Source organism: Micromonospora sp. bgisy143, from assembly GCF_057708145.1.
Map to the genome: position 1 here is coordinate 567026 of NZ_JBYIRN010000001.1, position 46751 is coordinate 613776.

A 46751-nucleotide genomic window follows, 5' to 3' on the forward strand; every position below is an offset into this window, starting at 1 on the left:
GCCCCTCCACCTCGACCAGGCACTGCCGGCACGCGCCGGCCGGGGCCAGCAGCGGGTGGTCGCAGAACCGGGGGATCTCGGTGCCCATCTGCTCGGCGACCCGGATCAGCAGCGCCCCCTTCGGGGCGGTGACCTCGACGCCGTCGATGGTGAGGGTGACGGTCTCGGTCTGCTTGGCTACGTCGGTCATTAGTGGGCTCCCACCAGCTGCTTGTCCGACAGCTTCGGCGCGGTACGTCCCTCGATGTAGTCGAGGTAGTCCTGCTTGAAGTACTTCAGCGACGAGGTCACCGAGCTGGTCGCGCCGTCACCCAGACCGCAGAACGAGCGGCCGAGGATGTTGTCGCAGGTGTCCAGCAGGGTGTCCAGGTCCTCGTGGGTGCCCTGGCCGGAGAGGATCCGTCGGTAGACCCGGACCATCCAGTAGTTGCCCTCGCGGCACGGGGTGCACTTGCCGCACGACTCGTGGTGGTAGAACTCCAGCCACCGGTAGGTCGCGTAGACCGGGCAGTCCTGGTCGGAGAAGATCTGCGTGGCCGTGGTGCCCAGGATCGAGCCGGCCGCCGCCACCCCTTCGAAGTCCAGCGGCACGTCCAGGTGCTCGGCGGCGAGCAGCGGGGTCGACGATCCACCCGGGGTCCAGAACCGCAGGTTGTGACCGGGCTGCATGCCGCCCGCCAGTTCCAGCAGCTCGCGCAGCGTGACGCCCATCGAGCACTCGTACTGGCCGGGGTTGGCGACCCGCCCGGAGAGCGAGTAGATCATCGGCCCGGAGGACTTCTCGGTACCCATCGACTTCCACCAGTCGGCCCCACCGAGCACGATCGGCGGGACGCTGGCGATGGTGCCGACGTTGTTCACCACCGTCGGGCTCGCGTACAGGCCGTGGGTCGCCGGGAACGGCGGGCGCAGCCGGGGCTGCCCCCGGAACCCCTCCAGCGAGTCGAGCAGCGCCGTCTCCTCGCCACAGATGTACGCCCCGGCGCCGGAATGCACCACCAGCTCCAGGTCGAAGCCGCTGCGCAGGATGTTGCGGCCCAGGTAGCCCTTGTCGTACGCCTCCTGGACGGCGTTGCGCAGCCGCCGGGCGGCGTGCACAGCCTCGCCCCGGATGTAGATGTAGGCGCGGCTGGCCCGGATCGCGTACGACGCGATGATCACGCCCTCGACCAGCGCGTGCGGGTCGTGGGTCATCAGCGGCAGGTCCTTGCAGGTGCCCGGCTCGCCCTCGTCGGCGTTGACCACCAGGTAGTGCGGCTTGCCGTCGCCCTGCGGGATGAAGCCCCACTTGAGACCGGTGGGGAAGCCGGCGCCGCCACGACCGCGCAGCCCGGAATCCTTGATCAGCTGGATCAGGTCGTCCGGGTGGGCCTTGAGGGCCTTGCGCAGCGCGGCGTAGCCGTCGAGCTGCTCGTAGGTGCCGATCCGCCAGGCGTCCGGCGACAACCAGCGCTTGGTCAGCACCGGCGTCAGCTTGGCCAGCGTCTCCGGGCGGGGAGTGGTCACTTCTGGGCCCCCGTTTCGCTCGCGGCGGCGGGGTCCGTGCCATCCGCGTCCGCCGACGCTTCGGTGAGGTTGCGCTCCTGCGCGCCGGTCGAGTCACCGGCGGGCTTGCCGTCGCCGGCCGGGGCGTTGGCCGCCGCACCGGCGGCCTGGGCCGCCTGCGCGTCGCGCGGCGCCGGCGGCGAGGTCTCCGCCGGTGCCTTGGTGCCGGGCGCGTCCGGAACCGCCGTGCCGGCGTCGGGCTGCCGGGTCTCGGCGGTACGCACCTGCGGCGACTTGTCGTCCGGCGCCTTCACGTCCGGTGCCGTGCTGCCGGTGGCCGCCGCCGGCTCGACCGGCTCGGCGTTGCCGGTGGGGGTGGCCGCGCCGTCGCCGCCGGTGACTTCAGTGGCCGGAGCCGCGGTCGGGGAGGCCGCGCCGTCGCCGCCCTTGACCGGTGCCGTGGTGGCCTCGACGGGGGCAGGCTTGGCCGCCTCCGCCTTCGCCTTCGCCTCGGCGGCCGCCTTGTCGGCCTCGGCCTTGCTGCGGATCGGGGTGTTCGGGTCGAAGCCCGGCACCGAGACGCCGTGCTCCTGCGCCAACCGCAGACCCCGCAGGGTCGGCTCGCCCGGCCCGCCGTCGGCGACCGCGCCGTCGCGCTCGTCGGCGAAACCGGCGAGCTGCACCGCCATCTCCTTCAGCGTGCACAGCCGCGCGCCGCGCGTCGGCATCGGCCGGCCGCCCGCCCGCAGCTCGTCGACCACACCGACCGCCGTGGTCGGGTCCACGCCGTCGAAGAAGTCGTAGTTGACGGTCATCACCGGGCCGTAGTCACAGGCCGCCAGGCACTCGGCGTGCTCCAACGTGATGGTGCCGTCGGCGGTCGTCTCGTCGTGCCCGACACCCAGGTGCTCGGAGAGGGTGTCGTAGACCTCCTGGCCGCCCAGCACGTTGCACATCGTGTTGGTGCAGACGCTGACCAGGAAGTCGCCGGTGGGCTTGCGCTTGTACATGGTGTAGAAGGTGGCGACCGCGCCAACCTGGGCCTTGTTCAGCCCGAGTACCTCGGCGCAGAACGTCACGCCGGCCGGAGAGACGTACCCCTCCTCGGCCTGGACCAGGTGCAGCAGCGGCAGCAGCGCCGAGCGGGACCGGTCCGCCGGGTAGCGGGCGATGATCTCGCGCGCCCGCTCCCGGGTCTCTTCGGTGAAGACGGTCATCGGTCACACCCACCCATCACGGGATCCAGCGAGGCGCCGCCGGCGATCACGTCGGCGATCAGGCCGCCCTCGGCCATCGCCGGGAGGGCCTGGAGGTTGACGAAGCTCGGCTCCCGGTAGTGCACCCGGTACGGCCGGGTGCCGCCGTCGGAGACGGCGTGCACGCCCAGTTCGCCGCGCGGCGACTCGATGCCGACGTACACCTGGCCGGGCGGGACCCGGAAGCCCTCGGTGACCAGCTTGAAGTGGTGGATCAGCGACTCCATCGACTGACCCATGATCTTCGCGACGTGCTCCAGCGAGTTGCCCATGCCGTCGACGCCGATGGCGAGCTGCGCGGGCCAAGCGATCTTGCGGTCGGCGACCATCACGGGGCCCGGCCGCAGCCGGTCCAGCGCCTGCTCGACCAGCTTCATCGACTCCCGGATCTCGGCGAGCCGGACCTGGTAGCGGCCCCACACGTCACCGTCGGGGTGGGTCGGCACGTCGAACTCGTACGTCTCGTAGCCGCAGTACGGCATGGTCTTGCGCAGGTCCCAGGCGAGCCCGGCCGAACGCAGCACCGGACCGGTGACGCCGAGCGCCACGCAGCCGGTCACGTCCAGCACCGCGACGCCCTTGGTCCGCTCGGTCCAGATGGGCTGGCCGGAGAGCAGGTCCTCGTACTCCTTGAGCTTCTTCGGCATCATCTTCAGGAACTCGCGGATCTTGCGGATCGCGTCGTCCGGCACGTCCTGCGCCACACCGCCGGGCCGGACGTACGCGTGGTTCATCCGCAGGCCGGTGATGGTCTCGAAGATGTCGAGGATGTACTCCCGCTCGCGGAAGCCGTACAGCATGATCGAGATGGCGCCCAGCTCCATGCCGGTGGTGGCCAGCCAGACCAGGTGCGACGAGATCCGGTTGAGCTCCATCATCAGCACACGGATGGTGGTGGCCCGCTCGGTGACGTCGTCGGTGATGCCGAGCAGCTTCTCCACCGCGAGGGCGTACGCCGTCTCGTTGAAGATCGGGGACAGGTAGTCCATCCGCGTGACGAAGGTCGAACCCTGGACCCAGTTGCGGTACTCGAGGTTCTTCTCGATGCCGGTGTGCAGGTAGCCGACGACCGAGCGGGCCTCGCGGACCGTCTCGCCCTCCAGTTCGAGGATCAGGCGGAGCACCCCGTGGGTGGAGGGGTGCTGCGGACCCATGTTGACCACGATGCGCTCGTCGTTGATCGGGTCGGTGCCCGACACGACCGTGTCCCAGTCCCCACCCGTGACGGTGAAGACCCGGCCCTCGGTGGTCTCGCGTTCGGTCGCGTAGTTCGACGTGGTCACTGGTAGGACCTCCTACGGTCCGGCGGTGGAATTTCCGCGCCCTTGTACTCGACGGGCACGCCACCGAGCGGGTAGTCCTTGCGCTGCGGGTGGCCCTCCCAGTCGTCCGGCATGAGGATCCGGGTCAGGTTGGGGTGGCCGTCGAAGACGATGCCGAACATGTCGTACGCCTCGCGCTCCTGCCAGTCGGCCGTCGGGTACACGGCGGTGACGCTGGGCAGGTGCGGCGAGCCGGCCGGGACCGCGGCCTCCAGCCGGAGCCGGCGGCGGTAGGTCATCGAGGTGAGCTGGTAGACGACGTGCAGCCGGCGCTCGTCCGCGCCCAGGTAGTCCACCCCGGACACCGACGAGCACAGCTCGAACCGCAGCGCCATGTCGTCGCGCAGCACCTGGCAGACCTCGGCGATCCGCTCCGGGCGGACGTGCAGGGTCAGCTCGCCCCGGTCGACGACCACCTTCTCGATCGCGTCGCCGAAGGCCGGGTACGCCTCCTCCAGCGCGTCGCGGACCTCGTCGAAGTACCCGCCGTACGGCCGGGTGGCCTCCTCGATCGGCTGGCGCGGGCGGACCAGGCCGCCGTAGCCGGACACGTCACCCGTGCCCTGGTTGCCGAACATCCCGCGACCGGCCGGGCTGGCCGGCGGGTACTCGGCCGGGGCGGTCGCGCTGGCGCCGGGCGGCGTCACCGGTACCGGCACCCCGCCGTCGTTGGTCTTGTCCGTGGGAGACGTCATTTCGGGCCTGCCTGCGGGTGGAGATGGTTCTGGGCGTTCATCCAGTTCTCAATCCGCAACTGCTCCTCGCGCCCCTCGCGGACCGCCTGGGTCCACTCGGCACGCCGGGCCTTGTCGTTGCGGTAGGAGGACGGCATCGAGCCGTAAGGCACGACCGGGACGTCGCCGCGCTCCTGGCGGGCCGCCAGCATCTTGCGACCGTTCGGACCCAGCGGCTCGTACATGATCTTCTCGCGGAGCTTGAGGATCGCGTCGATGAGCATCTCCGGCCGGGGCGGGCAGCCGGGGAGGTACATGTCGACGGGTACGACGTGGTCGACGCCCTGCACGATGGCGTAGTTGTTGAACATGCCGCCGCTGCTGGCGCAGACGCCCATCGAGAGCACCCAGCGGGGCTCGGCCATCTGGTCGTAGATCTGGCGCAGCACCGGTGCCATCTTCTGGCTGACCCGGCCGGCCACGATCATGAGGTCGGCCTGCCGGGGCGAGGCCCGGAAGACCTCCATGCCCCAGCGGCCCATGTCGTAGTGCGGACCACCGGCGGCCATCATCTCGATGGCGCAGCAGGCCAGGCCGAAGGTGGCGCCCCACACGGACGACTTCCGGGACCAGTTGACCAGCTTCTCCACCGAGGTGAGCAGGACGCCGGCGGGGAGCTTCTCCTCGATGCCCATCTGACGTTCCTTCCTCAGTCCCAGTCCAGGCCGCCGCGCCGCCACACGTAGGCGTACGCGACGAAGACCGCGACGATGAACAGGACCATCTCCACGAAGCCGAAGATCGGCAGAGCGTCGAACGAGACCGCCCAGGGGTAGAGGAAGATGATCTCGATGTCGAAGACGATGAAGAGCATCGCCGTCAGGTAGAACTTGATCGGGAACCGCCCACCGCCGACCGGCTGCGGGCTGGGCTCGATGCCGCACTCGTACGCCTCGAGTTTGGCCTTGTTGTAACGACGGGGACCGGCGAAGCGGGCGGCGCCGACGGAGAACAGCGAGAACGCCGCGGCGAGGGCGAACAGCCCGATGATCGGTGCGTAAGGCGAGAGCGACATCGTTTTCTCCTGCTCGTCCTTCCCTGCCGTCAGTGCTTGACGAAAATCACACTATTCACGTCCCTCGCGGTGGTTGCCGGCGGGGGTCGATCTTTGTCGGCGTCGGGGCTGTGACCAGCACCGATGCCGTCCTGTCTAGACCGCGGGCGCGGCCTTCGTCAGTGCATTGATGACCCGGTCCATCGCATCCCCGCCGCGCGGGTCGGTCAGGTTGGCCAACAACTTGAGGACGAATCGCATCAGCGTGGGGTGGGGCATGCCGTGCTTGGTGGCGATCCGCATGATCTCCGGACGGCCGATCAGTTTCACGAAGATGCCGCCGAGCCGGTAGTAGCCACCGAGGCGGGCCTTCAGCTCGTTGGGGTACGCCAACAGCGCCCGCTCCCGCTCCGGCCCGGCCGGACGCGCGAGCGCCTGCACCGCCACCTCCGCGGCCAGTTCGCCGGACTCCATGGCGTACGCGATGCCCTCGCCGTTGAACGGGTTGACCATGCCGCCGGAGTCGCCGACCAGCAGCACGCCGCGGGTGTAGTGCGGCACCCGGTTGAAGCCCATCGGCAGGGCGGCGCCGAGGATCGGCCCGTCCGCGTTGGCCTCGTCGGTCATCCCCCACTCGGCCGGGGTGTTGGCCAGCCAGTCGGTGAGCAGCCGGCGGTAGTTGGTCTTGCCGAACGCGGACGACGAGTTGAGCACGCCGAGGCCGACGTTGACCCGCCCGTCGCCGAGCCCGAAGATCCAGCCGTACCCGGGCAGCAGGTTGTCGCCGCTGTCCTTGCTGCGCAGCTCCAGCCACGACTCCAGGTAGTCGTCGTCGTGCTTGGCCGGGGAGTGGTAGTAGCGGCGGACGGCCACACCGATCGGCCGGTCCTCCCGCTTGGCCAGCCCGAGCGCGAGCGGGAACCGGCCGGAGACGCCGTCGGCGGCCACGACCAGCGGGGCGTGGAAGGTGGCGGGCTCCTTGCCGGCACCCACCTCCGCCTGCACGCCGATCACCCGGCCGTCGTCGTCGAGCACCGGGCCCAGCACGTTGACCTGGGTCCGCAGCTTCGCGCCGGCCGCCACCGCCCGCTGGGCGAGCAGGTCGTCGAAGTCCAGCCGGGTGCGGACCAGCCCGTAGTTCGGGAAGCTGGCCAGCTCGGGCCAGTCCAGTTCCAGGCGTACGCCGCCGCCGATCACCCGCAGACCCTTGTTGTGCAGCCAGCCGGCCTCGGGCGAGGTGTCCACGCCCATCCGGATGAGCTGGCGCACCGCACGCGGGGTCAGTCCGTCACCGCAGACCTTCTCCCGGGGGAACTCGGTCTTCTCCAACACCAGGACCCGTACGCCGTGCCGGGCCAGGTGGTACGCAGTTGCCGATCCACCGGGACCGGCGCCAACGACGATGACGTCGGCGTCGTGTTCCACCGCGGTCATTCGCGCCTCCTCCCGCACGCTCGTGAAATGCTTCACAAGCCAGACGGGACGAGTGTATGACCGGCGTCATACCTGCGCAGGATCAGGGGTACCTAACTCGCCGATGTGACAGTCCTCGACCGTCCACAGCAGGCGACTGTCAGGCCGGGCTGGGCGCGTCCAGGCCGGCGTCGACCCGGATCGCCTCCGGTAGATGCTCCCGCAGCGCGCCCCCCGCGGCCCGGTCCAGCGCGGCCAACACCTCGGCGACCACCTGCCGGACGTCCGCCGGGTCCGCGCCGGCCAACGCGCGCAACTGCGCGATGAGTTCAGCCGCGTCGTCGTCGGTGGCGGCCACCGGGGTCGCCGGGTTTGCTCCGGTCATACCGACGAGCCTACGGCGCAAAGTGGACTAAAGTCGGATATTCCTGAAACGCGCGGCCTTCTCGCGTACCGTGCCCGGACCTCCGCGTACTACTGGCGGACGGCCCGGTGCAGCGCGACCACGCCGCCGGTCAGGTTGCGCCACGCCACCCGACCCCAACCCGCCGCGGCCACCCGCCCGGCCAGCGCCGCCTGGTCCGGCCAGGCCCGCACCGACTCGGCCAGATAGACGTACGCGTCGGGGTTGCTCGACACCGCGCGGGCCACCACCGGCAAGGACCGCATCAGGTACGACAGGTAGACCGTCCGGAAGACCGGATTGACCGGGGTGCTGAACTCGCACACCACCAGCCGGCCGCCCGGCCGGGTGACCCGGGCCAGCTCACGCAGCGCGGCGTCGGTGTCGTTGACGTTCCGCAGGGCGAAGGAGATGGTCACCGCGTCGAAGCTCGCGTCGGCGAACGGCAGCCGCAGCGCGTCGCCGGCCAACAGCGGCACCTCGGGACGCACCCGCTTGCCGACCTGGAGCATGCCCAGCGACAGGTCCGCCCCCACCGCGTACGCCCCGGACTGGGCCAGCTCGCGGGTCGACACACCGGTGCCCGCTCCCACGTCCAGCACCCGCTCACCCGGCCGCAGCCCGAGGGCCGCGCGGGTGGCCCGTCGCCAGGAACGGTCCTGCCCGAAGGCGAGCACGGTGTTGGTCAGGTCGTAACGCTCGGCCACGCCGTCGAACATCGCGGCGACCTCGTGCGGTTGCTTGTCGAGACTGGCGCGCTGGCCCTGCGGGGAACGGCTCACCCGGTCCACTCTGCCAGCCCGACGCGAGCCGTCGACCGCTGGGTCCGCGTACCCCGGGTGCCCGGCGTCCTTCGACAAGCGAAAGGGCGGGGTGGTCGCCCACCCCGCCCTTCACGTCGTACCCGGGTCAGTCGGTCGACGTCTCGTCGCCGGGGGCGACCATGACCACCTTGCGGCGACGGGAGAGCACCAGCAGCGCCCCACCGGCGAGCAGGATCAGCGCACCGATGCCGCCGATCAGACCGGCCTGCACACCGGTCACCGGCAGCCCACCGCCGCCGGAGCCACCGCCACCAGCGGTCGGCGACGTGGTCGTGCCCGGCGTCGTCGTACCGCCCGGCGTCGGAGTCGCGGTCGGCGTCGGCGTCGGCGTGACGGTCGGCGTCGGGGTCGGCTGCGCGCTGAGGTCGACGAACACGTCGAACTGCGCCGTGTTGTCCACCTCGTCGGTCTCGGTGAACGCCCGACGCTGCGCGCCGGAAGCATCCCGCGGCGCCTCCTCGGGGCTGCCCTGGGCGGCCTCGAGACCGGCGGCCCAGACGAATCCGGGCCGGAGCACCGACTCGGTCACGTCCTCGCCGACCTTCACCCGGACGTCCGCCGTGTAGAACTGCCCGGGCTTGAGCACGACGCCGCTGTCCTCGCAGTAGGCGTTGGCAAACCCGCCCAACGGCTGCTCGACGCAGCCCTCCGGCAGCTTGGCGAAGGTGACGCCGGCCGGCAGCGTGATCCCGTACGCCACGCCGGTCGCCTTCTTGCTGCCGTCGTTGTAGACCGCCCAGTCCAGCGGCGCGGTGTCGCCCCGCTTGACCGGCTTGAGGCCGGACTCGCCCGCCTCGTCGCCGTCCACCGTCACGTCGGCGTAGACGTCCTGCACCCAGGTGGTCAGGTCGTAACCCGGCTTGGCGACGGTGATGTCGTGCCGCACCGTGTTGTCCTGCGGGTTGGGGTCGGCGGTGGCCGAGCTGATGCTGACCACCAGGGTGCCGGCGTCGCCGCGACCGCCGGTCGAGAAGATCGGAATACCGAAGTCCTCCGTGGTGCCGGCGGCCAGATCGCCGAGCAGGCAGGTGAAGGTCGTGCCCTTGAGGCCGCAGCCGTCCGGCGCGATGACGCCGACCTTGCGGTTCTTCAGGCCCTTCGTCTCCACGGTGACCCGGACGTCCTTGGCGTCGACCGTGCTCCGGGTGTTGTCGACCTGAAACTTGAACGGCTTCGCCTTGGCCGCCTTGACGCCCTGGGCCAGCTCGTAGCTGAGCGGCACCAGGGCCAGGTCGGCCTGGTCGGCGGCCTGGGCCGGGGCGGCGACGGTGGCCACGCCACCGGCCGCGAGCAGGGCCACGACGCCGGCACGAACCAGCGCCGAGCGGTGGAACGCTGTCATCAGTCCCCCGGGGGTAGGGAAGAAAGAAATGGTTGCGGAACGAGCGGACGTTATCCGAGGTCGATCTCCCACGCCAGCGTGGCGGTCGGTTTTCAACCGTCCGGACTGGACCCGGCACACGGATCGGGCGGGATGGTCACCCATCCCGCCCGATCCGCCGTGCGTTATGTGAACGACCCTCATGGGCCGATGGAGGACGTGCCTCGACGGACGGCCGCACGCTATCCGTCGGCGATCATCTCCACCAGCCCCCGCAGCGGCCTATGCGCCACCGAGCCCACCGGGAGGACCCGTACCGCCGGGCGGCGCAAGCGGAAGCAGGATGCCCGCTCAGCCGAACGGCCGGACCGGGACGGCCCTCAGTTGACCTCCACCAGCGGCAGCGACCGGCCCGCGCCCCCGCCGGGCAGCGCGATCGAGGAGAAGTGCGAGACCACCCGCTCGTCGGTCGGGTCGTCGGCCGGCGTGTGGTGCACCGCCAGCCGGTTGTAGAGGGTGTCGCGCTGCGCCGGGATCCGGTCGGCGGAGCGGATCATGCCGATCAGCTCGTGCAGGTTGGAGCGGTGCCGGGCGCCGGCGGAGGAGATCACGTTCTCCTCCAGCATGATCGAGCCGAGGTCGTCCACGCCCATGTGCAGGGCGAGCTGCCCGACGTCCTTGCCGGTGGTCAGCCAGGACGCCTGCAGGTGCGGCACGGTCTCGAAGAAGAGCCGGGCCACCGCGACCAGCCGCAGGTATTCCAAGGTGGTCGCCTGCGTACGGCCCTTGAGGTGGTTGTTCTCCGGCTGGTACGTCCACGGGATGAACGACCGGAACCCGCCCGTACGGTCCTGCACGTCGCGGATCATCCGCAGGTGCTCGATCCGCTCGGCGTGCGTCTCGCCGGTGCCCATCATCATGGTCGCGGTCGACTCGACACCCTGCCGGTGGGCCAGCTCCATGACCTCCAGCCACCGTTCACCCGACTCCTTGAGCGGGGCGATGGCCTTGCGCGGGCGCTCGGGCAGCATCTCCGCGCCGGCACCGGCGATCGAGTCCAGGCCGGCGGCCTTGATCCGGGCAATGGCCTCGTCCAGGCTGACGCCGGAGACCTTGGCCATGTGCAGGATCTCGCTCGGCCCGATCGAGTGGATCGCGAGCTGCGGGTACGCCTGCTTGACCGAGGAGAACAGCTCCTCGTAGTACTCGACGCCGTAGTCCGGGTGGTGCCCGCCCTGGAGCATCACCTGGGTCGCGCCCAGCTCGACCGCCTCGCCGCAGCGACGCAGGATCTCCTCCGTCGGATGCGTCCACCCCTCGGCGTGCTTCGGCGCCCGGTAGAACGCGCAGAACTTGCACGCCGTCACACAGACGTTCGTGTAGTTGATGTTGCGATCGATCAGGTAGGTGACGACGTTGTCCGGATAGCGCCGCCGGCGCACCGCGTCCGCCGCCTCGCCCAACGCGTGGAAGGGCGCCTCGGTGTAGAGCAGCAGGGCCTCCTCGGGCGTGACCCGCCCGCCGTCCGCGCCACGCTGCAGGATGTCGTCGATCTCCCGGCTCACCGTCACAACCCCGAGCCTACGCCCGCCCCTCGCCCTTTCCCGGACAGGTACTGACGGCTGTGATGCGCTGCGCACACCGCGCGGCCGGGCTCGCGCCGGACCTGGCTGACCTGTCGACACGGTGTCGGCGCCTCGACGTCGGCCCGGACCACACCCCCCTCGGAGCCTGTCGAGCTGCCCCAATTGTGGGGCGCGGCGCCCGATGGGCATCGGCGCTAGCACGGCCCGAGTCCCGACACCGACACCGCCACCGGGCCTCAACACCGGCACCGGCCCGAGCATCAGAACCGGCCCCGGCATCAGAACCGGCCCCGGCATCAGAACCGGCCCGGGCATTGGCACGCCGGCATCGACCCAGCCCTGCGGCAATGCTGACTGCCCCGTCTATGGGGCAGCTCGACAGGCTCTGCACCCACCGTGGACCCTCCGGCCCGCCACCCGGCCCGCGAGGCGGCCGTCAGGCGTCGTAGTCGACCGTGAGCTTGTCGGTGGTCGGGCTGGACTGGCAGGTCAGCACGTAGCCGGCGGCCACCTCGTCCGGCTCCAGGGCGTAGTTGCGGGCCATCGTGACCGCGCCGTCGACGACCTTCGCCTTGCAGGTCGAGCAGACCCCGCCCTTACAGGCGTACGGCAACTCGCCGCGCACCTTCAGCGCGGCGTCCAGCACCCGCTCCTCGCGCCCCATGGTGAAGCTGGACGAGCGGCCGTCCAGCACGATGGTGACGTCCGTTCCGACGCCCGGCTGCTCGGTGGGACGCGCCACCGGCTCCGGCGGCGCGTCGACGTGGAACAGCTCGGTGTGCACCGCCGACTCCGGCAGACCGCGCGCGGTCAGCACCTCCCGGGCGTCGACGACCATGCCGTACGGGCCGCAGAGGAACCATTCCTCGATCAGCTCGCCCGGGACGATGGTGCCCAGCAGGCGGGCCAGCCGGTCGGCGTCGATCCGTCCGGAGAGCAGCGGCGACTCGCCCTGTTCCCGGGACAGCACGTGCACCAGGTGCAGCCGGGACGGGTACCGGTCCTTCAGGTCGGCCAACTCCTCGGCGAACATCACGGTGTTCGCCGTGCGGTTGCCGTACACCAGGGTGAAGGTGCTGGCCGGCTCGACGGCCAGGGCCGTCGCGACCAGCCCGAGCACCGGGGTGATGCCGGAGCCGGCGACGACCGCGCCGTAGTGGCGGACCCGGTCCGGCGCGAACGCCGTGGTGAAGGTGCCCAACGGGGGCAGCACCTCGACCGTGTCGCCGCCGCGCAGCGCGCCGCAGGCGAAGGCCGAGAAGGCGCCGCCGGGGACTTCCCGCACCCCGATCCGCAGCCGGCCGCGCCGGGCCAGGTCGTCCGGGGTGGAGCAGATGGAGTACGACCGGCGTACGTCCTCGCCGTCGTCGGTCACCCGCCGCACGGTGAGGTGCTGGCCCGCGCGGAACGCGAAGGTCTCCCGCAGCTCCTCGGGTACGGCGAAGGTGACCGCCACGGAGTCGTCGGTGAGCCGGTCGACGGCCGCGACCGACAGCGGGTGGAAGGCCGGCCGGCGACGGACCGGCCGGGTGATGGTGACTGTCACAGCGCCTTCAGGTGGTCGAAGGGTTCGGAGCAGGAGCGGCAGCGCCACAACGCCTTGCACGCGGTCGAGCCGAACCGGCTCACCTGTTCGGTCTCCGGCGAGCCGCAGCGCGGGCAGCGGACCGCCAGGGTCAGCGCCACCACGCCCGGCGCGGACGCCGGGGCGGGCGGGGCGATCCCGGCGGCGGCCAGCTTCGCCCGCCCGGCGTCGGAGATCCAGTCGGTGCTCCACGGTGGGCTGTAGACCGTCCGCACCTCGACGTCCGGATATCCGGCCGCCGCCAGGGCGCGTCGCACGTCGGACCGGATCACGTCCATCGCCGGGCAGCCGGTGTATGTCGGGGTGATGGTGACGACGACCCGACCGGTGACCGGGTCGTCCTCGACCGCGCGCAGGATCCCCAGCTCGTCGATCGTGATCACCCGGATCTCCGGGTCCACCACGTTCGCCGCCGCCGTCCGCGCGTCGGTCCCGGTCCGCTGTGCGGTGGTTCCCGCGGTCACCACTGCGCGCCCGGGTGTGCGCGGTGCAGCACCTGCATCTCGGCCAGCAGGTAGGACAGGTGCTCGGTGTGCACGCCGGCCCGTCCGCCGGTCGGCGCCCAGCCGCGCTCGGGCCGGGTGAGCGTCGCCTCGGCCAGCACCGGACCGACGACCTCGTCGAACGCCGGCCGCAGGCCCGCCGGGTCGACCGGCGCCGCCGGGTCCGCCCCGAACAGCTCATGGGTGTACGGCCAGACGTGGTCCACGGCATCCTGCATCCGACGGTGCGACTCCTCGGTGCCGTCACCGAGCCGCTTCACCCACAACGCGCCGTGGTCCAGGTGGTACGCGCACTCCTTGCGGGCCTTCGCGCCGATCGCGGCCAGCCGCTCGTCCGCGCAGCCGGCGAGGGCGGTGTAGAGCGGCACCTGGTACGCCGCCAGGAAGAACAGCTTCGCCATGGTCACCGCGAAGTCGCCGTTGGGCAGCTCGACCAGGAGCACGTTGCGGAACTCGCGGTCGTCGCGCAGGTACGCGAGCGCGTCCTCGTCCCGGCCCGCCGATTCCAGCTCACCCGCGTACGACAGCAGCAGGCGGGCCGCGCCGAGCTGGTCGAGGGCGATGTTGGCGAGGGCGATGTCCTCTTCCATCTCGGGCGCGCGGGTGGTCCACTCGGCCAGCCGCTGCGCGGCGACCAGCGCGTCGTCACCCAGGCCGAGAGTGAAGGCGAAGGGCCCGCTCACAGGTGTGCCACCCCGTCCGGCACCTCGTAGAAGGTGGGGTGGCGGTAGACCTTGTCGGCGGCCGGGTCGAAGAAGGCGTCCTTCTCGTCCGGGCTGGACGCGGTGATCGCGCCCGCCGGCACCACCCAGATCGACACGCCCTCCTGGCGGCGGGTGTACAGATCGCGGGCGTTGCGCAGGGCCAGCTCGGCGTCCGGGGCGTGCAGGCTGCCGACGTGGGTGTGCGACAGGCCCCGTCGGGCCCGGACGAAGACCTCCCACAACGGCGAGTGCTCGTTGCTCACGCGGCCACCTTCTCCCTGGTCTCGGCCTGCTCGGCGGCGCGCTTGGCGGCGTACGCCGCGGCGGCCTCGCGTACCCATGCGCCGTCGGCGTGGGCGGCCCGGCGGTGCGCCATCCGCTCCCGGTTGCACGGCCCGTTGCCCTTGATGACCTGCATCAGCTCGTCGTAGTCCGGCTGGCTGTAGTCGTACGCCTGCCGTTCCTCGTTCCAGCGCAGGTCGTCGTCGGGAATCCGGAGCCCGAGGACCTCGGCCTGCCCGACGCACATGTCGACGAAGCGCTGCCGCAGGTCATCGTTCGAGAAGCGCTTGATCTTCCAGGCCATCGACTGCGCGGAGTGGGTGGAGTCGCCGTCCGGCGGGCCGAACATGGCCAGCGAGGGATGCCACCAGCGGTCCACGGCGTCCTGGGCCATGGCCTTCTGCGCCGGGGTGCCGTGCGCGAGGGTGTGCAGGATCTCGTACCCCTGGCGCTGGTGGAACGACTCCTCCTTGCAGACCCGGATCATCGCCCGGGCGTACGGCCCGTAGGAGCACCGGCACAGCGGCACCTGGTTGACGATCGCCGCGCCGTCCACCAGCCAGCCGATCGCGCCGACGTCGGCCCAGCTCAGGGTGGGGTAGTTGAAGATCGAGCTGTACTTCTGCCGGCCGTCGAGCAGCAACTGGACCAGTTCGTCGCGGCTGATGCCGAGGGTCTCGGCGGCGGCGTAGAGGTAGAGGCCGTGGCCCGCCTCGTCCTGCACCTTGGCCAACAGGATCGCCTTGCGCTTGAGCGAGGGCGCCCGACTGATCCAGTTGCCCTCGGGCTGCATGCCGATGATCTCGGAGTGGGCGTGCTGGGCGATCTGCCGGATCAGCGTCCGGCGGTACGCCTCGGGCATCCAGTCGCGCGGCTCGATCTTCTGCTCCGCGTCGACCACCTCGGCGAAGTAGGCCGCCATGTCCTCGTCCGGCACCGGTCCGCCGCGCCGTTCCCGAGCGGCGGCGGCGCGAAGCTCGGCCTCGGCCGCCTCGACCTCGCCGAGCAGACCCGCGCCGGGCGCGTCGTCCGGTGCGTCGCCGGGTGCGGAGAAGTCGTTGCCATACATGAGGACAAGTGTTACAGCTTGCGCCCGAATGCACTAGGGGGTGTAACAGGAAACCCGAGCGACGTTCCGTCACCGATGGGTGGGTCGCCGCGACCCACCGTGACATCGGCGGTTATGACGTGGCTCACGGGAAAGAGGGTAAAACCCCCATAAGACGCATAACGCTGCGATTTTCTCCCGATTTCGCACGTTGCCTGGTGTCGACCTCTGGCGATCGGGCCGTCCGGACGTAGACTTCTGCCGGTCACACGATCGGCTGCCCCCACGCCGGCTCCATTCAGGCCACCTCCCCCGGCCACGGCGAACGCACCGGTCGCCCCGGACAACGAAGCCGGTCCCCCCGGCCCTGACATCTGGAGCTCACCCAACTCATGCGATCTCGCGTGACCATGGTGCTCGCCGTCGTGGCGGTGATTCTCGGTGGCGTCCTACTGGTGCCCACCGCGTACGCCCGACTGTCCAGCGACGCCGGCGAAGGTGGTGGCGGTGAAGGCGGCGGCACCACAAGCGTCGCCGCGCCCGCGCCGGCCCCGCCGCCACCGCCCACGCTGGCCGCCGGCCGGGTGTCGGTGGCCTTCAAGGGCGAATACTTCTCGTGGGCGCTGCTCGACCGGAAGACCGGCAAGGTCTCCGGATCGTCGAACATGAGCGCGACCAGTTCCACCGAGTCGATGATCAAGGCGTGGATCGTCTCCGACTACCTGCGCCAACTCGGGGACAAGGAACCGACCACCGCGCTGAAGCAGATGGCCAGCCTCGCCATCATCGACAGCAACGACAACGCGGCCAACAAGGTCTACGCCGCCGCGGGCGGGTCGTACAAGCCGTCGAAGAGCAGCACCCCGGACCCGGTGATCCAGCGGGCGATCAGGATCTGCGGCCTGACCGACACCAAGCGCGGCAACACCGAGCCCTACACCGGCTACTGGAGCTTCACCCGGATGTCCCCGCGCGACGCCGTCCGGCTCGGCGACTGCATCGCCGACGGTAAGGCCGCCGGCCCGAAGTGGACAAAGTGGGTGCTGGACCAGATGGCCAAGGTCCGGGGTACCACCGCGAAGAAGGACCAGCGGGCCAGCTCCGGCGGTGGCCGTTGGGGGATCATCGACGGCCTGCCCAAATCGATCACCGCGCAGGGGCCGGTCAGCATGAAGAACGGTTGGACGCCGATCGCCTCCGACGGAAACTGGCACGTCAACTGCCTCGCGGTCAACGGAAAGTGGAGTCTCGCGGTGATGCTGCGTTACCCGATCAGGCAAGGGCTGGACTACGGCGCGCAGGTCTGCGCCAGCGTCGCCACCCAACTGGTCACCCCGCAGCCCGGCGCCGCGCTGAAGGTGCCGCAGCAGCCGGTCGGGAAGCTCTGATGGCCGGCAACCGACGGGCCGACCGGCGCGGCGGAGGCGAGACCTCGCCGCTGCGTCTGATCGCCGTCGCGGTCATCCTGATCGGGCTGGTGCTGGTGTCGCTGCGCCTGCTGCCCGGGTCGCCGTTCGAGTCGACCGCCGCCGCCAAGTGGGGTGACTCCGACGCGACGACCAGCGGCCGGTCCACCGACGCGGCCACCGACCGCAGCGCCCGGCAGCCGGCCCCGCCGAGCCCCAGCCCTTCGCTGAAGCCGCTGCCGTTCCAGGCCAAGAACCTCGACCTCGACATCGAGGGCTGGTACTCCTGGAGCGTCCTCGACCGCCGTACCGGGCAGATCATCGGTTCGAAGAACATGGACGAGACCAGCACCACCGCCTCGCTGATCAAGTCCTGGATCGTCGCCGACTACCTGCGCCGCGCCGCCGAGGCCGGTCAGACACCGAGCGACGCGAAGCTCGCCGACGCCACCCGCATCATCCGGGACAGCGACAACACGAGGGCCGAGCAGTTCTACAACTCGGTCGGCCGGGACGCCTCGATCCGGCGGCTGCTCTCCATGTGCAAGCTGACCGACAGCAGCGTCGCCCCGGACAAGGGTTGGTCCCGTACCGCCCTCTCCCCCCGCGACACCGCGCGGCTGGGCAACTGCATCGCCACCGGCACCGCCGCTGGACCCAAGTGGACCAAGTGGCTGCTCAACGAGATGAAGCTGGTCCGGGGCGCTGGCGACTTCGGCATCCGCAAGGCGTTCCCGCCCGCACAGCAGAAGCAGATCGCCATCAAGAACGGGTGGATCGACCGGACCGCCGAGCAGGAGATGCACATCAACTGCCTGGCCATCGGCGACACCTGGACGATGGGCGTGATGGTCCGCTACCCGATCGGCATGGGCTACGAGTACGGCATGAAGAACTGCCAGAAGATCACCGAGGCGCTGCTGCGCCCCGGCACCTGATCCGCTTCTCTTTCGACGTCCGAGCGCCGCTCTGCCCAGCAGAGCGGCGCTCTTTCGCTTCACGGCGCGCGGCGCGGAGTCCTGCGCGGTGCAGCGGCGTCCTCTCGGGCGCGCCGGGTGTCAGCCGGCGAAGAACTCCGGGCCGCCGTCCGGCAGCGGCGGGACCTCGCCGAGCGCGGCGACCCGCCGGGCGAACTCCCGCAGCCCGGCGACCTGCCGCTCGCCCAGCGAGAAGTCCAGGGCCCGGAAGTACGTGGCCAGCGTCGCGGCGTCGAACGCCTCCCAGCGCGCCGCCGCCTCGGCGACCTGGTCCAGCTCGGAGAGGCAGAGGTCCCGCGAGCGCAGGAACGCCTCGTGCACCTCCTTGGCCATGCCCGGGTGCGCGGCTGCGAAGTCGCGGCGGACCGCCCAGACCGCGAAAACCATCGGCAGCCCGCTCCAGTCCCGCCATGCCTGCCCGAGGTCGGTCACGGTGAGACCCCGCAACGGTGCCTCGTAGTATGCCCGCAGCGCCACGTCCCCGATCAGGACCCCGGCGTCGGCCTCCAGCAGCATCTGGGTCAGGTCCGGAGGGCAGCGGAAGTACTCGGGCCGTACGCCGTACCGCTCGGTGAGAAGCAACTGTGCCAGCATCACCCCGGTCCGCGAGGTCGACCCGAGCGCCACCCGGGCGCCGTCCAGCTCGGCGAGAGGCCGGGTGGAGACCATGTTGACCGAGAGCACCGGACCGTCGCTGCCGACCGCCAGGTCCGACAGGAGGAGCAGCTCGTCGGTGTGCTTCAGGTACTCCATCAGGGTGATCGGACCGATGTCGAGGTCGCCGGCGACCAGCGCCGCGCTCAGCCGATCCGGCGAGTCCTTGTGCAGGTCGACGTCGAGCAGGCTGCCCGAGCGCATCAGGCCCCAGTAGATCGGCAGGCAGTTCAGGAACTGGATGTGCCCGACCCGCGGGCGTGCGACGCGCTCAGCCATGACCCGACCGTATCCCCGGCCTCGGGATCCAGCCCGGCGGGCCGGCCCGGAGTGGCCAACCCCGCACCCGACCCACCCGGCTGTGCGCGCGTCGTCACTTATCGCCGAGCCACGGTCCCGAAGCGGTGTCGCTGAGCGGGTCCATCGCGCCGGAAATTGTCGTACACCTGTTCTAACATTGACCCATGTTGGGGGCGTTGGCGCAGGCGGGTGGCGGCGTGGACGACTGCGCCGACGCCGCGCTGTGGGCCCTCTCCGACGACGAACTGCTCGCGTCGCTGGACGCGTCGCACGTCCTGGCGCAACGCCTGGCAACCGTCCAGCTCGCTCTCGTGCGCGAGCTGGACGGCCGTGGTCTCGCGGTAGCCCGGGGCGCATCGTCGACCGCCGTCTGGCTGCGGGAGCGGCTGCGGCTGTCCGGGCGGTCGGCCCGCCAGTTGGTCCAGCTCGCCACCACCATCGACGCGGCACCGCCAACGGTCCGTGCCGCTTTGCTCGACGGCAGCCTCACCGTCGAGCAGGGCCGGGTGGTGGCGGAGACGATCGCCGCCCTGCCCGCCGAAGCCGGTCCAGAGGTGGCGGAGAAGGCCATCGAACTGCTTGTCACCTGGGCCGACCGGTTCGATCCGACCATCCTCCGTTGCCTCGGCGAACGCGTCCTCGCACACGTCGCGCCCGACCTGGCCGACCAGGCCGAGCTGGCGGCCCTCGACCGGGCCGCCGAGCGGGCCGAGGCTCGCCGGCACGTCACGCTCTCCGAGCCGAAGGACGGGCAGGTACGCCTCACCGGCAACCTCGACACCGAGACCGCGAGCCTGCTCCGCGAGGCCATCGACCCGCTCTGCTCTCCGGCCGGCGAGCACGACGATCGCAGTCCCGGCCAGCGCAGAGCCGACGCACTGGGTGAGATCTGCCGGCTGGCACTGCGCACCGGCCACCTGCCCGACAACGGTGGAGACCGCCCGCAACTGGTCGTCACGATGTCGCTCGACGCGCTGGTCAACGGTGTGGGAGCCGGCACCCTGGAGACCGGCGCACCTCTCACACCGGGCGGGGTCCGCCGCCTGGCCTGCGACGCCGCCGTGCTGCCGGCGGTCCTGAACGGCAACAGCCAGATCCTGGACGTCGGGCGTCAACGCCGACTCTTCACCGGGCCACTGCGGCGCGCGTTGGTGCTCCGCGACGGCGGCTGCGCCTTCCCCGGCTGCGACCGGCCACCCCGTTGGTGCGACGGCCACCATGTGCGCCACTGGGCGGACGGTGGCACGACGGCGCTGGGCAACGCGGTCCTGCTCTGCGGGCATCATCACCGAGTCCTGCACCAGGGCGACTGGGTCGTCCGCATCGCGCCGGACGGCCAGCCGGAATTCCTCCCGCCCGCCTGGCTGGACCCAGCGCGCACCCCACGGCGCAACCTCTATCACCGGCGCTGCTGAGCACAAGCGGTTCACCCCGCCACACCTCACGCCAAAGCGACGCAACCCTGCGCCGCCGGGCCGCTCAGCAGCCATAGCAGCCACAGCGCTCATGATCGCTGCTCCGCCCAACACGCTCTGCCGACGACGCGCCGACTCGTCCGGGTGGTGGGTTCGGTAATTCGGTGGAAGGGGCGGGCGGGATGGCGTAGGGTTGCAGCCCGCTTGACGGCCGAGGTGAGCTGCACCGGAACGGACGTCGTCGCGCCGGGAGGTCGGCCATCCGCCCCCGGAAACGCGAGCGAGCAGCAGATGTGAACGATGGGACGTCAGCATGCCCGCACCTGACCTCGACACAGCTCTCGACGCGGATCTCGCCGCCGAACGAGCCCACCTGGCCACCTCGCGCGCGGCCCTGGGCCGGATGCGGGAACGGGCCGAAGCCCTCTTCTCCACCGGTGACCAGGTCGCCGGCGACTCCTACGCGGCAGAGACGCTCGGCCGTACGCTCGCCCGCCGGGTCGCCGAGTTGGCCGACGACCCCACCACGCCACTGTTCTTCGGCCGCCTCGAATTCGGCGAAGGCCCACACGACGGGGAACCAGACAGCGCGGACACGGTCGACGCCAGCGGCGGCGAGCATGCTGGTCGGCGGTACCACGTGGGACGGCGGCATGTCACCGACGAGCGTGGTGAGCCGCTGGTGCTGGACTGGCGGGCACCCGTGTCCCGCTCGTTCTACCGGGCCAGCGCTCGTGACCCGCAGGGGGTCGCGGTGCGGCGGCGGTTCGGGTTCAGCAACGGGGTGTTGACCAGCTTCGAGGACGAGCGGCTGGACCGGGGCGAGGAGCTGGGTACGGCCAGCCGGATCCTCACGGCCGAGATCGAGCGGCCGCGCGTGGGGCCGATGCGGGACATCGTCGCCACCATCCAGCCGGAGCAGGACGAGCTTGTCCGGGCCGACCTGGCCGACTCGATCTGTGTGCAGGGTGCGCCGGGCACGGGCAAGACGGCCGTCGGCCTGCACCGGGCGGCGTACCTGCTCTACCTGCACCGGGAGCGGCTGCGGCGGGCGGGTGTGCTGATCGTCGGGCCGAACCGGGCGTTCCTGTCATACATCGCGGCGGTGCTGCCGGCCCTCGGCGAGGTCGAGGTCGAGCAGGCCACCGTAGAGGAGTTGATCTCGCGTGTCCCGGTGCGGGCCGTGGAGACGCCGGATATCGCCGCGCTGAAGCACGACGCACGGATGGCGACCGTGCTGCGCCGGGCGGTGGAGTCCCACATCGGTACGCCGACCGACTCGATCACCGTCTCCGACGGCTCGTTCCGGTGGCGGATCGGGCTGGAGCCGCTGCACCGGATCGTCGAGGAGACCCGACGGGAGGGGTTGCCGTACGGCACCGGCCGGGAGCGGGTCCGAGCGCGGGTGGTCAGTCTGCTGCAACGGCAGGCCGAGGCGCGGCGGGCCGAGTCGCCGAGCGACGCGTGGCTGCGCCGGATGGGTCGGTGCCGGCCGGTGGTCGATTTCCTGGACGCGGTCTGGCCGGCGCTCACCCCGGAAGGGCTGGTGCACGGCCTGTTCGCCGACCCGGCCCGGCTCGCCACCGCCGCGGAGGGGCTGCTCAGCGATGTCGAGCAGGAGTTGCTGGTCTGGGCGAAGCCGGCGCGTACCCCGAAGGCCACCCGCTGGACCGCCGCGGACGCCGTGCTGGTCGACGAGGCGGCCGGACTGTTGGAGCGGCCCTCCGGGTTCGGGCACGTGGTGGTGGACGAGGCGCAGGACCTGTCGCCGATGCAGTGTCGGGCCATCGCCCGGCGCAGTGAGCACGGTTCGGTCACGCTGCTCGGTGACCTCGCGCAGGGCACCGCGCCGTGGGCGGCCACCGACTGGCGGGAATCCCTGCGGCACCTGGGCAAGCCGGACGCCGCGGTCGTCCCGTTGACGGTCGGCTTCCGGGTACCCGCCGCGGTGGTCGCCTTCGCGAACCTGCTGTTGCCGGCGCTTGCGGTGGACGTACCTGCGGCGGAGTCGCTGCGGCACGACGGCGGCCTGGAGGTGCGTACCGTGGCCGACCTGACCGCTGCGACGGTGGCCGAGGTGCGCGCGGCGCTCGCGCACGACGGTTCGGTCGGTGTGATCGCCGCGGACGACGCGGTCGACGGGCTGCGCGCGGCGCTGGCCGCCGCCGGCGTGGCCAGCGCGACCGCCGACGACGTCACGGCCGCCCAGCGGGTCACCGTGGTGCCCGCGACGCTGGTCAAGGGCCTGGAGTACGACCATGTGGTCGTGGTCGAGCCGGCCGCGATCGTCGCGGCCGAGCCGCGCGGGCTGCACCGGCTGTACGTGGTGCTCACCCGCGCGGTGTCCCGGTTGTCGGTGCTGCACACCGAACCGCTGCCCGCGCCGCTGCTGCCGGAGCCGCAGGCCACACCGCGGGCGCCGATGCCGCGGTAGGTCGCCTCTCGGCAGACGCCCCGACGTCGAACGCGTCCTGGGAACAGTCGACGCCACTCGCAGATGCCCCGCGTCGGACGCCTCCTGGGGCACGGTCGACGCCTGTCGCAGATGCCGGGCGTCGAACAGGTCCCGGGGACGGTAGGCCAGCGCGCGGCGTCTCTGTCGGCAACCGGGCAGTTCGCGGGGCACACCGACTCGACTTTGCGCCGTAAAGTAGTTTGCATGGCCCCTGAAGACGACCTGCCGCCCTCCGACGCCGCCACCGCACTCCGGCTGATCGACGACCAGCGCGCGGACACCGTACGCCGGCTGCAACCCGACGCGCGGCTGCTCTACTGGCCGTGGGGCGTGGCCTGGCTGGTCGGCTTCGGGCTGTTCTTCCTGCGCTTCTCGCCGAACGGTCGGGTGCTTGTCGCGCTGCCCGACTGGCTGCCCCTGACCGTGCTCTTCGCCCTGCTCATCGCCGCCGGCGCGATCCAGGCGGTGGCGATGAGCAGGGCGTACGGACAGGTGACCGGCGACTCGGCGGTACGCGGCCGCTGGTACGGGTGCGCCTGGGCGCTCGGCTCGGTGAGTGTGTACGCGGCGGTCGGCCGGGTGTCCGAACACCTGCCGCACGACCTGGCGGGTCTGCTCTGGTCGGCCGCGGCGGTCGGGCTGACCGGCGCGCTGCACATGGCCGGCGGCGCGGTCTGGCTGGACCGGGACCTGTTCCGGCTGGGGGTCTGGATCAGCGTCATCAACGTGGTCGGTGCGATCGCCGGCCCGGGTTGGCACGCGCTGGTCATCTCGGTGGCCGGTGGTGTCGGGATCCTGGTCGCCGGGGCGGTCGCCCGACTGCGCCAGCGAGGACGTTCATGACCGACCTCGATCCGGTCATCCACGCCCAGGCACGGCTGCGGGTGGTCGCCGCGCTCTCCGCGCTCAACGACGGCGACCGGATCACCTTTCCCCGGCTTCAGGACCTGCTCGCGATGACCGCCGGCAACCTCTCCGTCCACCTTCGCAAGCTGGAGGACGCCGGGTACGTCGAGATCAGCAAGACCCACCGTGGACGGACGCCGGCCACCCTGATCCGGCTCAGCCGGCGCGGTCGGCTGGCGTTCGAGGAGTACACCGAAGCCATCCGCACCCTGCTCGACCCCACCCCACTCGGCTCCACCCCGTCGAAGGAGCAGCCATGACCCTCGCCCGCGCCGACCAGGTCAGCCGCCGGTACGGCGACGTCCTCGCCCTCGACCGCGTCGACCTGGAGGTCCGGGCCGGCGAACTCGTCGGCCTGCTCGGCCCGAACGGCGCCGGCAAGAGCACCCTGATGAACCTGCTGGTCGGGCTGCGCCGACCCAGCTCCGGCCGGGTTGAGTTGAACGGCCGCGACCCGCGCGACCCGGAGGCCCGGCGGCAGATCGGCGTCACCCCGCAGGAAACCGGCCTCCCGGGCACGCTGCGGGTCGGCGAGGTCGTCGACTTCGTCTCCGCCCACTACCCCGATCCGGTGCCCCGGGGTGAACTGCTCGACCGCTTCGGTCTGGGCGACCTCGCCCGGCGGCAGACCGGCGGGCTCTCCGGCGGCCAGCGTCGCCGGCTGGCCGTGGCGCTGGCCTTCGTCGGCCGGCCCCGCCTCGTCCTGCTCGACGAGCCGACCACCGGCCTGGACGTCACCGCCCGGCACACCCTGTGGGACGCGATCCGCGCCTTCCACGAGGACGGCGGGACGGTGTTGTTGAGCAGCCACTACCTGGAGGAGGTGGAGGCGCTCGCCCGCCGGGTGGTGGTGATCGGGCAGGGCCGGGTGCTCGCCGACGACACCGTGGACGCCGTACGCGGCATCGTCGGCGTACGCCGCGTCAGCCTGGTCACCGACGAGCTGCCCGAGCTACCCGGTGTCGTTCGCAGCGAACGGGTCGACGGACGCCTGCACCTGCTCACCACCGACGCCGACGAGCTGGTCCGCGCGCTGGTCCGCTCCGAGGCCACCTTCACCGACCTGGAGGTCCGGCCCACCTCGCTGGAGGAGGCGTTCCTCGCTCTCACCGGCGGGACGGACACGCCCGCACCGGCCTCACCCGCTGCCGCCACCAGCGGCCAACCCACCGCCGTCTGAGGAGGCGCACCGTGCAGCTCGCCCTGGTCCACGCCCGCTACCAACTCCTGGAGACCATCCGGATCCCGGTGGCCGTCTTCGGCAGCGCCTTCTTCCCCGCCGCCGCCATGATCTTCTTCGTGGTGCCGTTCACCGGCGACGATTCGGTCGGCGCCACCTTCGCCACCGCTTCGATGATCACCTTCTCGGTGATGAGCGCCAACATCTTCCAGTACGGCGTCGGCGTCGCCGAGGACCGCGACCAGCCGTGGAACCCGTACACCCGGACCCTGCCGGCCGGGCCGGCGCCCCGGTTCGCGGGCCGGGTGCTGGCCGGTCTCGCACTGACGTACCTATCGCTGATCCCGGTCGTGGTGATCGGCGCGACGCTCACCCCGGCCCGGGTCACCCTGCCGGCGTTCCTGCTGACCGCCGGCACCGTGGCCGTCATCTCGGTGCCCTTCACGCTGATGGGCCTCGCCATCGGCTACTCGCTGCCCAGCAAGGCGGCGATCGTGGTCGCGCAGGTCGTCTTCCTGCCGCTCGCGTTCGGCGGTGGGCTGCTCTCCGCACCGGGCGACGCGCCCGGTTTCATCGAGACGATCGCGCCGTTCCTGCCCACCCGGGGCGCGGCCGAACTGATGTGGTCGGCGGTCGGCGACTATCCCGTCCAGCCACTCGCGCTGATCATGCTCGCCGTCTGGATCGTGCTCCTCGCGGCGCTGGCCGGCTGGGCGTACCGGCGGGACGAGGGTCGCCGGTTCAGCTGACGATTCGTCCGTTTCCGCCCCGTGCCCCAGCGGGACGGTGCCAGGATTCCCGCAGGGGGCCCGCCCGTGGCCGCCGGCCGAGAGGGGTCTTGACGTGAGCACCGTCCCGCCGGGCACGCCGTGCTGGGCCGATCTGGCCACCCCGGACCTGACCGACGCGCGGCGCTTCTACCCCGAACTGTTCGGCTGGACCGGACGGGTGACACCGGAGCCCGAGGCGGGCGGCTACACGATCTTCCTGCTCGACGGCAGGCCGGTGGCCGGCGTCGGCCCGCCCGCCATCGAGGACCAGGTGCCGATCTGGTCGACGTACATCGCCACCGACGACGCGGCACTGGCCGCCGGGCGGGTGGAGCGGGCCGGCGGGCAGGTCGTCGTACCGCCGTTCGAGGTCTTCGACCGGGGCTGGATGGCCGTGTTCTCCGACCCGGCGGGCGCGACGTTCAGCGTCTGGCAGCCGCTGGCGATGCCGGGGGCCGAGGTGTTCAACGTGCCCGGCGCGATGAGCTGGAACGAGCTGGTCACGCCCGACCCGGAGGGCGCGAAGGTCTTCTACGAGCTGGTGTTCGGCTGGCAGCCGGACGAGCAGCCGGTGGGCGGCATGACGTACACCGGGTGGCGGCTCGGAGCACGGGTCGTCGCCGGGATGATGCCGCCGCTGGGCGACGGCTACCCGGCCGACCTGCCCGCGTACTGGACGGTGTACTTCGCGGTGGCCGACGCGGACGCCGCCGCCGCGCGCGCGGCCGAACTGGGCGGCACCATCCTGGTGCCGCCGCGCGACGTCCCGACCGGGCGGTTCGCCGCCCTGCGCGACCCGCAGGGCGCGCTCTTCTCGGTCATCGACCTGGGCGCCTGACCGCCGCCCGCAGCCCGCCACCCGCCACCCGCCACCCGCCACGATCGTGCAAGAACAAGGATGTAGTGGTGTTCCCTGCCAGGGGATGCCACTACATCAATGTTCGAGCGCGATCTTGCGCCGCCCGCCGCCCGCCGAGCCACCGACAGCGCGTACCGCGACGCGACGGCGCGGACCGCTAACCGCGAGGGCGAACCGGGACCACCAACGGGCCGTTGGTGCCGGGGACGACCCGGACGCTCGCCCGGTAGTGGGTGGCGAGAAGGTGCTCGGTCAACACCTCGTGCGGCGTCCCGGTCGCCACCACCCGCCCCTCGGCGAGCATCACCATCCGGTCGGCGTACTCGCCGGCGAGGGACAGGTCGTGCATGGTGGCGAGCACCGTCAGGCCGTGCGCCCGGCGCAACTGGTCGACCAGCTCCAGCACCTCCTGCTGGTGGCCGATGTCCAACGCGCTTGTCGGCTCGTCGAGCAGCAGCAGGGTCGCGCCCTGAGCGAGTGCCCGGGCCAGGAAGACCCGCTGCCGCTCTCCACCGGACAGGGTGGCCAGTTCGCGGCGGTGGAACCGGGTGAGGTTCAGCCGGTCCAGCACGTCGTGGGCGGCGGACACGTCGGCGGCCGACTCCCGACCGAGCGGCGGGATGTACGGGGTGCGACCGAGCAGCACGTAGTCCAGGACCGACATGCCGGGCGGCACCACCGGGGACTGCGTCACCGTCGCCACCACCCGGGCGCGTTCGCGACGGTGCAGCGCGCCGGTCGGCGTACCGAAGAGGGAGATGGCGTCCGGCGCGGGCAGCAGGCCGCCGACGGCGCGCAACAGGGTGGACTTGCCCGCGCCGTTCGGGCCGATCACGGTGACCCACTCGCCGACGGCGACGGTGAGGTCGACGCCGGTGAGGATCGGCGTGCGGTCCAGGCTGACGTGCAGCGCGCGGACCTCGACGGCCGGCGCACCCGCGCTCACGTGAGCACCCGGCGGGCGGTGCGCAGCACGAGGACGAAGAACGGGCCGCCGAGCAGGGCGGTGACCACGCCGATGGGCACCTCGGCCGGGGCGGCGGCGGTCCGGGCGACCACGTCGGTCAGGGCCAGGAACGCCGCGCCGAACAGCAGGGACAGCGGCAGGATCACCCGGTAGCTCGACCCGGCGAGCAGCCGGACGGTGTGCGGCACGATGATGCCGACGAAGCCGATGAGCCCGGTCGCCGAGACCGCCGCGGCGGTGCCCAGGGACGCGGCGGCGATCAGCAGGTAGCGGGAGCGTTGCGGGTGCAGGCCGAGGCTCGTCGCCTCGTCGTCGCCGAGCGCGAGGACGTCCAGCTCGCGGCGGTGCAGCAGCACCACGACAGTGGTCACCGCGGCGTACGGCAACACCAGCAGCACGTCGTGCCAGCCCGCCGTGGCCAGCCGGCCGAGCAGCCAGGAGTAGACCGGCTGGATGCTGTCGGCGTGCCGCTGGAGCAGGTACGTCTGCCCGGCGGAGAGGAACGCCGAGACCGCCACCCCGGCCAGGATCAGCATGGCCGGGGACCGGCTCCGCCCACCGGCCGCCCCGAGCAGGTAGGTCATCGTCACGGCGAGCAGCGAGCCGACGAACGCGGCCAGCGGAATGGTCAACGGCAGTCCGGAGATCGCGCCCTGCCGACCAACGCCGCCGAGGGCGATCACCGCGGTGACCGCGAGGCCCGCGCCGGCGGCCACCCCGAGCAGGTACGGGTCGGCCAACGGGTTGCGGAAGACGCCCTGGTAACAGCCGCCGGCGAGGGCGAGCAGACCGCCGACGAGCAGGCCCAGCACGACCCGGGGCAGCCGCAGTTCGGTGACGATGGCGATTTCCCGCTCGGTCAGTCCGCTGTCGAGGTGCACCCCGGGGATCAGGTTGAGCAGTTCGGCGGCGACGCTGCCCGGTGGCAGGCTGACCGGTCCGAGCGACACCCCGGCGACGAGCGCGACGAGCACCGCGAGGACACCGATGACCAGCCAGCGCGTCCGCAACCCGGCGGGCCGGGACGCGCGGGGCGTACCGGCCGGCCGGGTGGCGGACGTTCCAGCGGTCATCTGCGACGTTCCGGTCACGGACCGACGACCGTCACGCGGGCACCTTGGCGACCGCGTCGATGATCGTCCGGAGCAGGTCGACGATGCGCGGGCCCCAGCGGGAGGCGATGTCGTCGTCGAGGGTGACGACCTGGTTGTTCTTCACGGCGGTAAGCCCTGCCCAGCCGCTGCGGGCCTTGACCGAGTCGGCGTTCTGCTGGCAGCACTTGGAGTCGGCCAGGAAGACGAAGTCCGGGTCGGCCTTGACGATGACTTCCTGGGACAGCTGCGGGTAGCCGCCGTTCTTGCCGTCGGCGTCGGCCGGGTCGGCGATGTTGGTCAGGCCGACGAGGCTGTAGATCGAGCCGATGAAGGTCTTGCTCGTCGCGCTGTACAGCTCCGGGCCCAGCTCGTGGTAGTAGGTGAGCTTCTCGGCGCGCTGCGGCAGGTCCTTGACCAGCTTGGCGATGTCGTCCTTCATCCGCTTGGCGACGTCGGCGGCCTGGTCGGCGTGCCCGGTCAGGGTGCCCAGGTCGGTGATCTGCCGGTACGAGTCGTCGAGCGTGGTCGCCGCCGGCGTCAGGTACACCGGGATCTTGAGCTTGCCGAGCTGGTCGACGATCTTGTTGGTGTCGTTGGAGAGCACCACCAGGTCGGGGTTCTTGCCGGCGATCGCCTCGGCGTTCGGCTGGAAGCCGGACAGATCGGTCTTGGGCGCGTCGGCCGGGTAGTTGGACTGGTCGTCCACCGCGCTCACCTGCGGGCCGGCGCCGATCGCGAAGAGCATCTCGGTGGCGCTGGGCGACAGCGACACGATCTTCTCGGGCCGCTTGTCGAGGGTGAGCGAGCCGACCGTCACCGGGTAGCTGGCGGCCGCGGTGCCGGCGGCCGGCTTGTCGTCGGTCTTCTCGGCGCAGGCGCCGAGGGCCAGCGCGGCGACCGCGAGGGTCGCGGCGAAGAGCCGAGGGGTACGTCTGGACATGGGGCCTCCTGTCGGTCGAGGAGTGTGGTGCTTCGCCGACAGGACTTCGGTGCGCCCGCCCACGAGGCGCCCTTCCTCGAGAGCGCGTGTCGCGACCCCACCGCAGGCGACCTGGCTCGTCCCCGCCGTCGGGCGGGGCATCACAGTTGCGGGACAGCGCCGGTTTCACACCGGCTTCGCTGCGGAGTGGTCGCTAAGACGGTAGCGCAGGCCCGGGAGCAGGTGGTGGGGCCCCGCAGGGGCGGTACGGGGCCCCACCCGCTCAGGAGGCCGTGATGGTGATGTTGTCCACAGCCGCCTCCACCAGGCTCGCGCCGGACGCGTCCGCCGCCTCGACGAGGATGCGGACGGACTGCCCGGCGTACGGGCTCAGGTTGAGGTTCGCCACCGCCCAGCTCCCGTTACGGTTGCTGGCCGCGCCGGCCTGGGTGAGCAGCGCGGTGGTGCCGCCGTTGTGCACCACGCTGACCCGCAGGTAGTCGGCCGACGAGGCGTTCGAGCCGTGGGCCAGGTACCAGGCCAGCGAGAGCGTCAGCGTGCCGGACGAGGGCAGGGTCACCGCCGGGGACCGGGCGCTGGTCACGCCGCCGTCGACGTCGTAGTCACCGGCCGCCGACCCGGCGAGCCGGCCGGTGACCAGGTCGTTGGAACCGGCGTACGGGGTGAGCTGCTTCGCGCCGGAGGAGTTGGTCGCCTGCGCGGCGCCCACCTCGAACGCCCCGAGCGTCGCGGTGTCGGTGCCGGACGGGTTGATCGTCCAGCCGGTGGCCGTCTCGAAGGTGTCCGACCAGACCGTGGTGCCCCCACCGCCGCCGCAGTACTGCGACTGCTTGCCGATGGCCCGGTACGGGCAGTCCGCGTACTCGCTGAGCATCAGCACGGCCTCCCGGTTGCGGGTGGTCTGCGCGGGGATCACCTCGTCGGGCGGGTAGAAGCCGCCGCCGGAGGAGGAGCCCGGGTACATCTCGAAGGTGTACGCCCAGATGCCGTGGGTGGCCCACATCCAGTCGATGCTGGTGCCGTCGGCGATGTAGAGGTCGCTGGACTGCTCCGGCGTGTAGCTGTTGGTGGCCGCCATCTGCTGACCGATGGTGGCGAAGGTGTTGTACTGGTCCGCGCTCATCCCGGACGGGTTGTTCGCGGTGGTGTAGCCGAAGGGCCAGAGCACCAGTTGCGAGTACGTGTGGAAGTCGATGTTCGCCTTGATCTGCTGGACGCCACCGACGACCCGGCTGTTGACGAAGTTGCGCAGCGCCTGCGTCTCGGGGGCGGAGAACGCCGACGGCCCGCGGTAGGTCTCCGACGAGGTGGTGCCGGACGAGCCGCCGCAGCAGCCCCACTGGTAGGACCAGTTGCGGTTCAGGTCGGTGCCGACGTTCGACGAGCCGCTGTTCGGCTGACGGTTCTTGCGCCAGGAGCGGTACGACCCGGTGGCGATGTCGTACTCGCTGCCGTCCGGGTTGACCGTCGGCACGATCCAGATCTCCCGGCTGTTGACGATGTTGGTGATCCGGGAGTCGCTGCCGTAGCTGTCGGTGAAGAGGTTGAGCAGGTAGATCGCCATCTCGACGGTCAGGTGCTCGCGGGCGTGCTGCTGGGCGTTGAACAGGATCTCCGGCTCGTTCTCGTCGGTGCCGACGTTGTCGGAGATCTTCACGGCCATCAGGTCGCGGCCCTCGTACGACGTACCAATGCTGATCTTGCGGGCGATGGCCGGCTGGTCGGCGACGGCCTGGTTCACGACGGCGGTCAGCTCCGCGTAGTCGTGGTAGTTGGAGTCGGCGGGCGGGAAGGCCAGCGTGCCCACCTCGCCCGCGCCGCGCTCGGCGCTCGGTGGCGGGGCGAGGGGTTCCAGCCGGAAGCCCAGCTTGCCGATCGCGGCGGCCTCGGCGGCGGTGGCCGAGACGTGCAGGACGCCGTGCTCGGAGTAGTCGATGGCGGCTCCGGTGCGGGCCACCGCGTTGCGGTCGGCGAGGGTCCGGGGCCCGAGTACCCGGTAGCCGGCGGCGGCCGACTCTGCGGTGCGGTCCGGTGCCGGCTTCGCGGCGACCGGTCCGGCGGCGACGGTGACGATGCCCAGCCCGGTGACGACGGCGAGCACCAGGACGCGGCGGAGAGAGTGAGGTGGGCGGAGGGCCATGGACTACCTCCTCGAAGGGCGGAAGATCCCGCTCGGTGATGCACACTTCACCACCTGTTACATGGTCATATCAATATCGATCGTTGCGAAATCCATCCCAGGTTGACCATCGCTGCGGCAATGATTTTCTTCCGCTGAACATCTGGCGAAACTTCCTTCCAAGCGGAAAACTGACCAGCGACGATGCCCCCACTCGACCCCGCGGAGCACCCCATGGCCCCCTCCCGCCTGCACGCGGCCGCCCTCGCCGGCGTCAGCGCGCTCACCCTGCTCGCCACCGCGGCCCCCGCCGCGGCGGCCCGGCCGCCCGCACCCGCCCACGACGAGCAGATCACCTTCCAGGACTGGACCGGGCCCGCCGACTGGCACCGTGGCAGCCAGGCCGGGACCCGCGTCGTGCCCGGCCTGCGCGCCGGCGTCACGCTCGGCCGCCCCACCGGCACCACCGAGTACGCCGACCCGCACACCGGCACCACCCGCACCTGGGAGTACGGCACCTGGACCTCGCCCGTGACCCGGATCGGGTTCGATGCCACCGAACTGATCGCCTCCTGGAACGCGGAGACCCCCGCCGGCACCTGGATCCAGGTGGAGATGCAGGGCGGCTACACCAACGGCGAGCAGACCCCCTGGTACGTCCTGGGCCGCTGGGCCTCCGGCGACACCGACATCAAGCGGACCAGCGTCGACGGACAGGGCGACCCGTGGTCGTCGATCTGGACCGACACCTTCAGCATCGACGACGCCGACGCCGGGGTGCTACTGCGGTCGTACCAGCTGCGGCTGACCCTCTACCGGACGCCCGGGCAGGCCGCCGCTCCGGTGGTACGGATGCTCGGCGCGATGAGCTCCAGCGTGCCGGACCGGTTCACCGTCCCACCCAGCGCCGGGCACATCGCCTGGGGCGTCGAACTGCCGGTGCCGCGCTACTCGCAGAACGTCCACAAGGGGCACTACCCCGAGTACGACGGCGGTGGTGAGGCGTGGTGCTCACCCACCTCCACGGAGATGGTCGTCGAGTACTGGGGGCGCAAGCCGTCGGCGGCCGACACCTCCTGGGTGGACCCGACCTACCCCGACCCCACGGTCAACCACGCCGCCCGGATGACCTTCGACTACGCGTACGACGGCGCGGGCAACTGGCCGTTCAACACCGCGTACGCGGCCAGCTTCCCGGGTCTGGAGGGACGGGTCACCCGGCTGCACTCGCTGGACGAGCTGGAGCGTTTCATCGCCGCCGGCATCCCCGTGGTGACCAGCCAGTCCTTCCTCGCCAGTGAGCTGGACGGGGCGAACTACGGCACCTCCGGGCACCTCTTCGTGGTGGTCGGCTTCACCGCCGACGGCGACGTGATCGTCAACGACCCCGCCTCGTCCAGCAACGACGTGGTGCGCAACGTCTACAAGCGCACCCAGTTCGAGCAGATCTGGCTGCGCACCAAGCGCACCAACGCCAGCGGCGGGATCTCCGGCGGCTCCGGCGGCATCGCCTACCTGATCAAGCCGACGACGAAGCCCTGGCCCAAAATCCCCGGCTCCACCAACTGGTAACCCACCGGTCCCGCCCTGCCCCCGACCCACTCCCGGTGATCATGAAGTTATTGCCCGGCCGCTCGGCGTGTCGAGGCAATAACTTCATGATCACCGCTGCGGGTCGGTGGGGGTGGGAGGGGTGGTGGGGGGTTCGTCTTCGCCGGCCAGGGCGTCGCGGAGGCGCTTCTTCTCCGCTTTACGCCGTTCCGTGGCCTCGGCCATCTCGTGGGCCATCTCGTCCCGCCAGCCGCGCAGCAGGAAGAAGGAGAGCGCGGCGGAGAACGCCAGCGCCAGGATCAGCTTCAGGAAGACGTCCACGTCGACCAGCCACAGCGCCGCCAGTACGGCGACGAACAGCCCGATCCGGCCCAGCGTGTACTTGAGCGCCGCGCTCACCTCATGCACTCCGTTCTCCGCGCCCGGTGGGCGGGTCACTCAGCCGGTCCGGCGGGCCAGCCAACGGACGCCGGGGAACCAGATCGTCGCGTACGCCACGGTGAACGCCGCCGCCGCCAACGCGCCGGACAGCAGCGGCGGCAACCCCGCGCCCAGCCCGGCGATCAGCAGCCCCACGAACACCGCGACCGCCGCCGCGACGAGCGCCGCCACCACCCGGGCCGCTCCGAACCCCCAGGCCCGGAAATCGTCCCAGAACAGCCAGGCCGGCAGGATCACCGCCAGCCAACCGTTGGTGTGCCCGAAGTCGGCGGCACCGAACGAGGCGAACGCCCACTCGAACAGCACGAGCGCCAGCACGCCGATGACCAGGCCGGCCAGGCACACCCCGAGCAGGTCGCCCAACGTACGCACGCGTCCCTCGGCGTCCCGTCGGGGAAAGCCACCCTGCTGCTCGGCGCTGCGCTGCTCGGTCATCGACTGCGAGGGTACGTGGTGTCTCAGGCCCAGACCTGCTGCGGCTCGGCGCGGCGCTCGGCCAGCGACGGCGCCCGGTCGTACTCGCGGACCACGTTGTACCGGGTGTCCCGCTCGACCGGCTGGAAACCGGCGTCCCAGATCAGGTGCAGCAGGTCCTCGCGGTGCATGGTGTTCGGGGTGCCGTACGAGTCGGCGTCGTGAGTGATCTTGTATTCGACCACCGAGCCGTCCAGGTCGTCCACGCCGAAGTTCAGCGAGAGCTGGGCCACCGAGAGACCGTGCATCACCCAGAAGTTCTTCACGTGCGGCACGTTGTCGAAGAGCAGCCGGGACACCGCGAACGTCTTCAGCGACTCGGCCGGCGAGGCCATCGTGGTCCGCGCCTGGATCCGGTTACGGATCTTGCCGTCCGCCGAGTCGACGAAGTCGTGCTGGTAGCGCAGCGGGATGAAGACCGCGAAGCCACCGGTCTCGTCCTGCAACTCGCGCAGGCGCAGCACGTGGTCGACGCGGTGCCGGGGCTCCTCGATGTGGCCGTACAGCATGGTCGCCGGGGTCTTCATCCCCTTCGAGTGCGCCAGGGCGTGGATACGCGACCAGTCCTCCCAGTGGCACTCGTGGTCGACGATGTGCTGGCGGACCTCCCAGTCGAAGATCTCCGCGCCGCCGCCGGTCAGCGACTCCAGCCCGGCGTCCATCAGCTCGTCGAGGATCTCGTCGGCGCTCAGGCCGCTGATCTTCTCGAACCACTGCACCTCGGTCGCGGTGAAGCACTTGAGCTTGACGTTCGGCAGCGCGGCCTTCAGCTCGCGCAGCACCTTCGGGTAGTAGCGCCACGGCAGCGTCGGGTGCAGGCCGTTGACGATGTGCAGCTCGGTGAGCTGCTCACCCTCCATCTCCTTGGCCTTGCGGACCGCCTCGTCGATGCGCATCGTGTACGCGTCCTTCTCGCCCGGCTTGCGCTGGAACGAGCAGTACGCGCAGGAGGCCGAGCAGACGTTCGTCAGGTTGAGGTGCCGGTTGACGTTGAACATCACCCGCTCACCGTTCAACTCGGTACGCCGGTGGTGCGCCAGCCGCCCCAACCAGGTCAGGTCGTCGCTCTCGTAGAGGGCGATGCCGTCCTCCCGGGTCAGCCGCTCACCGGCGTACACCTTCGCTTCGAGCTCACGCTTGAGTCCGGCGTCCATGGCACGTCCCTTCCACCTGCGGTCTTTCCCGAGGGTACGTCGACCCCCGGACGGGCCCGGCGGCACGGTCGGCGACAGCGACCCACTTCACCGGACTCTCAGGCTCCCGTAACCTGCCGACGCATCGACATCCCTGGCGCTGTGCGGTAAGACAAGATGGGGCGGAACTCACACACTGGTACCGTCCCGACGGCCGCGCCCACCGAGCGCGGCGACGAGCACCGGACGGGGAGCGGAATGGTCGACAGCGGGCGCGGGCGACGGCAGCGACGACGGAGCCCGGTGATCTCGCCGGTGCTGCGGCCGAAGCTCTGGGCCGCCCTGCTCGGCGCGATCGCCGCCGCCGTGCTGGCCACCCCCGCGTACGCCGAGCCCGCCGTGCCCGCGACGGTGCCGGACACCGGCGCCCGCCCGCCGGCGATCGGCGCCCCGCAGGTGCCCGGCAGCCCGCCCGTCGCCGGCATCCCGGCCCCGCCGGTGGTCAACCCCGGCGCCGGCCCGCTGGCCGCCCAGATCGCGGCCGCCGAGAGTCAGGTCGGCCTGCTCGGTGACCAACTACTCCTGACCCGCCAGAAACGCACCGACGCGCAGGCGCAGCTCGTCGCGGCCGGGAGGGTGCTGGCGACCACGCAGGACGCCCTCCTGAAGGCCCAGCAGGCAGCCGACGCCGCCGCCTCGGACGCGGTCAAGGCGGCCGCCGCCCTGCCACCGGGTGACTTCGTCGACGACATCCAGGGGCTGAGCCGGCTCCAGCGGATCAACCGGGGCGAGAAGGTCGAGGGCGCCAGCACCGCCGTGACCGGTGAGTTGGCCCGGGCCCGCGCCAACGAACAGACCGCCTACCAGGCGCACGCCGCCGCCAAGGCCGCCGTCGACGCCGCCGAGGCGGAGTTCACCACCGGCGAGAAGGCGCTGCAAACGGCCGAGGCGAGCCTGCTCAAGCTCCGCAAGGACAACGCCGCTCAGCTGATCCTGCTCGAACGCCAGCAGGAGGCCGCCGACCAGCAGTTCGGATCGGGGTACGTCGCCGGCCAGAGCAGCAGCGGGATGTCCGCGCACCCGCGGGCACTGGCTGCGGTCCGGTACGCGCTGGCCCAGCTCGGTGACCCGTACAAGTGGTCCGAGGAGGGGCCGGACGAGTTCGACTGCTCGGGTCTGATGTGGGCCGCGTACCGCTCCCCGGGCGCCGACTACTTCGACCTGCCGCGGGTCTCCCGCGACCAGTACGCCGCCACCCGCGCCCGTACCGTACGGCCCACCGAGGCGCTCCCCGGCGACCTGCTGTTCTTCGCCTCCGGCAGCAGCTGGACCACGATCCACCACGTGGCCATGTACATCGGCAACGGCAAGATGGTGCAGGCGCCCACGACCGGCGACGTGGTCAAGATCTCGACGGTCGGCTGGAACCGCCTCTACGCCGTGACCCGGGTGATCGGGGCGGTGCCGACCCCGAACGTGCCGCCTCCGCCCGTGCAGCCGCCCACCACCACCAAGCCGACGCCGCCCGCGAAGCCGACGCCCACCCCCAAGCCGAGTCCCACCGGCAAGCCGACCACGAAGCCGACGACCCCGCCGCCCGGCACGGGTACGCCGACGCCCACCGGCACGCCGACCGGTACGCCGAAGCCGACCGGCGGCACCTCGCCGACCCCGACGGGCAGCCCGACCAACACGCCGTCGACGCTGCCGCCGCCGCCCACCACGGCCTCGGCCAGCTCGTCGGCGTCCGCCACCACCACGCCCTCCACCAGTCGGAGCGGCACGACCAGCGACAGCCCGAGCGCGGCACGCTGATCCGTCACCGGGCTCCGGCTGTCCGCCCGGGACGATCTGTGGCACGGTGACAACCAGGCACACCCGGTCCGATGTCACGGACCGGGTGCGAGCGTGGCGCGGAGGGCGGAGATGGCCGAGCAGAAAGACCCGGCGGAGGGTGTCGACGTCGACCGAGCCGACCCGGAGGGGCTGACGACCTCGGATCCGGGGACCGACGCCGACACCGGCTCGGCGGCCGGCGCTCCCAGCGCCACCCCGGCCGGCGCCGACCCGGACACCGCGCCCGCCCGGGCGGCCGCACCGGACGACTCCCCCGCCGCCCAGCACGACGACCCCACGCCGGACGACGACGCCGTACCGGTCGACGCCGTACGGGACGACGACGGCGCGCCGGTCGACGACGCCGTACGGGACGACGACGCCCCCGGTGACGGCACCGCGAGCGACCCCGTCGACGATGCCGCAGCGCACGGCCACGGGACGGACGCCGAGCCGTCGGAGGACGCCGCCGCTGCTCCGACCGCCGCCCCGGTTCGGGCGCGGGCCAGCGTGGTGACGGCCCAGGCCCGCCCCGGTGATCTTCCGGTGAGCGCTCCGGCCACTGCCACCACCTATCGGGCGACCGGCTCGGCCAGCTCGCTGCCCGCCCAGCGGGACAGCTCCACCGTCCCGGCATCCGCCGACGGCTCGAACGCCCCGGCGCGCGCCCGCGCCTCGGCGTCGGTGAACGCCAGCGCCGCCGCACCGACCAGCGCCACCGCGCAGGCCAGCACCACCGCACCGGCCAGCGCCCCAGCACCGACCAGCACCACCGCGCCGGGGTCCGGCACCATCCCGGCACTGACCAGCGCCAAGGCCTCGGTGACCGCGCCGACCACCGGGCCGACCCCGGCGCGGGCCAGCGCGACGGTTCCCGGCAGCAGTCGGGTCGCGGCCGGCGGCGAGGCGACGCCGGAGCCCCGGGCGAGCACGTCGGCCGTCTACCGGTCGGGGCCGGTGAATCCCGAATCGCCCGAGCCGGCGCAACCTCCGGAGCCGGCGCAGCCGCCCGCGCCGCCGGCCCCGGAACCCACGCCACCCGGGCCGGGCGAGCCGGAGCCCGCACCGAGCCCGGGGCCGTACCCGCCCGGTCCGGCGCCGAGGCCGGGCCCCTTCCCGACGCCGCCGCCGGACCCGGTGCCGCCGGTTCCGGGACCGCCCGTGCCACCACCCTCGCCGCTGCCGCCGGTCCCCGGGCCGCCGACGCCGCCCGTTCCCGGGCCGCCGATGCCGCCACCCGGCCCGCCGGTGCCCGCGCCACCGCCGTCGCCCGGCCCGATGCCGGCGCCACCGTTCCCGCCGCCCCCGGCGACGGCCGGCACGTCGGGCGCACAGGCCACCGCGTCGATCTCCGTGCCACCGGCCAGCTCCCCCGGATGGTCCGCGTCGCCGCCCGCCCCGGGCAGCGCCTGGGCCGGGACGCCCGGGTCCGCCCCGCCGGTGGTTCCCGCGCCCGCGCTGCCGAGCTGGCCACCGTCCACCACCGCACCCCTGACCGGCGGTACGGACCATCGGACGACCACCCCGCCCGGCGGATCCGAGCGGCGGAACACGGCGACCGGTGGTCGTACCGGGGCCCGTACCGGTGGCGCCGACCAGGGCGGCACCGTCTACGCCAGCGGCGACGGGCCGGGTTTCACCACGATCGCGCTCCCGGCCAACCCGGCGGTGGAGAATTCCGGCTCGCTGACCGGCCACATCCTCGCCCAGGGCTGGGCGGACACCCCGGCCGAACGGTCCCGCAACACCCGCGTGGTGATCGTCCTGATCGCCGCGTTGGGGCTCCTGATCGGGATCAGCGTGCTGGTCGTCCTGCTCGCCAACAACGCCCTGGACGGCCTGATCGGCGGTGCGGTCGGCGGCTGATCCGGGCCACGGATGCGAGGGTGAGTCCGCCCACTACGGTCGGTCAACCGGCTGGCGGCTGCGCCGAACCGCCGTACACTGGTCGGGATCACTGACCTGGCGCGCCCGGTGCGCGCCCATGGGCGATCTTGCGGGCGATCCGGCGGCACAGCCGCGGCAGGCCATCGCGAAGATGCGCCCCGCTCGAAAGGCATTTGTTGACCACCTCTGCTGACCTCAGCATCGTTCCGTCCGTTTCCGATTCCGTCCCGGCGGTGAGCGACGCCCCCGAGACGATCGACACCCCCGAGACGTCCGACGTCGTTCCGGCCGAGACCGCCGAGCCGATCGACTTCGCCGGTCTGGGCCTGCCCGAGCCGCTGGTTCGCGCGCTGGCCCGACAGGGCATCACCGCTCCCTTCCCCATCCAGCGGGCCACCGTTCCCGACGCCCTCGCCGGCCGGGACGTACTGGGTCGTGGGCAGACCGGGTCGGGCAAGACCCTCGCCTTCGGCCTCCCGCTGCTGGCCCGGGTCGCCGCGGGGCGTCCGGCGCGTCCCCTGCGGCCGCGCGCCCTGGTTCTGGTACCGACCCGCGAGCTGGCCATGCAGGTCAACGACGCGCTCCTGCCGCTGGGCAAGGCGCTCAACGTGTTCCTGAAGACCGCCGTCGGCGGTGTCCCGTACGACCGCCAGATCGACGCGCTCCGGCGCGGCGTGGAGATCATCGTGGCGACCCCGGGTCGGCTCGGTGACCTGATCGAGCGGGGTGTCTGCCAGCTCGACGACGTCGAGGTGACCGTGCTCGACGAGGCCGACCAGATGGCCGACATGGGCTTCCTCCCCGAGGTGACCGAGCTGCTGGCGAAGACGCCCGCCGGCGGTCAGCGCCTGCTCTTCTCCGCCACTCTGGACGGCGACGTCGACGCGCTGGTCAAGCGGTTCATGAACGACCCGGTGACCCACTCCACCGCGCCGTCCACCGCCTCGGTGTCCACCATGGACCACCACATGCTGCTGATCCCGCCGCACGACAAGTTCCCGGTGGCCGCCTCGATCGCGGCCCGGGACGGACGGACCATGGTGTTCGCCCGTACCCAGATGGGCGTCGACCGGCTGGTCGAGCAGTTGGCCGCAGTCGGCGTTCGGGCCGGCGGGCTGCACGGCGGCAAGACCCAGCGGATGCGGACCAAGACTCTCGCCGAGTTCCGCGAGGGTCGGATGAACGTCCTGGTCGCCACCGACGTGGCGGCCCGGGGCATCCACGTCGACGGGGTCACGCTGGTGCTGCACGTCGACCCGCCGAAGGACCCGAAGGACTACCTGCACCGCGCCGGTCGTACCGCCCGGGCGGGTGAGTCCGGCGCGGTCGCCACGCTGGTACTGCCCAAGCAGCGCCGTACCACCCTGGCGATGATGGAGAAGGCCGGCGTCGCGCCGGCCGAGACCCGCGTCCGGGTCGGCGACCCGGTGCTGGCCGAGCTGATCGGCGCCCGCGAGCCCAGCGGCGTTCCGGTGCGCGTCGAGGCGGAGCCGCGCGGCTTCGGTGACCGCTCCGGCGGTGGGCGACGGTTCGACGACCGCTCCGGCGGCCCGCGCCGGTTCGGCGACCGTCCGCAGGGCGAGCGCCGCTACGGCGACCGTCCCCAGGGCGAGCGTCGCTACGGCGACCGCCCGACCGGCGAGCGTCGGTACGGCGACCGGCCCACCGGCGAGCGCCGCTACTCCGACCGGCCGCAGGCCGACCGGCAGTACGGTGACCGGCAGTACGGTGACCGCCCCCAGGGTGAGCGTCGGTACGCCGACCGGGACGGCCGGGGTTACGGCGACCGTCCGCAGACCGACCGGGGTGACCGGCCGGCCGGTGAGCGGCGCTACAGCGACCGCCCGCAGGGCGACCGGCAGTACGGCGACCGTCCCCAGGGCGAGCGCCGCTACGGCGACCGGCCGACCGGTGAGCGCCGCTACTCCGACCGGCCGCAGGGCGACCGGCAGTACGGTGACCGCCCGCAGGGCGAGCGCCGCTACGGCGACCGGCAGTACACCGACCGGCCGACCGGTGAGCGTCGGTACGCCGACCGCCCCCAGGGCGACCGGCAGTACGGCGACCGGCCGCAGGCCGACCGGGGTGAGCGGCGCTTCGCGGACCGCGACAGCCGGGGCGGCTACCGGTCCGAGGGGCGGGGTCGGGACGACCGGCCGCGTGACGACCGGCGGGGCTTCGGCGGGCGGCCTCCGGCGCGTACCCACTGATCCTGCTGATCCACTGATCCACCGGGACGCCGTCGCGGAGCTTGTGCTCCGCGGCGGCGTTCGCGCATGCGCTGCCGATGGCGTCCGGTTCGCGTAACGTCCGGCTCATGGCGACCATGACCAAGTCGATCTTCTGGTCCCGGACGGACACCGCCGGCAGCGAACAGGCTCTGCTCGACGACGGCGGCGCGTTGTCGGCGCGGGGCACCATGCTCGCCGTCGATCCGATCCCGTTCACCGCCCGCTACCGGCTGACGACGGCGCCCGACGGGAGCACCGCCCGGGTCGAGGTCGAGGCGGAGGGGTCGGGTTGGCTGCGGCGCGTGACCTTGGAGCGGGCCACGTCCCGCTGGCGGGTGACCACCGCCGAGCAGGGCGACCTGGACGCCGCGCTGGTCGGGGCCGGACATCCGCGGGCCGGCCTGCCGGGCACCGACGACCCGGATCGCCTCGCCGACGCGCTCGACGTCGACCTGAGTGGCTCGCCACTGTTCAACGCCCTTCCGGTGCGCCGGCTCGGGCTGACCGGCGGACCGGCCGACATGCCGCGCCGGATCACCGTCGCGTGGGTGCTGCTGCCGGGGCTGGAGGTGGTGCCGGCCGAGCAGATCTACACCGGGCTCGGTCCGGGCCGGGTACGGTTCGCCAGCGGCACCTTCACCGCCGAGATCGACCTGGACGCCGACGGGTACGTGGTGCGCTATCCCGGCCTGGCGGAACGGATCGACCCCCGCTGACGGCGCACCAGGCCGGCGACACCGCTCAGGCGGGCCATACCCCGTCGGCGAGAAACCGTTCGACGGTCGCGGCGTGGGGCGTCAGGTCGAGGCCCTGGGCGGCGACCCAGTCGTCGGAGTAGTACGTGTCGGCGTACCGGTCGCCGGCGTCGCAGATCAGGCTGACCACCGAGCCGGTACGCCCCTGCGCCAGCATGCCGGCGATGAGACCGAACGCGCCCCACAGGTTGGTGCCGGTGGAGCCGCCCACCCGGCGGCCGAGCACCGCCGAGCCGGCGCGCATCGCGGCCAGCGAGGCAGCGTCCGGCACCTGGACCATCCGGTCCACGACCGAGGGCAGGAAGGACGCCTCGACGGTGGGACGGCCGATCCCCTCGATGCGGGACCCCTTGCCGGTGCGTACGGACCAGTCGGCGGCCTCCCAGGCGGGGTAGAAGGCGGAGTTCTCCGGGTCGACGACGCAGAGCTTGGTGGCCAGGCGGCGGTAGCGGGCGTACCGGCCGATGGTGGCGCTGGTGCCGCCGGTGCCGGCGCCGACCACGATCCAGGCCGGGATGGGGTGCCGTTCCAGTTCCAACTGGGCGTAGATCGACTCGGCGATGTTGTTGTTGCCCCGCCAGTCGGTGGCCCGCTCGGCGTACGTGAACTGGTCCATGAAGTGGCCGCCGGAGTCCTCGGCCAGCCAGCGGGCCTCGACCACGACGCCCGCCGGGTCGTCCACCAGGTGGCACCGGCCGCCCTGGAACTCGATCTGCGCGATCTTCTCGGGCGAGGTGGAGGCGGGCATCACGGCGATGAACGGCAGGCCGAGCATGCGGGCGAAGTACGCCTCGGAGACCGCCGTGGAGCCCGAGGACGCCTCGACGATCGTGGTCTGCGGCCCGATCCAACCGTTGCAGAGGCCGTAGAGGAACAGCGACCGGGCCAGCCGGTGCTTCAGCGAGCCGGTCGGGTGGGACGACTCGTCCTTGAGGTAGAGGTCGATGCCCCAGGCGCGGGGCAGCGGGAACGGCAGCAGGTGGGTGTCGGCCGAGCGGTTCGCGTCCGCCTCGACGGCGGCGATCGCCTCGGTCACCCAGCTACGGCTGGCCTCGTCGCACCGGTCGAGATGAGTCACGCCCGGAAACCTAGCAAGCAGGTCAGCGGTGCTCAGCTCGGGTCCGTGGGCCGTGACCGGCGGGACTGCCGGCGCTGACCGGCCCGGCCGACGGCCGTGAGGAACGGGATCAGTGCGGCGGTCAGCCGGGGCAGGGTGTCCAGCAGTCGGACCTGGGCGCCGCGCCAGCGGGGCAGGCTGACCACCGGGCGGGGCCTGCGGGCCAGCCGGGCGACGCGGGCGGCCACCCGTTGCGGGGTCAGCATCGACCCGGTGAACGAGGCCAGCGCGCCCGGGTCGTCCAGCCGGTCGTGCAGCATCGGGGTCCAGATGCCGTCCGGGCAGAGGCAGGAGACGTGCACCCGCCGGTAGCCGGCCATCCGCAGGTCGGACTGGGTGCCGAGGCTGAACGCGAGCAGCGCGTGCTTGCTGGCCGCGTACATCGTCTCGCCCGGCGCGGCGACGAGCCCGGCCAGCGAGACGACGTTCAGGACGTGGCCGTGGCCCTGGCGGCGCATCACCGCGAGGGCGGCGAGCGTGCCGTTGACGGCGCCGAGCGCGTTGATGTCGAACACCCGGCGGCGGGTCGCCGCGTCGTGCTCCCACGACGGACCGGTGACCAGGATGCCGGCGTTGTTCACCCACAGGCCGAGGCCGCCGCGGCTCGCCGCGACCTCGGCGACGGCGACGCAGGCGGCCTCGTCGCGGACGTCCAGCGCGGCCGACCAGCCACCGGACGGCACGGCCGCCGCGGCTGCCGCGTCCGGGTCGAGGTCCGTGAGCAGCACCGACCAGCCGTCGGCGTGCAGCGCGGCGGCGATGGCCCGGCCCAGGCCGCCGGCGGCGCCGGTCACCACGGCCGCGCCGCGTCCCGGCGAGGTCATCGGCGCACGCTACCGCCGCGCGCGGGACGACACCAGGGGTACGGCGACAGCGGTACGACGGGTCAGGTGGACTGCGGGCCGACCGGCTGGGGGCGGTTCTCCCACTTGGTGGAGAGGGCGATGGCGGTGCGGGTGGAGGCGACCCCGGGGGTCCGGTTGAGCCGCACGATGAGCTGCTCCAGCTCGGCGATCGTGCCGACCCGGGCCTTGAGCAGGAACGACTCGACGCCCGCCATGAAGTAGCAGGACTCGATCTCGGGCAGCACCCGCAGCGACTCCAGCATGTCGTCGGAGTCCGCGCCGGAGTCCTCGACGATGCCGATGAGCGCGGTGACGCCCAGCCCGATCGCCTCGGGCGCCACGTCCGCCCGGTAGCCCAGCACCACGCCGCTGCTCTCCAGCTTGCCGACGCGTTCGTGCACGGCCGGGGCGGAGAGGCCCACCTGCCGGGCCAGCTCAGCGTACGAGAGGCGGGCGTTGCCCCGTAGCAGGTCGACGAGGCTCAGGTCGATGGCGTCCACGGAGAGTGACCTTAACGCGTTGGGCGTAACGCGAGACCTTCGGCATCCGTTGGTCAGAACAGTGAGTAACTGTTCATGAACTGACGGTCTAGGTAGGGGTTGCACCAGTAGCATTTACTAACTTCCCAGTCAGTGCATTTTTCGCGTTTGGCGGACAGGCCAGTTACCTGGTGCTGTAATTGCCATACGTCCCTCATGACGGCTCTGGGCTCGCACCAGCCGGGGGCAGTGTGTTCAGCCAGGGGCTTCGTCGACGCGAGGAGGGGGCTGTGGACACTGGAGATCGCCTGCTGACACCGGGTGAGGTCGCCGCGCTGTTTCGGGTAGACCCGAAGACTGTGACGAGATGGGCGGCGGCCGGCCGGATAGGAAGCATCCGGACTCCAGGCGGGCATCGCCGGTTTCGGGAATCCGAGGTGCGAGCCCTGCTTGAGGGGGAGGGCATGCTGGACGAGGTGGACGAGGTCGGAAAGCCACGCAACGTGGGTCCGGCCGCCTCCACCGGGCCGGGTCCGGCCAACGCCGGCATGTACTGAACTGGTGCGGACAACGTCAGGCGGACCGGGCGGCAGTCCGGTCCGCGCACCACTGGAACGAATCGGCTGACCCGTTCAGCTCCGGGCCGCGCCGAGTTCGCCGGACCACCGGCGGAACAGGGTGTGTGGCACGCCGAGCGCGTCCAGCACCTTGCCGGCCACGAAGTCGACAAGTTGCTGCGCGCTGGCCGCCGCGCCCGCGCCGTAGAAGCCGGGGCTGGCCGGCAGCACCACCGCGCCGGCGTCGTGCAACGCGATCAGATGCTCCAGGTGGCTGCGGGTCACCGGGGTCTCGCGGGGCACCACCACCACCGGTCGGCGCTCCTTGAGGTTGACCTCGGCAGCGCGCTGTAGCAGGTCCTTGGAGAGCCCGATGGCGATGCCGGCGCAGGCCGCGGTGCTGGCGGGTACCACGGCCATTCCCCGCACCCGGTAGGAGCCACTGCTGGGCCCGGCGGCCAGGTCGCCGGCCGGCCAGTAACGGACGTCCGCGCCGATCAGGTCCCGGTCCAGCCAGGCCGCGAGGTCCTCGGCCCAGTGCGCGTCGCGGAACGACCGGCCGGTCTCGTCGAGCAGGGTGAGCCGTGCCGCCCGGGACACGATGAGGTCCACCGGCTCGCCCGCGTCGAGCAGCCCGCCGACGACGGCCGCCGCGTACGGCGTACCGGAGGCCCCGGAGACGCCGACCACCCATGGTTCCCGCATGCCCCCAGCCTGCCTGGTCCGCGCCGCGCGCCGCCGGGCACCCCACGATCCGCCGCGCCGCGGTCCGAGTTGTCCGGGCGGGTACGTGCTTGTCCCGCCGACCTGCGATGCTGCCGATGGCGATTCGCACCGGGAGCAGTTCGCACGGGGAGGCATCGGTGACGACCGACGAGGTCCTCTGGGCGCTGCGCGGTGAATGCCCCGTTCCGGCTCGGCTCTCACCGCACGCCGACCGGGTCCAGCAGTGGCTCGTCGACATCCTGCCCGAACTGGGTATGCCGTTGGACGACGCCGCGCTGCACCGGCTGGCCCGGGGCGGCTTCGCCCGGTACGCGGGGCGGCTCTATCCGGACGCCGGCGAAGCCGACCTGCGGGTGCTGACGGCCCTCTTCACCTGGTTCTTCCTCGTCGACGACGCCTGCGACGGCCCGCACCGACTGCACCCGGCGCAGATCCGGGCGCTGCGCGACGGGACGCTGGCACTGCTGCACGACGGTCCCCGGGTCCGGCACGGCGGGTTGACCGGGCCGCTGCGGCGGCTGCTGGTGCTGGCCTGGCGGGAGCCGCGCCGGCGGATGCCGTCCCGGTGGCGGCTGCGCTTCGCCGACGCGGTGGCCCGGCACCTCGACGGCACCTGGCGGGAGGCGGTCAACAAGGAGGCCGCGGTCCGGCCCGGGGTCGACGAGTATGTCGAGTTGCGGCGGTCCACCTCGGCGGCCGAGGTGTCGTACCCGCTGGTGGAGTTCGTCACCGGCCGGTCGCTGCCCGATCCCGTCTACCACCACCCGCTGCTACGGCAGATCGCCCGCACCGGCAACGACCTGCTGTCCTGGTACAACGACCTGGCCTCGCTGGAGAAGGACCGGTCCACCTCGGGCGGGCACAACCTGGTCCTGGCGATGCAGGCGGAGTGGGGCGTGTCGGCCGAGGAGGCGGTGCAGCGGGTGGCCGAACGCTGGTGCGAGTCGATGCGACGGTTCGTGGCGCTCCGCGCCGCCGTGCCGTCGTTCGGGCCGGCGTTGGACGAGGCGGTCACCGACCATCTCGACGGGATCGCCTACGCCGTGCGCGGCACCATCGACTGGACCTTGGAGAGCGCCCGCTACCCGACGGCTTCCAGGCCCTAGGTGTAATGCCCAGCAGCGTTGTTGACGCGGCTGACGGGTGGTTTGCCGCCGAGTGAGGTGTGGTTGCGGTGGTGGTTGTAGGTGTGCAGCCAGGTGGGTAGGGCGTCAGCA

44 protein-coding genes, 2 pseudogenes and 1 riboswitch (1 of these 47 cut by a window edge) are annotated in these 46751 nt (G+C 72.0%); of the genes and pseudogenes, 16 read left to right on the top strand and 30 right to left on the bottom strand.

Going from position 1 to position 46751, the window contains the following annotated elements:
• The 17 genes and pseudogenes from AC3EN4_RS02665 to paaA all read right to left on the bottom strand — a co-directional run.
• Window positions 1-190: the 5' end (the start) of an NADH-quinone oxidoreductase subunit G gene (locus AC3EN4_RS02665; RefSeq protein ID WP_422737849.1), read on the bottom strand. 2303 nt of this gene lie to the left of the window's left edge; the window shows 190 of its 2493 coding nt (coding positions 1-190); the start codon lies at window positions 188-190; its stop codon lies off the left edge, out of view.
• Entirely contained in the window at window positions 190-1506 is a 1317-nt protein-coding gene (gene nuoF, locus AC3EN4_RS02670; RefSeq protein ID WP_435204335.1) for an NADH-quinone oxidoreductase subunit NuoF, read from the bottom strand. The genes AC3EN4_RS02665 and nuoF overlap by 1 nt, the downstream gene beginning before the upstream one ends.
• A 170-nt stretch (window positions 1507-1676) precedes the next feature.
• Window positions 1677-2702: pseudogene (gene nuoE, locus AC3EN4_RS02675) on the bottom strand (NADH-quinone oxidoreductase subunit NuoE); the annotation flags it as partial.
• Window positions 2699-4024: an NADH-quinone oxidoreductase subunit D gene (locus tag AC3EN4_RS02680; RefSeq protein ID WP_421474112.1), complete on the bottom strand. Its 1326-nt coding sequence runs from the start codon at window positions 4022-4024 to the stop codon at window positions 2699-2701. The pseudogene nuoE and the gene AC3EN4_RS02680, both read right to left, overlap by 4 nt.
• Window positions 4021-4758, bottom strand: coding sequence for an NADH-quinone oxidoreductase subunit C (locus AC3EN4_RS02685; RefSeq protein ID WP_422737846.1), 738 nt, complete (start codon window positions 4756-4758; stop codon window positions 4021-4023). The genes AC3EN4_RS02680 and AC3EN4_RS02685 overlap by 4 nt, the downstream gene beginning before the upstream one ends.
• Entirely contained in the window at window positions 4755-5432 is a 678-nt protein-coding gene (locus AC3EN4_RS02690; protein ID WP_007454590.1) for a NuoB/complex I 20 kDa subunit family protein, read from the bottom strand. Before AC3EN4_RS02690 ends, AC3EN4_RS02685 begins: the two co-directional genes overlap by 4 nt.
• A gap of 14 nt (window positions 5433-5446) precedes the next feature.
• The gene (locus AC3EN4_RS02695; protein WP_007454588.1) at window positions 5447-5812 is read right to left on the bottom strand and encodes an NADH-quinone oxidoreductase subunit A; all 366 of its coding nucleotides are present in this window, start codon (window positions 5810-5812) and stop codon (window positions 5447-5449) included.
• A 135-nt stretch (window positions 5813-5947) separates the two neighbouring features.
• The gene (locus AC3EN4_RS02700) at window positions 5948-7225 is read right to left on the bottom strand and encodes a geranylgeranyl reductase family protein (RefSeq protein ID WP_435204337.1); all 1278 of its coding nucleotides are present in this window, start codon (window positions 7223-7225) and stop codon (window positions 5948-5950) included.
• A 139-nt stretch (window positions 7226-7364) separates the two neighbouring features.
• On the bottom strand, window positions 7365-7589 hold the full coding sequence (locus AC3EN4_RS02705; protein WP_422737844.1) for a hypothetical protein: 225 nt from the start codon (window positions 7587-7589) through the stop codon (window positions 7365-7367).
• Window positions 7590-7678: 89 nt separating this feature from the next.
• Window positions 7679-8389: a demethylmenaquinone methyltransferase gene (locus AC3EN4_RS02710; protein WP_435204338.1), complete on the bottom strand. Its 711-nt coding sequence runs from the start codon at window positions 8387-8389 to the stop codon at window positions 7679-7681.
• A gap of 127 nt (window positions 8390-8516) precedes the next feature.
• The gene (locus AC3EN4_RS02715) at window positions 8517-9773 is read right to left on the bottom strand and encodes a cell wall anchor protein (RefSeq protein WP_435204339.1); all 1257 of its coding nucleotides are present in this window, start codon (window positions 9771-9773) and stop codon (window positions 8517-8519) included.
• 359 nt (window positions 9774-10132) lie between these two features.
• Complete coding sequence (mqnC, locus tag AC3EN4_RS02720) at window positions 10133-11323, bottom strand: cyclic dehypoxanthinyl futalosine synthase (protein WP_435204340.1); 1191 nt, start codon at window positions 11321-11323, stop codon at window positions 10133-10135.
• Window positions 11324-11774: 451 nt separating this feature from the next.
• Complete coding sequence (paaE, locus tag AC3EN4_RS02725) at window positions 11775-12884, bottom strand: 1,2-phenylacetyl-CoA epoxidase subunit PaaE (protein WP_435204341.1); 1110 nt, start codon at window positions 12882-12884, stop codon at window positions 11775-11777.
• Complete coding sequence (gene paaD, locus AC3EN4_RS02730) at window positions 12881-13387, bottom strand: 1,2-phenylacetyl-CoA epoxidase subunit PaaD (protein WP_435204342.1); 507 nt, start codon at window positions 13385-13387, stop codon at window positions 12881-12883. Before paaD ends, paaE begins: the two co-directional genes overlap by 4 nt.
• Entirely contained in the window at window positions 13384-14109 is a 726-nt protein-coding gene (gene paaC / locus AC3EN4_RS02735; RefSeq protein WP_435204343.1) for a 1,2-phenylacetyl-CoA epoxidase subunit PaaC, read from the bottom strand. Before paaC ends, paaD begins: the two co-directional genes overlap by 4 nt.
• A complete protein-coding gene (gene paaB / locus AC3EN4_RS02740) occupies window positions 14106-14393 on the bottom strand; it encodes a 1,2-phenylacetyl-CoA epoxidase subunit PaaB (RefSeq protein ID WP_266248073.1) in 288 nt (95 codons plus the stop codon). The genes paaC and paaB overlap by 4 nt, the downstream gene beginning before the upstream one ends.
• Window positions 14390-15481, bottom strand: a complete 1092-nt coding sequence (gene paaA / locus AC3EN4_RS02745; protein WP_435204344.1) for a 1,2-phenylacetyl-CoA epoxidase subunit PaaA — start codon at window positions 15479-15481, stop codon at window positions 14390-14392. Before paaA ends, paaB begins: the two co-directional genes overlap by 4 nt.
• Window positions 15482-15852: 371 nt before the next feature.
• On the opposite strand from paaA, the gene AC3EN4_RS02750 reads away from it, so the two are divergent.
• Together AC3EN4_RS02750 and AC3EN4_RS02755 are read left to right on the top strand one after the other, a co-directional pair.
• Window positions 15853-16848, top strand: coding sequence for a serine hydrolase (locus AC3EN4_RS02750; protein WP_435204345.1), 996 nt, complete (start codon window positions 15853-15855; stop codon window positions 16846-16848).
• Window positions 16848-17804: a serine hydrolase gene (locus AC3EN4_RS02755; protein ID WP_435204346.1), complete on the top strand. Its 957-nt coding sequence runs from the start codon at window positions 16848-16850 to the stop codon at window positions 17802-17804. The genes AC3EN4_RS02750 and AC3EN4_RS02755 overlap by 1 nt, the downstream gene beginning before the upstream one ends.
• Before the next feature lie 120 nt (window positions 17805-17924).
• On the opposite strand, the gene AC3EN4_RS02760 is transcribed toward AC3EN4_RS02755, so the two are convergent.
• Entirely contained in the window at window positions 17925-18776 is an 852-nt protein-coding gene (locus AC3EN4_RS02760; RefSeq protein WP_435204347.1) for a menaquinone biosynthetic enzyme MqnA/MqnD family protein, read from the bottom strand.
• 185 nt (window positions 18777-18961) lie between these two features.
• Between AC3EN4_RS02760 and AC3EN4_RS02765 the strand changes: the two genes are divergently transcribed.
• The 7 genes from AC3EN4_RS02765 to AC3EN4_RS02795 all read left to right on the top strand — a co-directional run bounded on the left by AC3EN4_RS02765 (window position 18962) and on the right by AC3EN4_RS02795 (window position 26361).
• Window positions 18962-20212, top strand: coding sequence for an HNH endonuclease signature motif containing protein (locus AC3EN4_RS02765; RefSeq protein WP_435204348.1), 1251 nt, complete (start codon window positions 18962-18964; stop codon window positions 20210-20212).
• 313 nt (window positions 20213-20525) lie between these two features.
• Window positions 20526-22646, top strand: a complete 2121-nt coding sequence (locus AC3EN4_RS02770) for a HelD family protein (protein WP_435204349.1) — start codon at window positions 20526-20528, stop codon at window positions 22644-22646.
• A 225-nt stretch (window positions 22647-22871) separates the two neighbouring features.
• On the top strand, window positions 22872-23510 hold the full coding sequence (locus AC3EN4_RS02775) for a transporter (protein ID WP_435204350.1): 639 nt from the start codon (window positions 22872-22874) through the stop codon (window positions 23508-23510).
• Window positions 23507-23833 (top strand): winged helix-turn-helix domain-containing protein, encoded by a 327-nt coding sequence (locus AC3EN4_RS02780; RefSeq protein ID WP_435204352.1) that lies wholly within the window; start codon window positions 23507-23509, stop codon window positions 23831-23833. Before AC3EN4_RS02775 ends, AC3EN4_RS02780 begins: the two co-directional genes overlap by 4 nt.
• Window positions 23830-24753 carry an ABC transporter ATP-binding protein gene (locus tag AC3EN4_RS02785; protein WP_435204353.1) on the top strand — a complete coding sequence of 308 codons (924 nt, stop codon included), beginning with the start codon at window positions 23830-23832 and terminating at the stop codon, window positions 24751-24753. The genes AC3EN4_RS02780 and AC3EN4_RS02785 overlap by 4 nt, the downstream gene beginning before the upstream one ends.
• An 11-nt stretch (window positions 24754-24764) precedes the next feature.
• Complete coding sequence (locus AC3EN4_RS02790; protein WP_435204354.1) at window positions 24765-25502, top strand: ABC transporter permease; 738 nt, start codon at window positions 24765-24767, stop codon at window positions 25500-25502.
• Between the two features lie 94 nt (window positions 25503-25596).
• Complete coding sequence (locus tag AC3EN4_RS02795) at window positions 25597-26361, top strand: VOC family protein (RefSeq protein ID WP_422737829.1); 765 nt, start codon at window positions 25597-25599, stop codon at window positions 26359-26361.
• Window positions 26362-26539: 178 nt separating this feature from the next.
• Here AC3EN4_RS02795 and AC3EN4_RS02800 read toward each other — a convergent pair whose 3' ends face one another.
• The 4 genes from AC3EN4_RS02800 to AC3EN4_RS02815 all read right to left on the bottom strand — a co-directional run bounded on the left by AC3EN4_RS02800 (window position 26540) and on the right by AC3EN4_RS02815 (window position 31523).
• Window positions 26540-27328, bottom strand: coding sequence for an ABC transporter ATP-binding protein (locus AC3EN4_RS02800; RefSeq protein WP_435204356.1), 789 nt, complete (start codon window positions 27326-27328; stop codon window positions 26540-26542).
• On the bottom strand, window positions 27325-28422 hold the full coding sequence (locus tag AC3EN4_RS02805; protein ID WP_435204357.1) for a FecCD family ABC transporter permease: 1098 nt from the start codon (window positions 28420-28422) through the stop codon (window positions 27325-27327). The genes AC3EN4_RS02800 and AC3EN4_RS02805 overlap by 4 nt, the downstream gene beginning before the upstream one ends.
• 31 nt (window positions 28423-28453) lie before the next feature.
• The gene (locus tag AC3EN4_RS02810; protein WP_435204358.1) at window positions 28454-29383 is read right to left on the bottom strand and encodes an ABC transporter substrate-binding protein; all 930 of its coding nucleotides are present in this window, start codon (window positions 29381-29383) and stop codon (window positions 28454-28456) included.
• A gap of 110 nt (window positions 29384-29493) precedes the next feature.
• A riboswitch (cobalamin riboswitch) is annotated at window positions 29494-29558 on the bottom strand.
• A gap of 87 nt (window positions 29559-29645) precedes the next feature.
• Window positions 29646-31523: a M14 family metallopeptidase gene (locus tag AC3EN4_RS02815; protein ID WP_435204359.1), complete on the bottom strand. Its 1878-nt coding sequence runs from the start codon at window positions 31521-31523 to the stop codon at window positions 29646-29648.
• Window positions 31524-31736: 213 nt separating this feature from the next.
• Here AC3EN4_RS02815 and AC3EN4_RS02820 point away from each other — a divergent pair, with 213 nt between their 5' ends.
• The gene (locus AC3EN4_RS02820; RefSeq protein ID WP_435204360.1) at window positions 31737-33074 is read left to right on the top strand and encodes a C39 family peptidase; all 1338 of its coding nucleotides are present in this window, start codon (window positions 31737-31739) and stop codon (window positions 33072-33074) included.
• A 90-nt stretch (window positions 33075-33164) separates the two neighbouring features.
• Here AC3EN4_RS02820 and AC3EN4_RS02825 read toward each other — a convergent pair whose 3' ends face one another.
• Genes AC3EN4_RS02825 through mqnE form a run of 3 tightly spaced genes read right to left on the bottom strand, consistent with a single transcriptional unit; the run spans window position 33165 to window position 35122 of the window.
• A complete protein-coding gene (locus tag AC3EN4_RS02825) occupies window positions 33165-33452 on the bottom strand; it encodes a DUF4229 domain-containing protein (protein ID WP_435204395.1) in 288 nt (95 codons plus the stop codon).
• Window positions 33453-33491: 39 nt separating this feature from the next.
• Window positions 33492-33929 carry a hypothetical protein gene (locus AC3EN4_RS02830; RefSeq protein ID WP_422737822.1) on the bottom strand — a complete coding sequence of 146 codons (438 nt, stop codon included), beginning with the start codon at window positions 33927-33929 and terminating at the stop codon, window positions 33492-33494.
• A 23-nt stretch (window positions 33930-33952) separates the two neighbouring features.
• A complete protein-coding gene (mqnE, locus tag AC3EN4_RS02835) occupies window positions 33953-35122 on the bottom strand; it encodes an aminofutalosine synthase MqnE (RefSeq protein ID WP_435204361.1) in 1170 nt (389 codons plus the stop codon).
• Between the two features lie 237 nt (window positions 35123-35359).
• On the opposite strand from mqnE, the gene AC3EN4_RS02840 reads away from it, so the two are divergent.
• The 4 genes from AC3EN4_RS02840 (at window position 35360) to AC3EN4_RS02855 (ending at window position 41771) form a co-directional block, all read left to right on the top strand.
• On the top strand, window positions 35360-36916 hold the full coding sequence (locus AC3EN4_RS02840; protein ID WP_435204363.1) for a C40 family peptidase: 1557 nt from the start codon (window positions 35360-35362) through the stop codon (window positions 36914-36916).
• 111 nt (window positions 36917-37027) lie between these two features.
• A complete protein-coding gene (locus tag AC3EN4_RS02845; protein ID WP_435204364.1) occupies window positions 37028-38803 on the top strand; it encodes a hypothetical protein in 1776 nt (591 codons plus the stop codon).
• Window positions 38804-39057: 254 nt separating this feature from the next.
• Complete coding sequence (locus tag AC3EN4_RS02850; RefSeq protein WP_435204365.1) at window positions 39058-41034, top strand: DEAD/DEAH box helicase; 1977 nt, start codon at window positions 39058-39060, stop codon at window positions 41032-41034.
• Between the two features lie 116 nt (window positions 41035-41150).
• Window positions 41151-41771 (top strand): putative glycolipid-binding domain-containing protein, encoded by a 621-nt coding sequence (locus tag AC3EN4_RS02855; protein WP_435204396.1) that lies wholly within the window; start codon window positions 41151-41153, stop codon window positions 41769-41771.
• Between the two features lie 25 nt (window positions 41772-41796).
• Here the strand turns inward: AC3EN4_RS02855 and cds1 are convergent, their stop codons facing one another.
• The 3 genes from cds1 to AC3EN4_RS02870 all read right to left on the bottom strand — a co-directional run bounded on the left by cds1 (window position 41797) and on the right by AC3EN4_RS02870 (window position 44272).
• Complete coding sequence (cds1, locus tag AC3EN4_RS02860; RefSeq protein ID WP_435204366.1) at window positions 41797-42888, bottom strand: L-cysteine desulfhydrase Cds1; 1092 nt, start codon at window positions 42886-42888, stop codon at window positions 41797-41799.
• 32 nt (window positions 42889-42920) lie between these two features.
• Complete coding sequence (locus AC3EN4_RS02865; RefSeq protein WP_435204367.1) at window positions 42921-43751, bottom strand: SDR family NAD(P)-dependent oxidoreductase; 831 nt, start codon at window positions 43749-43751, stop codon at window positions 42921-42923.
• Between the two features lie 62 nt (window positions 43752-43813).
• Window positions 43814-44272 (bottom strand): Lrp/AsnC family transcriptional regulator, encoded by a 459-nt coding sequence (locus tag AC3EN4_RS02870; RefSeq protein WP_435204368.1) that lies wholly within the window; start codon window positions 44270-44272, stop codon window positions 43814-43816.
• A 269-nt stretch (window positions 44273-44541) separates the two neighbouring features.
• Here AC3EN4_RS02870 and AC3EN4_RS02875 point away from each other — a divergent pair, with 269 nt between their 5' ends.
• A complete protein-coding gene (locus tag AC3EN4_RS02875) occupies window positions 44542-44808 on the top strand; it encodes a BldC family transcriptional regulator (protein WP_007454516.1) in 267 nt (88 codons plus the stop codon).
• A 75-nt stretch (window positions 44809-44883) separates the two neighbouring features.
• Here the strand turns inward: AC3EN4_RS02875 and AC3EN4_RS02880 are convergent, their stop codons facing one another.
• Entirely contained in the window at window positions 44884-45513 is a 630-nt protein-coding gene (locus tag AC3EN4_RS02880) for a UbiX family flavin prenyltransferase (protein ID WP_435204369.1), read from the bottom strand.
• Between the two features lie 158 nt (window positions 45514-45671).
• On the opposite strand from AC3EN4_RS02880, the gene AC3EN4_RS02885 reads away from it, so the two are divergent.
• Window positions 45672-46640, top strand: coding sequence for a terpene synthase family protein (locus AC3EN4_RS02885; protein ID WP_435204370.1), 969 nt, complete (start codon window positions 45672-45674; stop codon window positions 46638-46640).
• Here the strand turns inward: AC3EN4_RS02885 and AC3EN4_RS02890 are convergent.
• A pseudogene (locus AC3EN4_RS02890) lies at window positions 46637-46751 on the bottom strand (IS481 family transposase); the annotation flags it as partial. The gene AC3EN4_RS02885 and the pseudogene AC3EN4_RS02890 sit on opposite strands and share 4 nt — an antisense overlap.

What these genes read in the sequence shown, in the direction of transcription:
- AC3EN4_RS02765 (WP_435204348.1), top strand. Translation starts at nt 18,962, where the DNA reads ATGTTGGGGGCGTTGGCGCAGGCGGGTGGCGGCGTGGACGACTGCGCC.
- paaA (WP_435204344.1), bottom strand. Translation starts at nt 15,481, where the DNA reads ATGTATGGCAACGACTTCTCCGCACCCGGCGACGCACCGGACGACGCG.
- AC3EN4_RS02690 (WP_007454590.1), bottom strand. Translation starts at nt 5,432, where the DNA reads ATGGGCATCGAGGAGAAGCTCCCCGCCGGCGTCCTGCTCACCTCGGTG.
- AC3EN4_RS02810 (WP_435204358.1), bottom strand. Translation starts at nt 29,383, where the DNA reads ATGTCCAGACGTACCCCTCGGCTCTTCGCCGCGACCCTCGCGGTCGCC.
- AC3EN4_RS02705 (WP_422737844.1), bottom strand. Translation starts at nt 7,589, where the DNA reads ATGACCGGAGCAAACCCGGCGACCCCGGTGGCCGCCACCGACGACGAC.
- AC3EN4_RS02830 (WP_422737822.1), bottom strand. Translation starts at nt 33,929, where the DNA reads ATGACCGAGCAGCGCAGCGCCGAGCAGCAGGGTGGCTTTCCCCGACGG.
- AC3EN4_RS02865 (WP_435204367.1), bottom strand. Translation starts at nt 43,751, where the DNA reads ATGACCTCGCCGGGACGCGGCGCGGCCGTGGTGACCGGCGCCGCCGGC.
- AC3EN4_RS02700 (WP_435204337.1), bottom strand. Translation starts at nt 7,225, where the DNA reads ATGACCGCGGTGGAACACGACGCCGACGTCATCGTCGTTGGCGCCGGT.
- AC3EN4_RS02770 (WP_435204349.1), top strand. Translation starts at nt 20,526, where the DNA reads ATGCCCGCACCTGACCTCGACACAGCTCTCGACGCGGATCTCGCCGCC.
- AC3EN4_RS02760 (WP_435204347.1), bottom strand. Translation starts at nt 18,776, where the DNA reads ATGGCTGAGCGCGTCGCACGCCCGCGGGTCGGGCACATCCAGTTCCTG.
- AC3EN4_RS02845 (WP_435204364.1), top strand. Translation starts at nt 37,028, where the DNA reads ATGGCCGAGCAGAAAGACCCGGCGGAGGGTGTCGACGTCGACCGAGCC.
- AC3EN4_RS02695 (WP_007454588.1), bottom strand. Translation starts at nt 5,812, where the DNA reads ATGTCGCTCTCGCCTTACGCACCGATCATCGGGCTGTTCGCCCTCGCC.
- AC3EN4_RS02855 (WP_435204396.1), top strand. Translation starts at nt 41,151, where the DNA reads ATGACCAAGTCGATCTTCTGGTCCCGGACGGACACCGCCGGCAGCGAA.
- AC3EN4_RS02815 (WP_435204359.1), bottom strand. Translation starts at nt 31,523, where the DNA reads ATGGCCCTCCGCCCACCTCACTCTCTCCGCCGCGTCCTGGTGCTCGCC.
- AC3EN4_RS02785 (WP_435204353.1), top strand. Translation starts at nt 23,830, where the DNA reads ATGACCCTCGCCCGCGCCGACCAGGTCAGCCGCCGGTACGGCGACGTC.
- AC3EN4_RS02750 (WP_435204345.1), top strand. Translation starts at nt 15,853, where the DNA reads ATGCGATCTCGCGTGACCATGGTGCTCGCCGTCGTGGCGGTGATTCTC.
- AC3EN4_RS02775 (WP_435204350.1), top strand. Translation starts at nt 22,872, where the DNA reads ATGGCCCCTGAAGACGACCTGCCGCCCTCCGACGCCGCCACCGCACTC.
- AC3EN4_RS02780 (WP_435204352.1), top strand. Translation starts at nt 23,507, where the DNA reads ATGACCGACCTCGATCCGGTCATCCACGCCCAGGCACGGCTGCGGGTG.
- AC3EN4_RS02685 (WP_422737846.1), bottom strand. Translation starts at nt 4,758, where the DNA reads ATGACGTCTCCCACGGACAAGACCAACGACGGCGGGGTGCCGGTACCG.
- AC3EN4_RS02880 (WP_435204369.1), bottom strand. Translation starts at nt 45,513, where the DNA reads ATGCGGGAACCATGGGTGGTCGGCGTCTCCGGGGCCTCCGGTACGCCG.
- AC3EN4_RS02840 (WP_435204363.1), top strand. Translation starts at nt 35,360, where the DNA reads ATGGTCGACAGCGGGCGCGGGCGACGGCAGCGACGACGGAGCCCGGTG.
- mqnE (WP_435204361.1), bottom strand. Translation starts at nt 35,122, where the DNA reads ATGGACGCCGGACTCAAGCGTGAGCTCGAAGCGAAGGTGTACGCCGGT.
- AC3EN4_RS02755 (WP_435204346.1), top strand. Translation starts at nt 16,848, where the DNA reads ATGGCCGGCAACCGACGGGCCGACCGGCGCGGCGGAGGCGAGACCTCG.
- AC3EN4_RS02715 (WP_435204339.1), bottom strand. Translation starts at nt 9,773, where the DNA reads ATGACAGCGTTCCACCGCTCGGCGCTGGTTCGTGCCGGCGTCGTGGCC.
- AC3EN4_RS02805 (WP_435204357.1), bottom strand. Translation starts at nt 28,422, where the DNA reads ATGACCGCTGGAACGTCCGCCACCCGGCCGGCCGGTACGCCCCGCGCG.
- AC3EN4_RS02820 (WP_435204360.1), top strand. Translation starts at nt 31,737, where the DNA reads ATGGCCCCCTCCCGCCTGCACGCGGCCGCCCTCGCCGGCGTCAGCGCG.